The 56628-nt window shown below is 56.7% G+C and carries 58 protein-coding genes (1 of these 58 only partly in view); 26 read left to right on the top strand and 32 right to left on the bottom strand.

Going from position 1 to position 56628, the window contains the following annotated elements; genetic code table 11:
* From ACR0AD_RS13765 to ACR0AD_RS13830, 14 genes are all read left to right on the top strand, one after another.
* Positions 1-387: hypothetical protein (locus ACR0AD_RS13765; protein ID WP_480488061.1), on the top strand; the 387-nt coding region annotated here is incomplete at its 5' end.
* Positions 388-476: 89 nt separating this feature from the next.
* On the top strand, positions 477-1277 hold the full coding sequence (locus ACR0AD_RS13770; RefSeq protein ID WP_480483375.1) for a transporter substrate-binding domain-containing protein: 801 nt from the start codon (positions 477-479) through the stop codon (positions 1275-1277).
* A gap of 72 nt (positions 1278-1349) precedes the next feature.
* Positions 1350-2012, top strand: coding sequence for an amino acid ABC transporter permease (locus tag ACR0AD_RS13775; RefSeq protein WP_480488059.1), 663 nt, complete (start codon positions 1350-1352; stop codon positions 2010-2012).
* Between the two features lie 11 nt (positions 2013-2023).
* Positions 2024-2686, top strand: coding sequence for an amino acid ABC transporter permease (locus tag ACR0AD_RS13780; RefSeq protein WP_480483377.1), 663 nt, complete (start codon positions 2024-2026; stop codon positions 2684-2686).
* Entirely contained in the window at positions 2683-3405 is a 723-nt protein-coding gene (locus ACR0AD_RS13785; RefSeq protein WP_480483379.1) for an amino acid ABC transporter ATP-binding protein, read from the top strand. Before ACR0AD_RS13780 ends, ACR0AD_RS13785 begins: the two co-directional genes overlap by 4 nt.
* Positions 3406-3442: 37 nt before the next feature.
* Positions 3443-4402 carry a dihydrodipicolinate synthase family protein gene (locus tag ACR0AD_RS13790; protein WP_480483381.1) on the top strand — a complete coding sequence of 320 codons (960 nt, stop codon included), beginning with the start codon at positions 3443-3445 and terminating at the stop codon, positions 4400-4402.
* On the top strand, positions 4393-5325 hold the full coding sequence (locus ACR0AD_RS13795) for a 4-hydroxyproline epimerase (RefSeq protein ID WP_480483384.1): 933 nt from the start codon (positions 4393-4395) through the stop codon (positions 5323-5325). The genes ACR0AD_RS13790 and ACR0AD_RS13795 overlap by 10 nt, the downstream gene beginning before the upstream one ends.
* Before the next feature lie 66 nt (positions 5326-5391).
* On the top strand, positions 5392-6642 hold the full coding sequence (locus tag ACR0AD_RS13800; RefSeq protein WP_480488057.1) for an NAD(P)/FAD-dependent oxidoreductase: 1251 nt from the start codon (positions 5392-5394) through the stop codon (positions 6640-6642).
* A gap of 15 nt (positions 6643-6657) precedes the next feature.
* Positions 6658-7758 (top strand): cis-3-hydroxy-L-proline dehydratase, encoded by a 1101-nt coding sequence (locus ACR0AD_RS13805; protein ID WP_209597474.1) that lies wholly within the window; start codon positions 6658-6660, stop codon positions 7756-7758.
* Between the two features lie 8 nt (positions 7759-7766).
* Entirely contained in the window at positions 7767-8792 is a 1026-nt protein-coding gene (locus ACR0AD_RS13810) for a trans-3-hydroxy-L-proline dehydratase (protein ID WP_480488056.1), read from the top strand.
* A gap of 226 nt (positions 8793-9018) precedes the next feature.
* The gene (locus ACR0AD_RS13815) at positions 9019-9699 is read left to right on the top strand and encodes a GntR family transcriptional regulator (protein ID WP_480488054.1); all 681 of its coding nucleotides are present in this window, start codon (positions 9019-9021) and stop codon (positions 9697-9699) included.
* A gap of 71 nt (positions 9700-9770) precedes the next feature.
* A complete protein-coding gene (locus ACR0AD_RS13820; protein WP_480488052.1) occupies positions 9771-11285 on the top strand; it encodes an aldehyde dehydrogenase (NADP(+)) in 1515 nt (504 codons plus the stop codon).
* A 298-nt stretch (positions 11286-11583) separates the two neighbouring features.
* Positions 11584-12510, top strand: a complete 927-nt coding sequence (locus tag ACR0AD_RS13825; RefSeq protein WP_480488051.1) for a FecR family protein — start codon at positions 11584-11586, stop codon at positions 12508-12510.
* A gap of 45 nt (positions 12511-12555) precedes the next feature.
* On the top strand, positions 12556-14775 hold the full coding sequence (locus ACR0AD_RS13830; RefSeq protein ID WP_480488049.1) for a CHASE2 domain-containing protein: 2220 nt from the start codon (positions 12556-12558) through the stop codon (positions 14773-14775).
* An 83-nt stretch (positions 14776-14858) separates the two neighbouring features.
* Here ACR0AD_RS13830 and ACR0AD_RS13835 read toward each other — a convergent pair whose 3' ends face one another.
* The 6 genes from ACR0AD_RS13835 to ACR0AD_RS13860 form a co-directional block, all read right to left on the bottom strand.
* A complete protein-coding gene (locus ACR0AD_RS13835; protein WP_480483400.1) occupies positions 14859-15854 on the bottom strand; it encodes an ABC transporter ATP-binding protein in 996 nt (331 codons plus the stop codon).
* Entirely contained in the window at positions 15851-16885 is a 1035-nt protein-coding gene (locus tag ACR0AD_RS13840; protein WP_480483403.1) for a Gfo/Idh/MocA family protein, read from the bottom strand. Before ACR0AD_RS13840 ends, ACR0AD_RS13835 begins: the two co-directional genes overlap by 4 nt.
* The gene (locus ACR0AD_RS13845) at positions 16882-17721 is read right to left on the bottom strand and encodes a carbohydrate ABC transporter permease (protein ID WP_267366204.1); all 840 of its coding nucleotides are present in this window, start codon (positions 17719-17721) and stop codon (positions 16882-16884) included. Before ACR0AD_RS13845 ends, ACR0AD_RS13840 begins: the two co-directional genes overlap by 4 nt.
* Positions 17722-17733: 12 nt before the next feature.
* Positions 17734-18648, bottom strand: a complete 915-nt coding sequence (locus ACR0AD_RS13850) for a carbohydrate ABC transporter permease (RefSeq protein ID WP_267366203.1) — start codon at positions 18646-18648, stop codon at positions 17734-17736.
* A gap of 66 nt (positions 18649-18714) precedes the next feature.
* Positions 18715-19968 (bottom strand): ABC transporter substrate-binding protein, encoded by a 1254-nt coding sequence (locus tag ACR0AD_RS13855; RefSeq protein ID WP_267366202.1) that lies wholly within the window; start codon positions 19966-19968, stop codon positions 18715-18717.
* Positions 19969-19992: 24 nt separating this feature from the next.
* Positions 19993-20880 carry an N-acetylmuramic acid 6-phosphate etherase gene (locus tag ACR0AD_RS13860; protein WP_480488047.1) on the bottom strand — a complete coding sequence of 296 codons (888 nt, stop codon included), beginning with the start codon at positions 20878-20880 and terminating at the stop codon, positions 19993-19995.
* 166 nt (positions 20881-21046) lie between these two features.
* On the opposite strand from ACR0AD_RS13860, the gene ACR0AD_RS13865 reads away from it, so the two are divergent.
* Genes ACR0AD_RS13865 through nagA form a run of 4 tightly spaced genes read left to right on the top strand, consistent with a single transcriptional unit; the run spans position 21047 to position 24865 of the window.
* Complete coding sequence (locus tag ACR0AD_RS13865) at positions 21047-21925, top strand: glucosamine kinase nucleotide-binding domain-containing protein (protein WP_480488045.1); 879 nt, start codon at positions 21047-21049, stop codon at positions 21923-21925.
* Positions 21922-22677, top strand: a complete 756-nt coding sequence (locus tag ACR0AD_RS13870) for a GntR family transcriptional regulator (RefSeq protein WP_480488043.1) — start codon at positions 21922-21924, stop codon at positions 22675-22677. Before ACR0AD_RS13865 ends, ACR0AD_RS13870 begins: the two co-directional genes overlap by 4 nt.
* 29 nt (positions 22678-22706) lie before the next feature.
* Entirely contained in the window at positions 22707-23735 is a 1029-nt protein-coding gene (locus ACR0AD_RS13875) for an SIS domain-containing protein (protein WP_480488041.1), read from the top strand.
* On the top strand, positions 23732-24865 hold the full coding sequence (gene nagA / locus ACR0AD_RS13880; protein ID WP_480483413.1) for an N-acetylglucosamine-6-phosphate deacetylase: 1134 nt from the start codon (positions 23732-23734) through the stop codon (positions 24863-24865). Before ACR0AD_RS13875 ends, nagA begins: the two co-directional genes overlap by 4 nt.
* Positions 24866-24923: 58 nt before the next feature.
* Here nagA and ACR0AD_RS13885 read toward each other — a convergent pair whose 3' ends face one another.
* Both ACR0AD_RS13885 and ACR0AD_RS13890 read right to left on the bottom strand, forming a co-directional pair.
* Complete coding sequence (locus ACR0AD_RS13885) at positions 24924-25811, bottom strand: c-type cytochrome (RefSeq protein ID WP_480483415.1); 888 nt, start codon at positions 25809-25811, stop codon at positions 24924-24926.
* Between the two features lie 14 nt (positions 25812-25825).
* Entirely contained in the window at positions 25826-26293 is a 468-nt protein-coding gene (locus ACR0AD_RS13890) for a c-type cytochrome (RefSeq protein ID WP_480483417.1), read from the bottom strand.
* 86 nt (positions 26294-26379) lie between these two features.
* Here ACR0AD_RS13890 and ACR0AD_RS13895 point away from each other — a divergent pair, with 86 nt between their 5' ends.
* The 3 genes from ACR0AD_RS13895 to ACR0AD_RS13905 all read left to right on the top strand — a co-directional run bounded on the left by ACR0AD_RS13895 (position 26380) and on the right by ACR0AD_RS13905 (position 29186).
* The gene (locus tag ACR0AD_RS13895) at positions 26380-27225 is read left to right on the top strand and encodes a LysR family transcriptional regulator (RefSeq protein WP_480483419.1); all 846 of its coding nucleotides are present in this window, start codon (positions 26380-26382) and stop codon (positions 27223-27225) included.
* A gap of 93 nt (positions 27226-27318) precedes the next feature.
* Positions 27319-28245, top strand: coding sequence for an MBL fold metallo-hydrolase (locus tag ACR0AD_RS13900; protein ID WP_480488039.1), 927 nt, complete (start codon positions 27319-27321; stop codon positions 28243-28245).
* On the top strand, positions 28242-29186 hold the full coding sequence (locus ACR0AD_RS13905; protein WP_480483423.1) for an MBL fold metallo-hydrolase: 945 nt from the start codon (positions 28242-28244) through the stop codon (positions 29184-29186). Before ACR0AD_RS13900 ends, ACR0AD_RS13905 begins: the two co-directional genes overlap by 4 nt.
* Position 29187: 1 nt before the next feature.
* On the opposite strand, the gene ACR0AD_RS13910 is transcribed toward ACR0AD_RS13905, so the two are convergent.
* From ACR0AD_RS13910 to ACR0AD_RS13975, 14 genes are all read right to left on the bottom strand, one after another.
* A complete protein-coding gene (locus tag ACR0AD_RS13910) occupies positions 29188-30246 on the bottom strand; it encodes a YeeE/YedE family protein (protein ID WP_480488037.1) in 1059 nt (352 codons plus the stop codon).
* 52 nt (positions 30247-30298) lie between these two features.
* Positions 30299-31522 (bottom strand): 5-aminolevulinate synthase, encoded by a 1224-nt coding sequence (gene hemA / locus ACR0AD_RS13915; protein ID WP_480488035.1) that lies wholly within the window; start codon positions 31520-31522, stop codon positions 30299-30301.
* 1 nt (position 31523) lies between these two features.
* Complete coding sequence (locus ACR0AD_RS13920) at positions 31524-31958, bottom strand: DUF302 domain-containing protein (protein WP_480488033.1); 435 nt, start codon at positions 31956-31958, stop codon at positions 31524-31526.
* Positions 31959-32038: 80 nt separating this feature from the next.
* Positions 32039-33301: an FCSD flavin-binding domain-containing protein gene (locus ACR0AD_RS13925; RefSeq protein WP_480488031.1), complete on the bottom strand. Its 1263-nt coding sequence runs from the start codon at positions 33299-33301 to the stop codon at positions 32039-32041.
* 24 nt (positions 33302-33325) lie between these two features.
* On the bottom strand, positions 33326-34006 hold the full coding sequence (locus tag ACR0AD_RS13930; protein ID WP_480483433.1) for a c-type cytochrome: 681 nt from the start codon (positions 34004-34006) through the stop codon (positions 33326-33328).
* 29 nt (positions 34007-34035) lie between these two features.
* Complete coding sequence (locus tag ACR0AD_RS13935; protein ID WP_480483435.1) at positions 34036-35076, bottom strand: c-type cytochrome; 1041 nt, start codon at positions 35074-35076, stop codon at positions 34036-34038.
* Complete coding sequence (gene soxC / locus ACR0AD_RS13940) at positions 35060-36331, bottom strand: sulfite dehydrogenase (RefSeq protein WP_480488030.1); 1272 nt, start codon at positions 36329-36331, stop codon at positions 35060-35062. Before soxC ends, ACR0AD_RS13935 begins: the two co-directional genes overlap by 17 nt.
* Positions 36332-36396: 65 nt before the next feature.
* The gene (soxB, locus tag ACR0AD_RS13945; RefSeq protein ID WP_480488028.1) at positions 36397-38094 is read right to left on the bottom strand and encodes a thiosulfohydrolase SoxB; all 1698 of its coding nucleotides are present in this window, start codon (positions 38092-38094) and stop codon (positions 36397-36399) included.
* An 87-nt stretch (positions 38095-38181) separates the two neighbouring features.
* Positions 38182-39027, bottom strand: a complete 846-nt coding sequence (gene soxA, locus ACR0AD_RS13950; protein ID WP_480488026.1) for a sulfur oxidation c-type cytochrome SoxA — start codon at positions 39025-39027, stop codon at positions 38182-38184.
* Between the two features lie 70 nt (positions 39028-39097).
* Positions 39098-39427: a thiosulfate oxidation carrier complex protein SoxZ gene (gene soxZ, locus ACR0AD_RS13955; protein ID WP_209507503.1), complete on the bottom strand. Its 330-nt coding sequence runs from the start codon at positions 39425-39427 to the stop codon at positions 39098-39100.
* Between the two features lie 34 nt (positions 39428-39461).
* Entirely contained in the window at positions 39462-39878 is a 417-nt protein-coding gene (gene soxY, locus ACR0AD_RS13960) for a thiosulfate oxidation carrier protein SoxY (RefSeq protein WP_209507502.1), read from the bottom strand.
* A 46-nt stretch (positions 39879-39924) separates the two neighbouring features.
* Positions 39925-40401: a sulfur oxidation c-type cytochrome SoxX gene (gene soxX / locus ACR0AD_RS13965; RefSeq protein ID WP_267366181.1), complete on the bottom strand. Its 477-nt coding sequence runs from the start codon at positions 40399-40401 to the stop codon at positions 39925-39927.
* A gap of 131 nt (positions 40402-40532) precedes the next feature.
* Complete coding sequence (locus tag ACR0AD_RS13970; RefSeq protein ID WP_480488024.1) at positions 40533-41111, bottom strand: thioredoxin family protein; 579 nt, start codon at positions 41109-41111, stop codon at positions 40533-40535.
* Positions 41112-41125: 14 nt separating this feature from the next.
* Positions 41126-41866 (bottom strand): cytochrome c biogenesis CcdA family protein, encoded by a 741-nt coding sequence (locus ACR0AD_RS13975; RefSeq protein ID WP_267366182.1) that lies wholly within the window; start codon positions 41864-41866, stop codon positions 41126-41128.
* Positions 41867-41946: 80 nt separating this feature from the next.
* Between ACR0AD_RS13975 and ACR0AD_RS13980 the strand changes: the two genes are divergently transcribed.
* Genes ACR0AD_RS13980 through ACR0AD_RS13990 form a run of 3 tightly spaced genes read left to right on the top strand, consistent with a single transcriptional unit; the run spans position 41947 to position 43834 of the window.
* Positions 41947-42321, top strand: a complete 375-nt coding sequence (locus ACR0AD_RS13980) for a hypothetical protein (RefSeq protein ID WP_480488022.1) — start codon at positions 41947-41949, stop codon at positions 42319-42321.
* Positions 42322-42373: 52 nt separating this feature from the next.
* Positions 42374-42730 (top strand): metalloregulator ArsR/SmtB family transcription factor, encoded by a 357-nt coding sequence (locus ACR0AD_RS13985; RefSeq protein ID WP_480483447.1) that lies wholly within the window; start codon positions 42374-42376, stop codon positions 42728-42730.
* Positions 42731-42772: 42 nt separating this feature from the next.
* Positions 42773-43834: a YeeE/YedE family protein gene (locus ACR0AD_RS13990; protein ID WP_480488020.1), complete on the top strand. Its 1062-nt coding sequence runs from the start codon at positions 42773-42775 to the stop codon at positions 43832-43834.
* Between the two features lie 92 nt (positions 43835-43926).
* Here ACR0AD_RS13990 and ACR0AD_RS13995 read toward each other — a convergent pair whose 3' ends face one another.
* The 5 genes from ACR0AD_RS13995 to ACR0AD_RS14015 form a co-directional block, all read right to left on the bottom strand.
* Positions 43927-45732 (bottom strand): ABC transporter ATP-binding protein, encoded by a 1806-nt coding sequence (locus ACR0AD_RS13995; protein WP_480488019.1) that lies wholly within the window; start codon positions 45730-45732, stop codon positions 43927-43929.
* A 1-nt stretch (position 45733) separates the two neighbouring features.
* Positions 45734-46663, bottom strand: coding sequence for an ABC transporter permease subunit (locus tag ACR0AD_RS14000; protein WP_480478073.1), 930 nt, complete (start codon positions 46661-46663; stop codon positions 45734-45736).
* A 10-nt stretch (positions 46664-46673) separates the two neighbouring features.
* Positions 46674-47597, bottom strand: a complete 924-nt coding sequence (oppB, locus tag ACR0AD_RS14005) for an oligopeptide ABC transporter permease OppB (protein WP_209507493.1) — start codon at positions 47595-47597, stop codon at positions 46674-46676.
* 66 nt (positions 47598-47663) lie between these two features.
* A complete protein-coding gene (locus ACR0AD_RS14010) occupies positions 47664-49292 on the bottom strand; it encodes a peptide ABC transporter substrate-binding protein (RefSeq protein WP_267366177.1) in 1629 nt (542 codons plus the stop codon).
* 239 nt (positions 49293-49531) lie between these two features.
* A complete protein-coding gene (locus tag ACR0AD_RS14015; protein WP_480483453.1) occupies positions 49532-49834 on the bottom strand; it encodes a hypothetical protein in 303 nt (100 codons plus the stop codon).
* 367 nt (positions 49835-50201) lie between these two features.
* On the opposite strand from ACR0AD_RS14015, the gene ACR0AD_RS14020 reads away from it, so the two are divergent.
* On the top strand, positions 50202-50342 hold the full coding sequence (locus ACR0AD_RS14020) for a hypothetical protein (RefSeq protein ID WP_480483455.1): 141 nt from the start codon (positions 50202-50204) through the stop codon (positions 50340-50342).
* Positions 50343-50537: 195 nt separating this feature from the next.
* On the opposite strand, the gene ACR0AD_RS14025 is transcribed toward ACR0AD_RS14020, so the two are convergent.
* Genes ACR0AD_RS14025 through ACR0AD_RS14045 form a run of 5 tightly spaced genes read right to left on the bottom strand, consistent with a single transcriptional unit; the run spans position 50538 to position 56493 of the window.
* Positions 50538-52049 carry a class I adenylate-forming enzyme family protein gene (locus tag ACR0AD_RS14025; protein WP_480483457.1) on the bottom strand — a complete coding sequence of 504 codons (1512 nt, stop codon included), beginning with the start codon at positions 52047-52049 and terminating at the stop codon, positions 50538-50540.
* Positions 52046-53467: an acylating sulfoacetaldehyde dehydrogenase gene (gene sauS / locus ACR0AD_RS14030; RefSeq protein ID WP_480488017.1), complete on the bottom strand. Its 1422-nt coding sequence runs from the start codon at positions 53465-53467 to the stop codon at positions 52046-52048. Before sauS ends, ACR0AD_RS14025 begins: the two co-directional genes overlap by 4 nt.
* A gap of 60 nt (positions 53468-53527) precedes the next feature.
* Positions 53528-54487, bottom strand: coding sequence for a Bug family tripartite tricarboxylate transporter substrate binding protein (locus ACR0AD_RS14035; protein ID WP_480488016.1), 960 nt, complete (start codon positions 54485-54487; stop codon positions 53528-53530).
* Positions 54488-54529: 42 nt separating this feature from the next.
* Positions 54530-54985 (bottom strand): tripartite tricarboxylate transporter TctB family protein, encoded by a 456-nt coding sequence (locus ACR0AD_RS14040; RefSeq protein ID WP_480483463.1) that lies wholly within the window; start codon positions 54983-54985, stop codon positions 54530-54532.
* Positions 54982-56493, bottom strand: coding sequence for a tripartite tricarboxylate transporter permease (locus ACR0AD_RS14045; RefSeq protein ID WP_480488014.1), 1512 nt, complete (start codon positions 56491-56493; stop codon positions 54982-54984). Before ACR0AD_RS14045 ends, ACR0AD_RS14040 begins: the two co-directional genes overlap by 4 nt.
* Before the next feature lie 112 nt (positions 56494-56605).
* On the opposite strand from ACR0AD_RS14045, the gene ACR0AD_RS14050 reads away from it, so the two are divergent.
* Positions 56606-56628, top strand: the 5' portion of a protein-coding gene (locus tag ACR0AD_RS14050; RefSeq protein ID WP_480488012.1) for a LacI family DNA-binding transcriptional regulator. The gene runs 1006 nt beyond the window's last position; 23 of the gene's 1029 nt are visible here — the first part of the coding sequence; the start codon lies at positions 56606-56608; the stop codon falls past the right edge of the window.

Here is a 56628-nt window from a genome sequence, read left to right on the forward strand (position 1 = left end):
TCTACCAAAGCATCGAAAAACAAATGGGACGAGAAAAACTCAACCAACTCCTCGACCTGCTCGAAGAACTACAAGCCGTCAAAGTCTGACCGAACGCGCATTTGGCTGCGCGGGTCAGCATTGCCGCTTTTCTTTGAAAGACACAGGCTGGAGTTGCCTGGGCGACCGCACACTCCCATCACAAAAGGTATTCCGTCTCAAGCTGAAATCTCCCCAGCCTCTGAGCACAATGCACCTTCACGTTTGACGACGGGCCACGTTCAGCCAAAAACCTCCAACTCCAGTAGCACATGGTGTCAAATCCATTTGGCCGCCAACGAACGAGGGCCTTCCACGCGGGCCAAGTCAGTCATTTCAATCACATCCAAGAGCCACGACACCTTTTGAAAGCTGGCTTTTCCTGCTCAACAAAATACTGGATGTTGGATACAATATCCTCTATAGCTGCGCGTATCGATTGATTCAGGGAGGATCACATGCTCAAGAAACTCGCCGCACTGGCGGCCCTCACCACTATCACCACAGCTCCTGCGATGGCGGACACGCTGGACGATGTCGTAGATCGCGGGACATTGCGCTGCGGAGTTGTGTTGGATTTTCCGCCAATTGGGTATCGCGACGCGAATAACGAACCGGCAGGCTTTGACGTCGAATACTGCAATGATCTGGCCGCCGCACTTGAAGTTGAGGCCGAAATCCTGCCGTTGACCTGGGCCGAACGCCTGCCAGTGATCGTCACCGGACGCGCAGACGTTGTGTTCGGAGCAACCTCGGACAGCCTTGAACGGGCGCGGACGGTGGGCTTTACCATTCCTTACGCCATCTATTATGCGCAGGGTGTCGTGAATGCCGAAAGCGGCATTGAGACCTTCGAGGATATCCGTGGCAAGCGCGTGGCCGCCGCGATCGGCACCGTGCCCGAGCAGGAATGGCTGAAGATCGCCGCCGAATGGGGCGAAGAAGGCAATTACCAGGGCTACCAGTCCGAGAATGAGGTTTTCCTGGCGGTGGCTCAGGGCAAGGCCGATATCGGCATTACCACAAACACTGCCGTGCTGCCGATTACCCAGCAATATGACACTGTTGTTGCCGGCCCTCGCATGCCATGGACCACCGACTACACTTCGGTTGTAGGCAAGCGCGAAGATGTCACCTGGCTGAACTTCCTGAACCTGTTCGTGACCCACCAGGTGCGATCGGGCCGCTATCAGGAGCATTGGGGTAAATATGTCGGCGGCGAAGCGCCTGAGCTGCGCATTCCCGGCGTAATGTACTGACCCTTTCCTACTCCATGCTTTCGTCCGGCTATGGCCGGGCGAAAGGACCGGTAGATTGCGTGAGGAACACCCGTGTTCGACTATAACTTCCATTGGCGGCCGGTGATGAAAAGCCTGCCGGACCTGCTTGAGGCATCGCTGCTGACGATACAGGTTGCCGTGCTGGCAATGGTCCTTGGCATTATCATCGGACTTTGTCTGGCGCTGACGCGGCTGCACCTGAAAGGTCCGCTTTACTGGTTCGCCTCAGCCTGGGTCGAACTGGCGCGCAATACTCCGGCGCTGTTCCAGCTGTTCTTTTTCGGCTTCGGGCTTGGTGCCTTTGGCCTGCATCTATCGCCGTACTTCATCGTGCTGGCCGGGCTGACATTCAATTGCGCCGGTTATCTGGCTGAAAACTTCCGTGGCGGCTTTCAGGCCGTCCCCGAGACACAGCTACGCGCGTCCCGATCGCTGGGCATGACCGCGTGGCAGACTTACACACGCGTCGTGATTCCGCAGGTGTTTCGCATTGTCTATCATCCGATCACGAACCAGATGGTCTGGGCTGTTCTAATGTCGTCACTGGGTATGCTGGTCGGCTTCCGGGAATTGTCGGGCGAGACCCAGTTCTTTGCCTCGCGCACTTTCCGAATCTTTGAATATTTCGCCGTCACCGCGGTCATTTATTACGTGATCGTCAAAATCATCCTGCTTGCCTCGCGCCTGCTGGCGTCCCGGCTTTTCCGCTACTGAAGGAGGCACAGATGCAACCCACTGTCAGCTTTTTCAGCGGCTTCAACATCAACGATCTGTGGTTTCTGGGCGAAGCCGCGCTGCGAACGCTCTGGATTTCAGTGCTTTCGATTTCCATTGGAACGGTTTTTGGCGTGGTGTGCGGTTGGCTTCTGTACGAGGGCAAACTGGCAGCGACCCTGACGTTGGCTCCGGTTCTGGATATTTTCCGGTCGGTCCCTCTGATCATCCAGCTGGTGCTGTTTTACAACTTTGCACCTATTGTCGGGCTCAATCTGGACCCGTTTGCCTCGGGCGTGGTGATCCTGTCCATCTACACGGCAGCACTGGTTGCGAATGTGGCGCGCGGCGGGATTGAAGCCGTTGGTGATCCGATGCGCCGCGCCGCGCGCAGCCTGGGCATGACCTATTGGCAGGATCTGCGATATGTCGTCTTCCCGATCGGAGGGCGCGCGGTGTTCCCTGCATGGGTCGGGGTCGCGCTGGGTGTGATGAAAGACAGCGCGCTGGTCTCGGTTCTAGGCTATGTTGAACTGCTGAAAGCCAGCCAGATCCTGATCACCCGCACGCAGGAACCATTCCTGATCCTGACAATCGCTGGCGCGTTCTATTTCGCGCTCAGCTATCCGATTTCGCGGTATTCCGCGTCGCTAGAAAAAAGGTGGGCCCAATGATCGAAATTCGCGACCTGCACAAATATTTCGGATCGCTGCATGTGCTGAAAGGTATCGATCTGGATGTGCAGAAAGGAGAAGTTCTGTCGGTGATCGGTGCGTCAGGCTCCGGCAAATCGACCCTTCTCTATTGCATCAACGCGCTGGAACCGATCCAGCAGGGATCGGTCAGGGTTGATGGCATTGATGTTCATGCAAAAGGCACCGACATCAACAAGCTGCGCACAAAGCTGGGGATGGTGTTCCAGCAATGGAACAGCTTTCCGCATCTGACAGCACTGGAAAACGTTGCGTTGGCCCCGAAGATTGTCAAAGGCAAGTCGAGAGACGAGGCGCGTGACATTGCCGCAAAGCAGTTGACCCATGTAGGGTTGGGCGAAAAGCTGAACGTCTTCCCCTCGGCCTTATCGGGTGGTCAGCAGCAGCGTCTTGCCATTGCCCGCGCGCTGGCGATGGAGCCGGAATACATGCTGTTTGACGAAGCAACCTCGGCGCTGGATCCTGAACTGGTGGGCGAAGTTCTCGACACGATGCGGCTTTTGGCCGAAGAAGGGATGACGATGATTTGCGTCACGCATGAGATGGGTTTCGCTCGTGATGTATCAGACCGGGTTGCTTTTTTTCATCAGGGCGTGATGGAAGAGATCGGCCCGCCCGCCCAGATTTTTAACGAAGCCCAATCTGAACACACCCGCAAATTCCTGGCGAATGTGCGATAAAAGCCCCCGCCCCAAAACAATTAGGAAGGTTACCTTCATGTCCCAGAATATCTTCACCGGCACCATGCCAGCCCTGATGACCCCCTGCAAACCGGACCGGACACCGGATTTTGACGCGCTGGTGAAAAAGGGCAAGGAAATGATCGCAGCGGGTATGTCTGCCGTGGTCTATTGCGGCTCGATGGGCGACTGGCCTCTCTTGTCGGATGCCGAACGGATGGAAGGTGTCGAACGTCTGATCGCGGCCGGACTGCCCGTTGTCGTCGGCACAGGTGCGATAAATTCGAAATCCGCCGTGGCGCTTGCCGCGCATGCGCAAAAGGTTGGAGCGGCAGGGCTTATGGTGATCCCGCGTGTATTGTCGCGTGGATCGTCCATCGCGGCGCAGCGTAATCATTTCAAAGCGATCCTGTCGGCCGCACCTGATATTCCGGCAATCATCTATAACAGCCCGGTTTACGGCTTCGCGACGCGCGCCGATCTGTTCCTGGAATTGCGCGCAGATCATCCCAACCTGGTTGGGTTCAAGGAATTCGGTGGCAAAAGCGATCTGCGCTATGCGGCGGAACACATTACCTCGAAGGATGATCAGGTTACACTGATGGTTGGTGTGGACACCGAGGTCTACCATGGCTTCGTCAATTGCGGCGCCACCGGTTCGATCACAGGGATTGGCACTGCCCTGCCGAAAGAAGCACTGCTGCTGGCTGCCCTGTGCCAGAAAGCGGCGGCCGGTCATGCCGAAGCGCGCCTGCGCGCGCGGGAACTGGAAGAGGCCTTTGGTGTGCTGGCCAGCTTTGACGAGGGCACCGATCTGGTGCTGTATTACAAACACCTGCTGGTCCTGAACGGCGAAGAGGAATACCGTTTGCACTTCAACGAAACCGACGAGTTGACAGATGCCCAGCGCAACTATTGCGAACAGCAATACGACCTGTTCCGCACTTGGTTTACTGATTGGTTCGGCCAGGGCGGAGTCATTGCTGAATGCATGTGATTGACAGTCACACAGGAGGAATGCCTACGCGGGTGATCCTCGACGGCGGCCCCGATCTGGGGTCCGGCCCGCTGGCCGAGCGTGCACGACGCTTGGCCAGCGAGCATGAGGTGTTCTACAAATCCATCTTGCTGGAGCCGCGTGGGCAGCCCGGAATGGTGGGGGCGCTTCTGGTCGCGCCCGAAGATCCAGGGTGTGAGACCGGCGTGATCTATTTTGATGCGGATGCAGTTCTTGGCATGTGCGGGCATGGCACCATCGGTCTGGGCGTCACTCTGGCACATATGGGCAGAATCCGGCCGGGCACGCATCGGGTTGAAACTCCGGTCGGTGTCGTCTCGGTGGATTTACTGGACGCCAATACCGTACGCGTCACAAATGTCGAGAGCCGTCGCGTGCGGGCAGCAGTGCAGATTGAGGTTGGCGGCTATGGGTCGATAACCGGCGATCTTGCCTTTGGCGGAAATTGGTTCTTCATTGTTGATCCCAGCCCAATCCCGGTGAACCCGGGAAACATTCGGGCGATGACCGATCTGACCATCACCATACGCGAAGCCTGCATCGCACAGGGCGTGCATGGCGAAAACGGAGAACTGGTCGACCATGTGATCCTTCAGGATCAATCCCCCAACAAGGATGTTCACAGCCGCAACTTTGTACTGTGCCCGGACAATCAATATGACCGGTCGCCCTGCGGTACCGGCAGTTCGGCGCGCCTCGCCTGTCTGGCGGCAAACGGGGTGCTGGAAGCAGGGGAAGAGATTGTGCAGGAAAGCGTGATCGGCAGCCCCTACGTGCTGAGCTACCAACCCGGCCCGAACGGGGGTGTCATTCCCACCCTGACCGGGCAGGCGCATATCATGTCGGAAGGCAGGTTGGTTTTCGCGCCGAATGATCCGTTCCGTGATGGCATCGCGCTTTGAAGTCAAGGCCGGGGACAGACGCTGTCCGGTCCCCGACCCCGTACCACTATTTGAGAACCTGTAACCATGCAGCATGACACCAAGACGGACATAGTTGTGATCGGTGCTGGCATCATTGGCATCAGCGCTGCGCTAGAGTTGCAAAAGCGGGGAAGGCAGGTGCTTGTGCTGGACCGTGAAGGCGTTGCAGCCGAGGCGTCAAAGGGCAATGCCGGGGCCTTTGCCTTTACAGATATCGTGCCGCTTGCAACGCCTGGGATCATGCGCAAAGCGCCAAAATGGCTGCTTGATCCGTTGGGGCCTTTGTCGATCCCGCCCGCTTATGCGCTGAGTATTGCACCGTGGATGCTCCGGTTCTGGCGGGCCAGTTGGCGCGATCGTTATGCAGCCTCACTATCCGCACAAGCCGCGCTGATGAACCACAGCCGTGCGGCGCTGGAGCGTCAGATCGAGCATGTAGACGGCGAGGCGCTGATGCAGCGCGAAGGCCAGTTGCAGTTGTTCGAGAGTGAGGGCGAATTCCGTGCCAGCCTGCCCACCTGGAACCTGCGCAAGGACCATGGCATCCCGTTTGATCTTCTGGACAGCCCGGATGCTATTGCCGAAATTCAGCCCGGGCTGAACCGGCGATTTACCCATGCGGGTTTTACCTCGACATGGATGAATACCGTCGACCCTGCCCGCTGGACCGAGCATCTGGCGGCACAGTTCATCGCGCGCGGTGGGCAGGTAAAGATCGCAGGGATCACGGCACTGAAACCAACCGATGACGGCGTGCGCCTTGACACGGACAACGGCGACATTTCGGCAGGTCAGGTGATTGTTGCCGCCGGAGCCTGGTCACACCAGCTGGCCAAGACCCTGGGGGATCATATCCCGCTTGAGACCGAGCGGGGTTATAACACGACCCTGCCCGAAGGCGCTTTTGACCTGCGCACTCATCTGACCTTTGGGGGGCATGGGTTTGTGGTAACCCGGATCAACGGCGGCGTGCGCATCGGCGGTGCAGTCGAACTGGGTGGATTGAAGCTGGCCCCGAATTACCGGCGCGCTGACACGTTGCTGGCCAAGGCCGGGCGCTTCATGCCAGACCTGAACCTGGAAGGCGGCACGCAATGGATGGGCTTTCGCCCATCACTGCCTGACAGCCTGCCAGTGATTGACCGATCTTCGCGCGCACCACACGTACTTTATGCCTTTGGCCATGGTCATCTGGGGCTGACCCAATCCGCAGGCACGGCCGAACTGGTGGCCGATCTGGTCACTGACGCCAAGCCGGTGCTCGATGTGTCACCTTTCTCATCCACACGCTTCTAATCTGGAGAACACCTTATGAAAATCACCGGGCTGAACGTATATCAGGTCGATCTGCCGCTGAAAGAAGGCCGCTATAGCTGGTCCAACGGCAATTTTGTCGAAGTGTTTGACAGCACCGTTCTGGAAATCATTACGGATGAGGGGTTGAAGGGCTATGCAGAATGCTGCCCGCTTGGCTCGGCCTATCTGCCGTCTTTCGCGCTCGGCGTCCGGGCCGGGCTGGCAGAGCTGGCCCCGCATTTGATCGGGCAGGACCCACTGAATATCGGTCAGATCAACCGCACGATGGATGCGGCATTGCGGGGTCATCCCTATGCCAAGGCTCCGGTGGATATTGCCTGCTGGGATCTGCTGGGCAAGGCCACGGAACAGCCGCTTTACACCTTGCTGGGGGGCGCTGCGCAGGACGATGTGGTGCTTTATCGCGCGATCAGTCAGGAAGCACCTGAGATCATGGCCAAAAAGATCGAAGGCTATGCCGCCGAAGGCTACACCAAGTTTCAGCTCAAGGTAGGTGGCGAGGCCAATGACGACATTGACCGTATCCACGCCACCCGCGCCGTTCTGAAAAAGTCGGACCTGCTGGTTGCGGACGCCAATACCGGCTGGACCCGGCACGAGGCCGCACGCGTGGTGGGCGCGATTTCGGGTCTGGATGTCTATGTGGAACAGCCTTGCCTGACCTATGAGGAATGCGTGTCGATCCGCCGCCGCACCGCGTTGCCTTTTGTGATGGACGAGGTGATCGACACCCCCAACACGCTGGTCCGCGGCATTGCCGAAGACGCAATGGATGTGATCAACCTGAAGATCTCGAAAGTCGGAGGGTTGACCAAAGCCCGCCTTATGCGTGACCTCTGCGTGGCGCACGGCATCCCCATGACGATCGAAGACACCTGGGGTGGTGACATCACCACCGCAGCCATTGCACATCTGGCCCGTTCAACGCCGTCCGAATTCACATTCTCTGCCACGGATTTCAACTCTTACGGCACCGTGGACATTGCCGAGGGTGCGCCAAAGCGTGTCAACGGCCGGATGACCGCACCCGCCCGTCCGGGTCTGGGTGTTACACCGATTTTCGACGCTCTGGGCGAGCCTGTCGCACAATATTGAGAGATCCGATGCGGAGCAGCAAAACCGTTCATGTCATTTCAGCCCATGCAGAAGGCGAAGTAGGGGATGTTATCGTTGGGGGCGTCGCCCCGCCACCGGGCGACACCTTGTGGGAACAGCGCAGCTTTGTCGCCGGCGACCGGACGCTGCGCAACTTCGTTCTGAACGAACCTCGGGGCGGTGTTTTCCGTCATGTCAATCTTCTGGTGCCCCCGAAACACCCCAAGGCGGACGCGGCTTTCATCATTATGGAACCCGAAGACACACCGCCCATGTCCGGCTCGAACTCGATATGTGTTTCAACCGTATTGCTGGATGGCGGGATCATTCCGATGCAGGAACCCGAAACTCATATGGTGCTTGAGACCCCAGGCGGGCTGGTTCATGTCCGCGCAGAATGCAGCGGTGGCAAAGCGCAACGCATTTTCGTGCAGAACCTGCCCAGCTTTGCCGACAAACTGTCCGTCCCGCTTGAGATGCCCGGATTGGATACGATCATGGTTGATACTGCTTATGGGGGTGACAGTTTTGTCGTGGTCGATGCAAAGGCATTGGGATTAGAAATTGTCGAACATGAGGCCCGTGACATTGCCCGATTGGGGGTGAAGATTACCAATGCAGCCAATGAACAGCTTGGGTTTTCGCATCCTGAAAACCCGGATTGGGACCATATCTCATTCTGTGCTTTCTGCGGCCCGCTGAGCCAGACCGAAACCGGATTGACCGGAAAATCTGCCGTGGCGATCCAGCCCGGCAAGGTTGATCGGTCGCCTACGGGTACAGCGGTTTCCGCACGCATGGCGCTGATGGCTGCAAAAGGGTTGATGTCGCCGGGTCAGACATTCGAGGCAGTCTCGATCATCGGATCACGGTTCACCGGTCGGATTGTCGATACCACCGAAGTGGCGGGCCGTGCCGCGATTGTCCCCGAAATCAGTGGGCGCGGCTGGATCACCGGCATTCACCAACACATGCTTGACCCGGATGACCCCTGGCCTGGCGGGTATCGCTTGTCGGACACCTGGGGTGTCTGACTAAACAGTGCATTGGCCGCGCCCGCTCTCAGGGAAAGGCAGTTACAGAAGGTTCCATTCGCTCTTGGTCTTACCTCGCTGTCTCAGCAGGGTTGAATCACCATGGATATTGGATGCATTATCAAGCGGAGTGTCCTTAATCAGCTTTCTGGGTGGCCGAGTCGCGGCTCAGCTTGGAATAACGCCGGTAACCGGTAGCTGTACCCAAACAAGTGGCAGGAAAGAAATGGCAGGAAAGCGCGCGATAACCAAGCAAAGCCTACCAGATGTCATCGCGAACGATCTTCGTGAACGTATTCTGAACGGTGAACTTGCCGAAGGTGAAGCTATTCGCCAGGAAGCTCTGGCCGAAGAATACGACGTATCTCGGATGCCCATCCGCGAAGCCCTAAAGCGTCTGAACGCTGAAGGCCTGATTCAATGGGCCAATAATCGGGGCGGATCAGTTACCAAACACTCATTGAACGAGATTGGAGAAATATTCGACCTTCGAATGCTTATTGAAGTCGATCTTTTCCGCAGAGCCATTCCGCAGATGACATCTGCCGACTATGCACGATGCAACGAGATATTGACACAGATGGAAGCGTCTTATGACGAGAATGACGTCAGCAAGTGGGGGATCCTGAACTACCAATACCACTCCGCCCTTTACGCGGCGTCGCAGAGGAAACTGACGAATGAATTGCTGGACCGCGTCAATCTGCAATCAGACCGCTATGTCCGAATGCATTTGAGCGTGATGAAGCAGCGGGAACCCGCGAAAAAAGAGCATCGAGAGCTGTTGAAACTGGCGCAAGCAGGGAACGTTGACGAAGCCTGTAACATGCTGATGCGGCACATCCGGCGAACAAAGGAACAGCTGCTGGAGATGATCGTAGCAAAACGCGCCATGGAGGAGACCTAACAGGGTGCTTGATTGTCTCTCTTAATTGGATACATTATCCATAGATTCAGAATCGTAAATATGGAACCTTAATGACCTGCTCCCCCCATGGTAAGCACCTCATCGCTGGAAACTGGCTTTCAGGTGACACGTTTTTTCAGTCACAGCCCGCTTTTGGACCGTCACACAGTTTTTCGGTGGGGCGCCTTCAGGATGTTGACGCGGCTGCGGAAGCTGCCGAAGAAGCGTTCTGGAGCTATGGTTTTTCGACCCGGGAAGACCGCGCGGCATTTCTGAATGCCATCGCAGATGAGATCGAAGCCCGCGCCGAGGCGATTACTGAAATCGGTTCGCAGGAAACCGGCCTGCCCGAGGCCCGTCTGCAAGGAGAGCGGGGTCGCACATCGGGCCAACTTCGCTTGTTTGCCACACATATTCTGAGTGGTGAGTATCTGGATCGGCGTCACGACGGCCCGTTGCCAGACCGCTCGCCGCTGCCGCGCCCGGATCTGAAAATGATCCAGCGCCCAATTGGCCCTGTCGCCGTATTCGGTGCTTCGAATTTCCCTTTGGCCTTTTCAACCGCAGGCGGCGACACCGCGGCCGCCTTGGCTGCTGGGTGTCCCGTTGTCGTAAAAGGGCACAGCGCCCACCCGGGTACCGGTGAGATCATAGCCGAGGCTATACATGCTGCCATCGAACGCTGCAAAATTAATCCCGGTGTCTTCAGTCTTATTCAGGGGGGTGACCGGACCGTGGGTTCCGCTTTGGTACAGCACCCGCTGATCAGGGCTGTCGGGTTCACTGGCTCATTGGCTGGTGGTCGGGCACTGTTCGATCTATGTGCCGCACGTCCTGAACCAATCCCGTTTTTCGGTGAACTTGGCTCGGTCAACCCGATGTTCATTCTCGATGCTGCTCTGACGAACCGGGGCGACAACATTGCTCAGAACTGGGCAGGGTCGCTGACCATGGGCGCAGGTCAGTTCTGTACCAACCCCGGGGTCGCCGTTTTGCTGGCGGGTGCAGCAGCGGACCGCTTCGCCGAAACCACGCGAACCGCCTTGTCAGAAACACCCGCGCAGACCATGCTGACCGACGGCATCGCCGACGCTTACCGAACTGGTCAGGCAAGGATCGCCAATACAACAGGTGTGCAGGAGGTTCTGACCTCGATGTGTGACCAACGCACCGCGTCCCCGTACCTGTATCGTACCAATGCTGCGAACTGGCTGGAAAACCAAACCCTTGGTGAAGAGGTTTTTGGCCCGCTGGGCGTAATAGTGACCGCCGAAACGCCTGACGAAATGCGGGCCGTCGCACACAGTCTGCAAGGTCAGCTGACCTGTACCCTGCATATGGATGATGCGGACATGGACACCGCGCGTTCCCTGATGCCGATCCTCGAGCGCAAGGCCGGGCGTGTGCTGGCCAATGGCTTTCCCACGGGCGTCGAGGTCTGCGACAGCATGGTGCATGGCGGCCCCTACCCCGCTTCGACCAATTTCGGTGCTACCTCGGTTGGCACATTGTCAATCCGGCGGTTCCTGAGACCCGTGTGTTACCAGAACATGCCGGACGCATTGTTGCCCGAACAATTCCTCTGAGTTTTAGGATAAACACATCCATAACGTCATGGCTCATCGCGGGGCAAGCGATGAGCCGGGTGCCCATTGCTCTCATTTGATGGAGGCTACACTTCGGCCTGTTAAGTGGGGAGGCTCACGTCGGACTTAACGCAGAAATTCACGATCAAAAAATCTCTTGCTACAAATACACACCATAATGCATAAATATTGCTAGCATTTTAGAGTAATTGAATAAGAATAACACATTTCTGGGGGCAAAAATCGAGCTTGGCGCGCTTCGCGCTTACTTAGACCCGTTGGGGGAAGGGGCTATGGTTTGGCTTGGTTAAAGATTGTGTTGGTTGTATTTGTTGTCGCGCTCATGCCGGTGCAGGCCCTTGCCAACATCGGAACTGTCATCAGCGCCAAACAAGGCGCTCAGATCATTCGCGCCGGAAACACTCAGCCTGTCATTTCAGGAATGGATGTGGTGTCGGGCGATACGATTTCTACAGATCACAGCGGTTTGGTTCAGATCGTTTTTGTGGATGAAACCAAAATTGCCGTTGGCCCCAATGCGCATATGGTGTTGGACGTGACCATGCTTCGGAGCAATCGAAAAGCCAAAAGCTTTGCCGTGCAAGCACTTGGTGGCAGCTTTCGATTCATTTCCGGCAAGAGCAGAAAAAGAGCCTATTCGATCAAGACCCCGACTGCGACAATGGCAGTTCGTGGCACAACCTTCGACATGTGGGTCGTATCACAAACCCAAAGCGCAATGCTTGTCCTGCACGGGACGGTTCAAATGTGCAGTGCACAGGGGTCTTGCAGGTCCACAGGCCGCGTATGCAGCATGTATGCCACCAGTGGAGGCGGAGCAGTCGGGCGACCTGCTGATCAGGCGCAGTATGACCAGGCGCTGAAATCTGGTTTCCCTTTTGTTCAGTCGCAGGAAGGCCTGCTGCCTCCTTTGCAGGTACGTGTTGAGGGGTGTTCTGGCGAAGGTGCGCCCGTGCAACAGGCCAAAATCGACAGGGCCGACATTCGCAGAACTGCGCCCCAGCCGCGCCCAGTCAGCGTCGCAGCGCCGCCAACCCCCCCGTCAAACCCAGAGCCAGAAGTAGAACCAGAACCGGAGCCGGAAGAACCAGAACCAGAACCAGAACCGGAAGAGCCTGATCCGGAACCCGAAGAACCTGATCGAGAGGAACCAGGTCAGGAAGGTCCTGAGCAGCAAGAATCAAATAGTGAGCTGTTCCGGTAGCGTTGTCGAAAAAGCGGAAATGGACTCACTTGTCCGGAGAACGACGTGAGCGACGAAAAGCGCAAAACCAGGACGGGGAAATGGGCGTTCCGCCTTGTCGGATTGTGTCTGATCCTTGTGGGTTGTTTCATCCGGGTCATGGATCCCTATCCGGTGCGAATGACCCGTCTGATCTATTTCGACGTTCTGCAAAGGTCATCCCCGCGTGAGTTCAATCCTGACCTCCCCATACGGGTTGTAGATATTGACGAGGCCTCTCTGGCCAATTGGGGGCAATGGCCCTGGCCTCGAACACTGGTGGCGCAGATCGTTCAAAATCTGGGTGAATATGGCGCTGCGGCCATCGCATTTGATGTGTTGTTCGCTGAGCCTGACCGGTTTTCCCCCTCACGGCTTTTGAACGATCCGTCTTTGGCAGGGGTTCTCACAGTGGAACGGCACGCTCGGAAGCTCGACAATGATGTCTTGCTTGGGATGGAAATCGCTTATTGGCCGGTCGTTCTTGGGACTGCCGCACGTTTGTCTGCTGAAGGAAATCCTATCTCTGCAAAAGCAGGTATCATTGAGTTCGGGGAAAATCCCGCCGCGGGTCTAATTTCAGTTCCTCATTGGACGCCAATTGCGCCTCCGTTGGACCGGACTGCGGCAGGTATTGGTGGGGTCAACGTCTCGCCCATCGGCGGAACCGGTATCATGCGCCGCGTGCCGGTTCTTTGGCGCGGGCCAGATGGGCTGTTACCGGGTCTGTCGATTGAAGCCCTGAGAGTTGCCTTGGGCGAGACCAATATCATGGCCGAAGGTGCGCAGGACGAAACAGGCATCATGTTGGCGGTTGAGGTCGGGGGATACCGGATACCAACGACAGAAAACGGCGAGATTTGGCTGAGATACCGGCGCGATGCGCCCGAGCTGTATATCTCGGCCAACGATATCCTCAAAGGTTCGGATGATGCGGACGTTCGGGCGGAAGTTGAGGGGCGGATCATCCTGATCGGAACGTCGGCTGCCGGTTTATTCGATATGCACCAGACGGCGCTTGGGGAAAGCGTTCCCGGTGTTTCGATTCATGCCCAGGTTCTGGAACAGGTGTTGACCAACGAAATGCTAAGTCGCTCGGACGTGACCGCAGCGCAGGAAATGCTTGCCTTCGCCTTTCTCGGGCTTGTCGTGATTGCCGTCATGTCCAGTTTCGGTGCGGTTGCATCTTTCATTGCAGGCGGTGTCGCCGCCGCTGCCGTTCTGACAATCAGTTGGCTGGTTTTTCAAAACCAGTCGGTTCTGTTCGACGCCACATTTCCGCTTGTCGGTGGCATAGCAAATTTCGGGCTGCTGGCAGGATATCTTTTCCTGTCTACCGAACGGGAAAAGCGCAAAATCCGGAAAGTCTTCTCTCATTACGTCGCCCCGGAAATCCTTGATGAGATGGAAGCCACCGGGCATCAGCTGCATTTGGGAGGAGAGACGCAGGATATCACGGTGATGTTTTCCGACATCCGGGGTTTCACACCTCTGTCTGAATCCGCATCTGCCACCGAGCTGGTCTCACTGCTGAATGCGCTTTTTTCCAGTATCGGCGATCAGATACTGGCTGAACGGGGAACCATCGACAAGTTTATCGGCGACGCCGTTATGGCGTTCTGGAATGCGCCTCTGCCTGTCGCTGACCACCCGTGCCGGGCTTCATTAGCCGCGCTGAAAATGCGGCGAGCTTTGGCAGAGTTCAATGAATCCGACATCATGCGAAACCGCCCCCCTATCGCGCTGGCAACGGGGCTTGCCACCGGGCAGGCCTGCGTCGGCAATATCGGCTCGCAGAAACGGTTCAACTACACGGTTATCGGTGACGTCGTGAATGTCTCAGCACGGATCGAACAATGCTGTCGAACAGTCGACTATGACATCGTCGTTTCCAACGGTGTCCATGAAATCACGAATGGGGAGCTGGCCATGTTAGAGGCCGGGCATGTTGATCTGAAAGGCAAAGCCAACCCGGAACCCGTCTTTGTTTTGGTGGGCGATCAGACCCTGTTGCAAACAGCGGCATTCCAGGATCTCAGGGCTGCACATGCGGAGCTGATTTTGGCGATCACAAATCGACATCCAAACAGCTTGGTCAAGACCTTGTGCCTACAGTGCGAAAATCTGGCTGAAGACATCGAGCCCGGCTTGCGTCAGTTCTACAGGGCGCTGCCCGGTCGTGCCGCTGACTTCCGGTCGAACCTACCATCCGGGCAATTTATGTTCACACGCCACAATCTTGGTTAACCAGTCACGTTTTCCGGCGCTTGCCCTCTTTGGGTCACGCTCACACCGGAACAAACTGATGCAAGACGGGCTGAAAATTATCGTTACTGTAATCTCTGCCCGTCATTCCCGAAGTAATATGCACGGTTGGGATCAAATCCGAATTGTACATCGTCACCTGGGGCAATTGCGTGCTGGCCAAACAATCGGACCGTGATTGGCACATTGCTGGTTTGCAGAATGACATTGGTATCACCGCCCAACTGCTCAACATGCGAAACGGTGCCGGCGATCGGTCCGCCGCTTTCCAGGCGGATGTCCTCCGGGCGCAACCCCAGTTCGCGCGCATCGCCCGGGGTCAGGTTGTCCGCAGGCAGAAAATTCATGGACGGTGAACCAAGAAAGCCCGCGACAAAGCGGTTTGCCGGGTTGTTGTACAGCTCCATCGGGCTGCCGACCTGTTCCACCCGTCCGTCGCGCAGCACCACAATCTTGTCGGCCAGTGTCATCGCTTCTGTCTGATCGTGCGTGACATAAATCATCGAGGCCGAGAGTTGCCTGTGCAGATTTGCGATCTCGATCCGGGTGTTCATGCGCAAAGCAGCATCAAGATTGGAGAGCGGTTCGTCGAACAGGAACAGCTTGGGTTGGCGCACGATGGCGCGACCGATGGCAACACGCTGGCGCTGCCCCCCCGACAGTTCGGATGGGTAGCGGTCAAGATAGGGCTCCAACCCCAGCATCCGGCTCGCCTCCGCGACCCGCTCGTCGATCACGGCTTTCGGCTGGCGTTCCTGTTTCAGGGCAAGGGTCAGGTTGCCGCGTACATTCAGGTGCGGATAAAGCGCGTAACTCTGGAACACCATGGCGATGCCACGTTTCGAGGGCGGGGTCAGATTGACCTGCTCGCCAGCAATTCTGATCTCACCCGATGTCGCGTCTTCAAGCCCTGCAATAACGCGCAGAAGAGTGGACTTACCGCATCCGGAGGGACCGACAAAAACCACAAACTCGCCGTCCTCAACCTCAAGATTGATGTCCTTCAGGACCTCTACATTGCCAAAGGATTTGTGAATGTTTTTCAGTGAAAGGGCGGTCATTGGCGGGTCTCCTCAAGAGAAACGGGTTGGCCAGTGCGGATGCTCTGATCAGCGGCCAGGCAGATGGCAAGGGATTGTACGGCGTCGGACATATGGCGGGTCAGGTCGATATCCTCGGCGATGGCGCGCAGCATATAGGCTTGTTCAGCATCGCACAGTTCCTGATGGCCGGGCTCATCAGGCATGTCGATAATCCTGTCGCCCTGCGGCGTGTGAACCAGAAGGCCACCAACCTTGGTGTGACCATCGATGTCCGCTGACGCGCCCTTGTTTCCGTCGGTAATCGAAACAGACCCGTTGGGCGACACGATGTCCTTCACGAAAAACGCGGTTTCGGACATCATCGGACCCCAACCAGCCTCGTACCACCCGACCGAACCGTCGTCGAACACGACCTGAAACTGGCCGTAATTGTACATGTCAGGCGCGATTTCATCCGACAGGCGCAGACCCATGCCATGAACGCGAAGGGGGTTTGCGTCGGTGATCTGGCACATCACATCGACATAGTGCACACCGCAATCCACGATGGGCGACGTGGTCTGCATCAGGGCCTTGTGCGTCTCCCACTCAGAGCCCGAGGATTGTTGATTCAGGTTCAGACGGAACACATAGGGGCCACCCAGAGTGCGAGCCTCGGCGATCAGACGCATCCAGGATGGGTGGTGGCGCAGGATATAGCCCACCACCAGCTTACGGTTTAGCCGCGTTGCTGTTTCGACCACACGCTGCGCATCGGCAACGTTGGTGGCGAGCGGTTTTTCGACAAACACATGCGCACCCGCCTCCATCGCGGCGCAGGCGTAATCCGCGTGACTGTCCGAGTAGGTCGCAATCACAACCAGATCGGGTTTGGTTTCGGTCAGAGCGGCCTCAAAACTTGAATACACCGGATAGCGCGTCAGATCAGGGTGATCTACGCGGCCGGATCGGTTCACCAACCCGACAATCTGCGCGTCCGGGTGATGGAGATGTGCCAACGCATGGCTCAGCCCCATGTTCCCAAGGCCTGCGATCAGGACGCGGGTCATTTCACCGCTCCTGACGTGATGCCGCGAATGAGCTGTCGCGAGAAGATCACATAGAGGATCAGCACCGGCAGGATCGCCATTGAAAGGGCTGACAGGACCGCGTTCCAGTCTGTCACAAACTGACCGATGAAGACCTGGCTTCCCAGCGTCAGTGTCTTGGTCTCTTCCGCGGGGGCCAAGATCAGCGGAAACCACAGATCGTTCCAGATCGGGATCATGTTGAATACGGCAACCGTTGCCATTGCCGGACGCACCAGCGGCAACACAAGCCGAAAGAAGATTGTGTATTCACTAAGGCCGTCAATGCGGCCCGCATTCTTGAGGTCGTCACTCACCTGTTTCATGAACTCACTGAGGATGAACACCGCCAAGGGCAGGCCCTGCGCCGTATAGACAAGGATCAGCGCCCACAGGGTGTTCACCAGCCCGGTCGCCACCATCATTTCCAGGATGGCCACAGTGCCGATGCGGATCGGGATCATGATTCCAAGCGCCAGGTACAGACCCATAAGCATGTTGCCCTTGAACCGGTACTCACTCAGCGCATAAGCCGCCATTGCGCCAAACAGCAGGACCAAAGTCAGGGATGCAACGGTCACAATCAGAGAGTTTTGGAAATAAAGGAAGAAATCCCCCTGTTTCATCACTGTCTGATACCCGATCATCGAAAAACTGTCGGCATCGGGCAGCGCCAGCGGTTCGCGAAAGATCGCCTTGCGGGTCTTGAAGCTGTTGATCAGGATCACGAAAACCGGAAACAGTGCGATCAGCGTATAGAAGATCAGTGCACCATGCATCGCGAAGGTGTTTAGCGGGTTGGAGCGGGCCTTGTTCATGTCATCTGCTCCTTACAGCTGGTACCGGCGCATCCGGGTCTGGATGCCGAAAAGGTAGACACAGACACCCAGCAGGATGATTGCAAACATCGCACCAGCGATGGCCGAACCCATATGCGGATCACCCAATTGCAGCTGGAAGCCAAAGAATGTGCGATACATGAAGGTGCCAAGAATATCGGTCGAGAAGTCAGGCCCCGCCAGAGCGCCCTGTGCAGCATAGATCAGATCGAAGGCGTTGAAATTGCCGACAAATGTCAGAATTGAGATGATCCCGATCGAGGGCAGGATCAGCGGCAGCTTGATTTTCCAAAAGGCACTTGTACCGGTGATGCCATCCACTTCCCCGGCTTCCAGGATTTCCTCAGGGATCGATAGCAAGGCCGCGTAAATCAGCATCATTGGGATACCGACAAACTGCCAGACCGAAATCAGCGCCAGAGTGGTCAAAGCGTATTCCTCCTTTCCCAACCACGGGGCAAAGAGGGATTTCAACCCAACCGCATCCAGCATCGAAGGAGCGATGCCCCAGATGGGCGACAGGATCAGTTTCCATGCAAATCCGACGATCACAAAGCTCAGGATTGTCGGAATGAAGATCGCCGACCGATAGAGCACCGCAAATCGCAGGCGCGGATGGCTGAGCAGCGCTGCCAGCGCGATGCCGATGGGGTTCTGCACCAGCATGTGAATCAGAAAGAACCAGAAATTGTTGCCCAGCGCATTCCAGAACTGTTCCGACCAGATCGGATCGAAAAACAGCGTTTGAAAGTTCTGCAGTCCAACAAAAACGCGGCTCTGGTCGACCTCAGAGTAAAGGGCCAGACGGAGCGTATTGAACAGGGGAAAGATCATCACCGCTGTGTAGACAAGTACGGCTGGTGCCAGAAACACGACAATATGCCAGCGGATGCGGGGGCGGGTCATGGGGAGCGCTTTCGATGGAATGCTTGGCGTACCCGGGCAACTCATGCTGCCCGGGTATGGTTCAGCTTACTGATGTGGTGCGTACCACGAGGCGAGGCCCGCCTGTAGTTCTGCACCCAGCTCTTCAGGCGACTTGGCACCTTTGATCGCGGCAACGGATGCGCCCCAGGTCTCGTTCTCGAGGTTTGGTGTGCCGCGCGACAGGATTTGATAAGTCGAGCGGATGGTCGATTCACATTCTTCACGCCAACCGACGATTTCCTTGGCCAGCGGGTCCTGCAACTCGACCGGAGTGCTCGACAGCGGGAAGAAGCCGGGCAGAGCGTTGCCGAAGATTTCAGCAAACTCAGGGCTTGCGACCCAAGTCAAAAACGTTTCGGCGGCTTCAGGATTCTTCGTGGCCGCGTTCATGCCGATGCCGATATCCGTATGGTCCGAGATATAGCAGGTGTCGCCCGCGTTCTGAACCGGAGGCTTGAATGCACCCATCTCGAAATCGGCTTGTGCGTTGAAGCCGGAAATCTCCCATGATCCCGCAGGATAGATGGCCGCGCGGCCCAAAGTGAAGATGTTCTGGCTGTCGGGATAGGTCTGTGCTTCGTACCCGTCACCCAGATACGCACCCCAGCGGGCCAGCGTTGCGTACGGGGCTGTCCAGGCTTCATCGGTCAGCTTCTGTTCGCCTGCGATCAACGCCTGACGACCTTCTTCACCCTTCCAGTAGTTCGGCCCGATGTTATTGTAACCCATCGTGGCAGCTTCCCATTGGTCGTTGGTACCCATCGCCATTGGGATGTAAGTGCCGTCTTCTTTGATCTTGTCCAAAGCGGCAAAGAACTCGTCTTCTGTGGTCGGCACTTCGAGGCCCAACTCGGCAAAAGCGTCCTTGTTGTAGATGAAGCCGTGAATAACCGATGCCATCGGCACGCAGAAGCTGGCCGAACCGTCATCCGTCTGCCAGGCAGACTTTGCAACGTCCGAGAAGTTGTTCATCGCCTCGACCGAGGACAGATCGGTCAGGTGACCGGCCTCATAAAGCGCCAGCGAAGCATCGAAGGGGCGGCAGGTAATCAGGTCACCGGCAGACCCCGCATCAAGTTTCGAGTTCAAAACCGCGTTGTATTCTGCCGGGGCAGACGGCGTGAACTGGACTTTGATGCCAGGATGTTTTGCTTCAAAGGCCGGGATGATCTGGTCCTGCCACAGGGTCAGGTCATCGTTACGCCAGCTTTCGATGGTCAGCGTGACGTCCTCGGCATAGGCGGCAGAGGCTAACAGCGTCCCACCAAGCAAGGCCAGTTTCAGGCTATTACGTTTCATTGTACTCTCCCATTTGGTTTGCAGTTATTTATCAGGTGTCAGTGCCGCGCTCAGAACTCCGCCCGTTTCTTTCAGGCGCACATTGGCTGCCGCTAGTGAAACGCCGCGAGCGGCGATGAGAATGGCGGATTTGGTGTCTCCTTGCGCTTCAGCCAGGGCGTTTTGGGCGGTGCTTGCATCAACTCCGGCGATCCGGGCGACGATGCCGGTCGCACGCGCGCGCAGCTTTGCATTGTCTGCTCTCAGGTTGACCATCATCCCCTCGTGAACATGACCCAACTTGATTGCCATAAGGCTGGACAGCATGTTCAGCGCAATTTTCTGGGCCGTACCAGCGCCCATTCGGGTTGAGCCTGAAATCAGCTCAGGCGGGGTGGCAAGCAGAATCGCGTGATCGCATTGCGTCAACAGCGGGCTGCCCGGGTTGTTGGCTATCCCGATCGTGCTGGCACCCGCAGCACGCGCAAGTCGCGCGGCCTCAAGTGTATAAGGGGTGCTGCCACTGGCAGAGACAGCAATGACCGTGTCGCTGCGCATAAGCCCGGCCAGCCCTTCAACCAACCCGTCGGTGTCGTCCTCGGTCCCACCGGGCATATGCGCGGATTGCGGCAATCCTCCGGCCATCAGGATATGGATTCGGTTTTCGTCGATGCCGAAAGTGCCGCCCAGTTCCATTGCATCAGCCGCAGCCATCAGCCCCGAAGACCCCGCCGCCGCGTAATATAATGAACCACCTGATGCCAGACTGCGGGCCATGGCGTCGGCACCGTCGCATATCCCACGCAGGGCGCCCTGCGGGGCACCGGCCGCTTCCTGCTGACCCCTGGACAGGGCCAGCGCCGCCTCTTCCAGCGGTCGGTTACCCAAATCGTATGCGTCCGGGTGGAGTTGTTCGGTGATGTGTGGCAGCACGTGTTTCTCCTCGTTGCCAGAAAGCATACCTATACAATACCATTTGTCCACTAATTTTTTTTCAGCCGCTATTGGCCTTATAATTCAACGTATTTTCGATCTTTCCGCCCATATTGGATTTACTTTGGCATTTACAGCTCAGCATAGGCATTATATAGGTATCATCATGCTTAGGTCGAAAAACAATCCAATCATCGCGGCAGACGGCGGCGGAACGAACTGTCGGATCGCCTATGACGATGGCCAGCAGCGACTGGTGGTCGAGGTTGGCCCCGCCAACGTCGCCAGCGATTATGACGGCGCGATTGTACGGCTGAAAGACGGCCTGAAGATGCTTGCGACCAAGCTCAGTGTTCAGCCCGAGACCCTGAAGCCGATACCGGCGTATTTTGGACTTGCGGGAGTTACAGGTGATCAGATCGCCCAGCGGGTGGCGGCGGATTTGCCGTTGGACAGTATACTGGTCGAGGATGATCGCCACCCTGCGCTGGCGGGTGCGCATCAAGCAACCGACGGTGCAATCGCCCATTGCGGAACGGGTTCGTTTCTGGCCCTGCAATCGCAAGCCGGCCGACGCTTTGCTGGTGGCTGGGGCTCAGTACTGGGGGATGAGGCTTCTGCTCAGTGGATTGGGCGCAGAGCGCTTTCGGTGACGCTGGATGCATGGGACGGGCTGGTGCCAAAATCCAACCTGACTGAGGGCTTGCTGAACGCATTTGGCAGTACAAGCGGTATTGTCGCTTTCGCGGCCGCGGCACGACCACATGAATTCGGCCAGATCGCGCGACAGGTGACAGCGGCGGCGAGGTCAGGGGATGAGCGGGCGGTTTCGCTTATGCACGAAGGTGCTGCGCATCTTTTGCAAGCACTGGAAGCAATGGGCTGGACCCCGGCCATGCCATTATGCCTGACCGGGGGTATTGGCCCTCACTATGAGGCGTATCTGCCGGATCGTGCGCGTGGCGCAGTAACAGAGCCCAAAGGTGCGCCTATCGACGGGGCCATCGCGTTGGCCCGGGCTTTCCAAGTGGAGCATTCGGCATGAACGCAGCATCTTTTCTGGCTTCTGACGACTGGCTCGAGAACGGCGGCGGGCCGCGCTATGTCCGGCTGCGCCAGCGGCTGGAAGAAGGCATCGACGCTGGAGTCCTTCCCCCGAATTCCTCATTACCGCCCGAGCGCGAGATCGCCGAGATTACCGGCCTGTCCAGGGTCACCGTGCGCAAGGCCATTCAGGAACTGGTGAAACAGGGCGCAATCGTGCAGCGGCAGGGTTCCGGATCTTTCGTACGGAACGCCGCACCGAAACTGGAACAATCGCTTTCGCATCTGACCTCGTTCAGCGAGGACATGCGCCTGCGCGGCATGGAATCAACCTCCAAGTGGTTGGAACGGGGCGTTTTTCTGCCATCACCCGAGGAAACGGCGGTGCTCGGGCTGCCCGCTGACGGACAGGTGGCGCGCATTTGCCGCCTGCGAGAGGCTGGTGGACGCCCCATGGCAGTCGAACGTGCCTCGTTGCCATTGGACATTCTGCCAAATCCGCTTGCCGTGCGCGACTCACTCTATGATCTACTGGAAGAAAGCGGCTGCCGACCTGTTCGCGCCATCCAGAAGATTTCCGCCGTTAATCTTGAGGCTGAAGACGCCGCTCTGCTTGGCGTCGCCGAAGGCGCGGCAGGGCTGAGCATCCAGCGGATTTCCCATCTGGAAGGCGGGCGTGTCGCCGAGTTCACAAAATCCAACTATCGCGGCGATGCCTATGACTTTGTGGCTGAGCTGCGACTCACTCCATGATCTGCGATTCCGATGGAAAGGTTGCCCCGATGACCCCGAAAACGACCCTGATGCGTCAGGAAATCGAAGAGATCCCTGTTGCCGTCGAGCGATTGCTCAGCAATGGCGGAGATGCCCTGAGCACAGCGACGGACGTCGCCCGGAACGGCGGGCTGAAGTTCATGATTTCGGCGGCGCGCGGCTCTTCCGACCACGCCTGTACTTTTCTGAAATACGCAAGCGAATTGCTTCTTGGCTTGCCTATGGCATCCGTCGGCCCATCGGTCGCGTCCGTGTATGGCGCTGACCTGCATGTGGCCGGGGCGCTTTGCCTTTCTGTTTCACAATCAGGAAAAAGCCCGGATATCGTGCAGCTTACGAAAAATGCCCGAAAGGCCGGGGCCAGCACCGTAGCAATCACAAATGACCCATCTTCCCCCCTTGCACTGGCGGCTGAGGCGGCTTTGCCGCTGCACGCAGGCCCCGAGCTTAGTGTAGCGGCGACAAAGACATTCGTGACCTCGCTGGTTGCCGGGCTTTGGCTACTGGCGGAACTGAAAGGCGACAAAGATCTTCTGGCTGCGCTGCGTGGCCTGCCAAAGCACCTTGATGCCGCCACACGGTGTGACTGGGGCAAAGCGGCGGCTGCCGTCACCCAAAGCTCGCTTTATACGCTTGGTCGCGGACCAAGCGTAGCGATCTCGAACGAGGCCGCGCTGAAATTCAAGGAAACCTGCCAGATCCATGCCGAAAGTTATTCCTCGGCCGAGGTGCTGCATGGCCCTGTCTCGATCGTGGAAGGCGGATTTCCGGTTATTGCCTTTGCCGCCAATGATCCCGCAGAGCCGCTGTTGGCCGAGGTTGCCGACACGCTCGCGGCCAAAGGGGCACAGGTATTTGCCACCAGCCCAATGGTCACAAAGGCCGAGGTGCTGCCTCATGTCCGCACGGATCATTGGCTGACGGACCCGGTGGCAGCTATCGTGTCCTTTTATTCAATGGTCGAGCAGGTCGCAGTACAGCGCGGGATCAACCCGGATGCGCCACGTCACCTGCGGAAAGTGACGGAAACGGTATGAGCGGCCAGGCGACCATCTACCACGGCGGGCTTGTTTATGACGGCACCAGTTTGCATGACGGTGCCGCGCTGCGGCTGGAGGCTGGCCGCATCACCGATATTGGCGTTGACGTGAAGACAAGCGCTGGCAAGCTTGTCGATCTGCAAGGCGATATTCTGGCCCCCGGCTATGTTGACCTGCAAGTGAATGGCGGTGGCGGAGTGATGTTCAACGCCGCCCCGTCTGTCGATACACTGGCACGCATCGCCAAGGCGCACCGGACGCTTGGGGCAACCTCGATCCTTCCCACCCTGATCACGGATACCGCAGCCAAGACCCGCGCCGCCATCGAAGCGGCCAAGGCGGCGGTAGCTGCGGGTATTGCGGGGATCGCTGGCCTGCATCTTGAGGGACCACATCTTTCGGTGGCTCGGAAAGGTGCCCATGATGCAGCCCTGATCCGCCCCATGGATGACGAGGACCTGACAACGCTTGTCGCGGCAGCACAAGCGCTACCCGCATTGATGCTGACGGTTGCGCCAGAAAACGTGTCAATTGCGCAGGTGAAAGCGCTGGTCTCAGCAGGTGCCGTTGTTTCGCTGGGCCACAGTGATGCGGATTATGATACCTGCCTGTCTTATGCCGAGGCCGGTGCGTCCTGCGTCACGCATCTGTTCAACGCCATGAGTCAACTGGGCAATCGATCTCCCGGGCTTGTCGGGGCGGTTCTGGCCGCGGGTCGATTAAACGCCGGGCTAATCGCCGACGGTATTCACGTTCACCCTGAAGCCATGCGCACAGCCTGGGCCGCCAAGCGGGGCCCAGGCCGGATATTTCTGGTCAGCGATGCGATGGCGCCGGCTGGCACGGACCAGCGCATGTTCGAACTGGAAGGCCGCCGCATTTCCCGCAAAGACGGGCGTTTGACACTGGCCGATGGTACTTTGGCAGGGGCTGATCTAGATTTGACCACAGCGCTGCGTGTTCTGACCACGCAAGCCGAAGTGCCGCTGGAAGTCGCATTGGCATCCGCGACGCGTATACCCGCCGAAGTAATGGGATTATCCGACGCGGGGCGCTTAACCATAGGAAAACAATGCCCGCTGATCCGCATTGCCAGAGATCTGAGCAACGTAGACGTGCTGGTTTGAACCAGCGTCATAAGACCTGCGCTGACAAAATCCTGAGTTTCTGCAACCATTAGTCAATTCACTGAACGGGAACGGATTTCAGGTAAGCAGCAATGGCCAATCGGTCTTCATCGCTTAGTTTCGAGGTGTTCTCGATGACTTCGACCATTTCGCCACCAGCGCTGTCATAATCCGGTGTGAAACCGGATTTCAGATATTCAGCGATGTCAGCCTCGGACCAGTCAAGCTGGGCGGTGGTCAAACCGGGGATGCGCCCCTTTCCATTCGGATTTGGCGCTCCGGTCAGCCATAGACCCCGCTTCAACCCTCCCAGTCCGTTTCGTGGTGTATGGCATTCTGCGCAGTGCCCCAAAGCTTCCACCAAATACCGGCCTCGGATTTGCTGGTCGGTCAGATCACCTTCAACCACCCAGCCCGAGTCTGAAAACAGAAGTTTCCACAACCCCAGCCCGCGCCGGATATTGAAAGGGAACCCAATGTCATGCGGGATATTTGCCGCGTCAGACGCAGGCAGGGTGTTCAAAAACGCATGAAGCGCCGCAACATCCTCGACCGTCATCTTGGCATAAGACGTATAGGGGAAGGCCGGGTAATAATGCTGTCCCTTGGGGCCTGTTCCGTGTTTCAGGGCATTGGCCAGATCCAGCGCGGACCATGATCCAATTCCGGCGTCTGGATCACTGGAGATGTTTGGAGCTACAAACGTACCAAAATCCGTTTCGAACCGCCGCCCGCCGGAAAGAATAAGCTTTCCTTCCTCGCTGGCATCCGGGGCCGAGTGGCATGAGGCGCATCCTGCTGAATAGAAGACAGACGCCCCTCTGGTCACGTCGGGGGTCAGACCCGCCAACCGGGCTGGATCAACCCTTTGCGGTCGGGTCAACAGCAAACCGGCCAACCCGACCATAAGCATGACCAGAACGGCGAAAAGTAGAATGCGCCGCACTGATCAATTCTCCTTTAATTTTCCGGTGCTCTGTAAGCTTTGTGACAGGCAGAGCAGGTTCCGCCAAGCTGACCCATCGCCCCTTTCAGGGCTTCAACGTCCTGACCTGCCGCAGCCTGCATCGCAACAGCGGCGTCGGCCAGTGCCTGCCCTTTGGCCCCAACATCTGCGAAGTTTTCCCAAATTGCAGGCAAGGCACGGGTAGACGGGTCTGACACATTATCCGATCCGGCTGGCCACATCGCAGACTGGTCGATCTGCGACACGACAACAATATTATTTGCGGCCCGTGTAGCCGCTTCGGCATCATATTCTGCCTCTCCCTTGGCCATGGCGCCCAGCGTTCCAAGGTTGAAAGCGTAAAGCTGCATAATCGAAGTCCGCGCTTTTACAGCCGGGTTTTCGCTATCCTGAGCAATTGCAGTTCCAACTACGGCCAAGGACAAAAGACCTGCCGCAAAGATCGAAGACTTCTTAATCATGGTGTGGCTCCCTGTTTAATGTGCCATATGATAGCTTGAACGATTTTTCTTGTAATTGTTTGTTATTCGGCCTCTCCTGTTCATTTATGAACAACGACAATTGGGACGATATTCGGTATGCCCTCGCCGTCAGCAAACACGGCTCGTTGAATGCGGCGGCGACAGCCCTGGGCGTTGCACATGCAACCGTCCTGCGCAGAGTTGCCGCCTTCGAACACCGATATGGCTGTGTTGTTTTTCGGAAAGACCCGTCAGGGTATTCAGTACTTCCCGAAGCCAGAACAATTCTGTCCGCCATGGAAAGCGTTGAAGACGCCGTGCTTTCGGTAGAACGCGCCGTTGTGGGCGCAAATCGTTCGCCTGCGGGTCTTGTGCGTATCGCGTCCACGGACAGCCTTTGCCAGTTTGTCCTGCCACAGATACTAAACTCAATTTCCGCCCTCTATCCGAGCCTCGAACTGACGATCCTCAGCGGTAACAGTCACCATGATCTGACCAGGTTAACTGCGGATATAGTTGTCCGCCCTTCAGTTCAACTTGGTGAAGGGTTGACCGGAGAGCGCGCAGGAACGTTGTTCTTTGGGGTTTACAGTGACGGTACCCGTGACCAAAAATGGATGCGGCTTGATGGGGCTCTCAGCCGTTCACTTCCGGCCAAATGGTTGGCTGAACATGTTCGCGCCGATGACATGACAAACGGAGCAGACAGTTTTCTGGTGCTTCAGCAGATGGTTGCATCCGGTGTGGGGCGAGCTTTCTTACCTGCTTTTATTGGCGACGCTGATCCCCGGCTTCACAGGTTGAACGACATTGATCCCGGAATCGAGGTTCCACTTTGGGTCGCGACGCTAGAGGAAATCGCACACACGCCAAGATTTGCGGTCGTGCAACGGGCTCTGGTTGAACACCTGCCGCATGCACTGGCTGGGTGACGTCACAATTATAGTGGTGGAAAGCCCAGAGATAATGTACCGTCCGGGCCATTCATCATTTACAAATAAAAACATTCATCTTAATGATTATGTATGAGCAGAGACCCACATTTCTCCCGGCGCACCTTCCTGTCTCAGGGCGCATGTCTGGCGCTCTGCCTGCGACCCAGCTTTGCGATTGCGGAAATGACACTTGGCCAATCGGCAAGGATTTCGACTTTGACAGATGGGTATCTGTCGTTGCCGCCCGAAATGGTCTTTGGCGCAATGCCCGAGGCAGAGCTGACAGAACTTCTGAACCGCTATCAGGTAGATCTGACCAGATACGAGCCCGAGTGCAACATTGTGCTCTACCGCGATGACCAGAATACCATACTGTTCGATGTTGGAGCCGGGCCCGACTTCATGCAAACCGCTGGCAAACTTCCGGAAACTTTGGACGCCGTCGGGTTGTCTCCGGATGAGGTCACGCAGGTGATCTTCACCCATGCACATCCAGATCACATCTGGGGTGTGCTGGACGACTTCGGAGATCCCCTCTTTCCCAATGCCAGATTTCATCTTGGCCGCACGGAATGGGACTATTGGTGGAACCCCGCAACCGTGGAAAAGATAGGGGCCGACCGCACGGCCTTCGCGGTGGGCGCAAAGCGGCGCATGGAAGCCATCGAAGGCATGGTTGCGTTTTTTGATGATGGGCAGGAAATCCTTCCCGGTATCGCAGCACGCGCTAGTTTCGGGCACACGCCCGGACATATGGCCTTCGAGATTCGCAAAGGCAGTGACGCGGTGATGGTCGTGGGCGATGCGCTCGGCAATCCGCACGTCGCGTTCGAGCGTCCGGATTGGCGCAGCGGTACGGATCAGGACCCCGACGCCGCGGCAAGTGCACGGAAATCGCTGCTGGATCAGATTTCTCATGCCCAAATGAATATTATTGGATTCCATCTGCCAAATGGCGGATTTGGCCGTGTCGAAAAGGCCGGTTCGACCTATCGATTTATTGGAGAGCCTGCATGATGCGCGCTTTGTTGATTGCCTGTACCCTGGCCACGCAAACCTGGGCCAGTGAGGATATTGCAGACCAGTACCCGCAGAGCGTTCTTTACTCGAAACCTGTCGAATTTATTCCCGGCGTCTTTTCCGCCATCGGTGCAACCGCACCCCCGACTTATGAGAATTCGGGCCACAACAATAACCTCAGCTTCATCGTGACCGGAGAGGGTGTTGTCGTCATCAACGGTGGCGCGGCCTATGTGCTTGCCGAAGCGCTTCATAAGGAGATTCAAGCGCTCACGGATCAGCCCGTGAAGCTTGTCTTCAACGAAAACGGTCAGGGGCACGCTATGCTGGGGAATGCCTACTGGTCGGAACTTGGGGTGCCCATCGTCGCTCATTCAGATGCTGCGGCTGAATTCGAAGAATATGGGCCACAAATCCTTGAAGGGATGCAGGCATATAACAAGGACAAGGCAAAAGGAACGTTTTTGGCCGGTCCGACAGAAACGTTTGACGATGAATACGTTGTCGAACTCGGCGATTTTCGCATGGAGGCCAAACATCTTGGACCTGCGCACAGCCCCGGCGACATTTCGATCTGGTTGCCCAATCAAAGCCTTGTCATCGCCGGTGACATGGCATTTCACGAACGTATGCTGCCGATCTTTCAGGACACCTACACCGCAGATTGGCTTGAGACCTGGGACAATGAGTTCGAGGCACTGGAAGCCACATATGTGATCCCCGGGCACGGTCATCCTACGAACATGGATCAGGTGCGCCGGTATACACGCGACTATCTTGTCTACCTGCGCGCAATGATCCAGGAACATATGGATGCAGGCGGGGATCTGGCCGAGGCCTATTACGTCGACCAAAGCCCTTATGCCCATTTGGACACGTTCGAAGAACTGGCCACAAAAAACGCCGGTCGTGTCTACGAACAGATGGAATTCGAATAAGTCAGGACCGCCGAAGAACGGGCATTCGCATCATCATCCGATGGGTGGCAACGGCCCCGACCCACATCGAGAAGACTGCAAGCCACGCAGTCAGCGACAAGGCCGACCCCCCGGACAATCCGGCACCAACGGCGCAGCCACCTGCCAACATCGCACCAAATCCCATCAAGACGGCCCCGACAAGGTAACGCTCCATCGGAGTATCCGGGCCGAACTGTTCGATCTTCCACTCGCCGGAAAGAACGGCAGAAACAACGGCGCCAATTGCAACGCCCGGAACCAGACCAATGCCAAAGGACAGCGCAATGTTCCGCTCGGCCACCAGCGCCATCAATGTATCCGTTGCCGGGCCGGTGAACGTGACCGAAGACACCGGCACGACTTCGAAGGAGGCTTGTGCAATCGCAAATGTCATCAACCAGCCAAGCGCCACGGCGACACCAACTCCGGCGGCCGTGACAATCTTTGTCACTGTCACCTGCTGGCGCACTGCAAACACGACGGCCAGAACAAAGGTCCCTGCGGCAAAGACTGTGTACGCGATGGGCGAAAACCCAAGTAGTGCCGAAAGGTCGCGCGCATTGCCACCTGCGATCGTCCAAATACCGGACAGCGCCTCGCGCGCGGGGCTGAGCACACCCGTGTAAGCCGCTTGCGCGACCAATGTCAGAACCAGCCCCGTCACCATTGCCCGCAGATTGCCGCATGAGGCCAACACCAACAGGCGCGACGCGCATCCGCGCGCCAAAATCATTCCGGCGCCAAACATCAGACCGCCGATCACCGCCCCACTCAGGCTGCCTGTTGACGCAATTGAACGCGCTCCGGACAAATCCAGCCATTCAATCGAGACGAACCCCTGTACCAGCATCAACGCCGACGTGAATGCGATCAGCCAGACGGCCAGACGGGGCCCAAGTTCGCCCTCGGCGACTTCAACAGTGGATGCCCGCAAACAGAAATGAGATTTCTGAGCGGTAACTCCGAACAGGATGCCAACAAGCAAACCGGCGACAGCCAATGTGCCCGAATCTCCCAGCAGTTCGATGAGGCGTTCCATAGACAAAAACTCTCACCTTTTTACGTGCCCGTCTTTGCCTTTCGTCAAGTTCTCACTGTGCAGCCATTGGCTTGCGCGCAAGCTGACACTGTGTCCACAACGCACCCAATGCCTCGACCAACCGGGTCACATCTTCTGACGAATGTACAGGCGACGGTGTGATCCGAAGACGTTCGGTGCCTTTCGGGACAGTGGGATAGTTTATCGGCTGGATATAAATCCCATAGTCGCGCATCAGAACATCCGAGATGAAGCGGCACTTGACCGGGTCACCGACCACGACCGGGATAATATGGCTTGGGTTGGGCGTGTGCGGAATGCCCAAAGCGTCCAGCCTGCCTCGAACCTCGCTTACGCGTTGCTGATGCAAACACCGTTCCGCATTGCTTTGCTTTAGGTGCCGAACGGATGCTGCTGCGCCGGCGGCGACGGCCGGTGGCAACGCGGTAGTAAAGATAAACCCGCTGGCAAAGGAACGGACAAAGTCGACAAGTTCCTTTGACGCCGCGATATACCCACCAACCACGCCGAACGCTTTGCCCAACGTGCCTTCGATGACTGTCAGGCGATCCATCAACCCTTCGCGTTCGGCAATGCCGCCACCGCGCGGGCCGTAAAGCCCTACTGCATGAACCTCGTCCAGATAGGTCATCGCGCCGTACCGATCCGCCAGATCGCAGATTTCGGCAATCGGTGCGATATCGCCATCCATCGAATACACACTTTCAAACGCGATCAGTTTTGGCGCGTTGAACGGCAGTTCCATGAGATGTCGCTCAAGGTCCTTCAAATCGTTATGCTTCCAGACCCGCTTTGCGCAACGACTGTGGCGGATACCCTCGATCATCGATGCGTGGTTCAATTCGTCGGACAGAACCGTGATACCGGGAATTCGCGAGGCCAGAGTTCCCAATGCAGCCCAATTTGAAACATACCCGGACGTAAAAAGCAGTGCTGCTTCCTTGCCATGCAGATCTGCAAGCTCCTGCTCAAGCAGAACATGTTCATGGGTGGTCCCCGAAATATTCCGGGTCCCGCCAGCCCCTGCGCCACAGCCATCAATCGCCCGGTGCATGGCCGCCAGGACCTTTGGATGCTGACCCATTCCCAGATAATCGTTCGAGCACCAGACCGTAACTTTCTCAGGTCCGTTTTCTGCGTGGTTGTGTGCAGTTGGAAATGCTCCGCAATGACGCTCAAGCTCGGCGAAGACCCGGTAATTTCCTTCGTCCTGCAATTGCCTCAGCTGGTCACGAAAATACTGTTGGTAGTCCATGTCAGTTTCCAACGGCTTCTTCTACAATACCGGCCAACAGGGCTTCGACTTTCTCCATCGGTCCGTCAGGATAGCTTCGGTAGCCCACTTTGACACCGCCTTCGTCCTCGGCCACAAAGATCCCGTAGGGGCAATAGCCGATATTCATCGGGTCGGCCTCCATCATCTCGCGCGAGAGCTTTGCGGAACAGAAGATAAATATTTCAGCGGCTGTGAAAATCTGCTTGTCGCTGCCGACATCCGCCCCCGTCCGATTCAGCATGTCACCAACATGGCTCACATAATCGATAACCAGCCCCTGCCCAACAATTGCTGATTCAACGGCAAAGGTTGCATCATCAAAGCTCCCGTCAAAGGGAACGGCAATGACCTCCTCAGCAATAACCGGGTTTGCCAATACAACTGAAAGTGCGGCTGATGCGATAAAGTGTTTCATGATGATGTTCCTCCTCCTGAACCACATTTCTTCAGATTTCACCGCCAAGACTTTGACACCGGTCAAAGCCTTGGCGTTTCTTAGCCGAACATGTCCGATGTGATACCAGCATACCAACCCAGCGACTCTTGGTAGGTTGCTTTTCTCAGGTCGGAATCTTCGCCGGTTTGGCTGATAAAGCCATCCACCTTGGCAATCTTTTCAGGCGTCGCCTCATAAGTCGCACCGACCTTGACCCCGTCATCCGTATCAATGAGCGACCAGCACGTGTTCGAGAACTTGGCCGGGAAGATCTTTGATCCGGTCAATGCGCCACGAACCGCATTGGCACAGACTTTCGCCTGGCTGTTGGCCGAAAAACCGGATTTCGGCATGTCACCTTGCTGGCTGGCATCACCAAGAACATAGATGTCAGGATCAGCTTTCGATGACATGTCCGCCGCGTTCACCGGTGCCCAGTTGCCATCGGTTACACCGGCCATTTCCGCAATACGCCCGGCTTTCATGGCCGGGATCACGTTGCAGACGTCGACCTTGGTTTCTTCACCGTCGATGGTCACCGTCATGGCATCCGGATTGACCGAGACATTGCCGCCGCCAAAATCCTCTCCGATCCAGTCGATCATGCCTTCGTAGTGGTCGGCCCACCCCTCCTGGAACAAAGACATCTTGGAGAATTTGGCTTTCGGATCAGCAATGATGATTTTCGCTGTCGGATTGTTCGCCTTCAGAACATGCGCAACCATCGAAACCCGCTCATAAGGTCCGGGCGGGCAACGGAACGGGTTCGGTGGTGCGACCATCGCAAAGGTTCCGCCTTCGGGCATCGCCAGAACCTGCGCCTTCAACAGCTCGGTTTGAGAGCCCGCCTTATACGCATGCGGCATCTTGTTCTGTGCAGTTACATCCCACCCCTCGACCGCGCCGTCGACAAAGTCGATACCCGGGCTCAGGATCAATTTGTCATAAGGAATAGATCCGCCACCCGCCAATGAGACAGTTTTGGCGTCGCGGTCGACACCCACGGCCCAATCGTGAACCACGTTGATACCGTATTTTGCGGCAAGCGTGCCATAGCTGTGCGCAATGTCCGAAAGCTCTTGAAACCCGCCCAGATACAGGTTCGAGAAAAAACAGGTGTAATATGTTTTGGACGGCTCGATCAGAATGACATCAATCTCACCCTTGCTGTCTTTGGCGATATAGCGCGCCGCGGTTGCGCCGCCTGCCCCGCCCCCGATCACCACGACACGGGGCTTGCCCTGCGCCAGCACCATCGGGGCCGACAGCCCGGCAGCAAGTACCCCTGCGGTTCCCAGAAATGTCCGTCTGTCGAGTGTCATCGCGTTTCCTCCCCTTAGGCATTGTCACTGTGGGTTGTTGAAGTAAGCGGCCAATGCCGCGATCTCATCACTGCTCAGGCGGCCCGCGATCATCTGCATGACGGGATGGGGCCGCTGCTTGTCCTTGTAGGCGTGCATGGCGACAACAAAATCCTGGTCGGGCCAGTAAACGATCGAAGGAATCCCATCATCGCCACCCTCTATCTGGTGGCACGTCGTGCATTCGCTGCTCAGGTATTCGCCATATTCGGGATCGCCCTGAATCGCGAGGATTTCGGGGTTGACGGAATGGTCCGTTCCCTTTGCCGTTGGGTCGGCTTCGGGGATGTCTTGCGGGTTGTCGGAAAACACACGCAAATAGGCAATTACATTGGCCCGGTCTTCCGGGTTCTCGAGCCCGCGAAAGCTCATTCTGGTGCCGGATGCGAATGCGCGGGGGTTTTCAATGTAAGCCGACAATGTGTCGGCATGCCATTCCAGACCCGAGGTACCCGCACGGATCAGGCTTTTGGAATAGGTGAACTCCTCAAGCCCGGCAGCCCGGCGGCCAAAAATACCATTCAGGTGCGGACCGATCCTGTTTTCAGCGCCCGCGCCGACCTGATGACATCCTTCGCATTGGGCAAACACAAGTTTGCCAGCTGCTGCATCGCCAAGGTCCTCAGTCGCGGCGGCAGCGGTTGCCAGGATACTCGCAGCAAACATGACACCTGTTGCCCACCGCCGCCACATGATCAGCTTCCGAACGACTTAAGGTAAACAATGACAGCGTCGATATCATCCTGTTTCTTGAGGCCGGCAAAGGACATACGTGTCCCCTTCATATAGGCTTTGGGTTTGGCCAGAAATGCAGCCATTTCTTCATCTGTCCAAACCAACCCATCCTCGGCAGCAGCTTTCATCGCCTGAGAGTACTTAAAGCCTTCGGCACCAGCCGCATTGGCACCGGCGACACCGTTCAGTGCCGGACCGGTGCGATGCTTGGCCCCATCCCCGACCTGATGGCAGGACTTGCACTTCTTGAAAACTTTTTCGCCATTTTCGATCATCTCAGGATCAAGTGCCGCTATGTCCTCAGCAGGTTCATCGACTTCGACGGATGCTTCTTCGGAAACAGCCGCCTGGTCCGGACTGTCAGCCCCGGCTTCGTCAGGCGTTACATCCAGAACGGCGGCGCGCTTGGTGATTTCCACGCCTTCTTTGCAATCCGTCATGCATGGCTCATCCGTCCAGAAATGCGCCTCGGCCGCTTCGCGGTCATCCACGATGAAACCCCCGGCATTCGGCATTTCCACTTCAAGGAAATTTTCGTGCGACAGCGTGAACTCATCATCAACGATGTCGTTGGAATACAGTATATAAGCGACAATCGCGTAAACTTCGTCAGGCTCCAGCGTTTGTGCGTCTCCAAACGGCATCGAACGGTTCACATAATCCCATACCGTCGAAAGGTGCGGCCAGTAAGAGCCCACTGTTTTCAGCGGGTCTTTATCTGCAAGCGTGCCCTCGCCGCCCGCCAGTTTCGGCCAGTTGTCCACACCTTCAGCAAAATCGCCATGACAGATCGCGCACCGTTCGGCAAAGACCTCTTCGCCGGTGAACACGTCGCCGGAACCTTCGGGCAATCCGGTTCCGTCAGGTGCAATGTCGTGGTCCCACGCCGCGATTTCTTCGGGCAACGCAGGGCGCCCAAGTCCTAGCTTGTCTGCATGGGCTGGAACCGCCACGCTCAACCCAAGGGCCGAGGCGGCCAATAGCTTACGATACTTCGACATTTTCCGCCTCTCCGTTTTCCTTGATCCACCAGGTCTGGATACAATTGTTGTGGTAGATCGAGTTCTCGCCCCGCACGTCCCGCAGTTGAGCTTTGCTGGGTTGGACGTAACCGGTCGAATCCTTCGCGCGGGCCTGTAACAGCATCTCTGAACCGTCCCAGTTATAGTCCAGATAAAACCGGGTCAGCGCCTTGTCTGTCCCGGGGGCCGCCAGACGTGCCGGAACCCAGTTCTTGCCACCATCCACCGACACGTCGACGCCGGTAATCGAGCCCCGCCCGGACCAGGCCAACCCGGTGATCACCAACGGCCCGGGGCCATGGGTTATCGGCGCTTGCGGGCTGGGCGATGTGACGACCGATTTGGCGTCCATGACCCATGTCCACTTGCGTGATATTCCGTCTTCGAGAGTATCCGTATACTTGGATGTCTCTTCGCGGCTTTCGATAGCCATCTCGGTGACCTCGACCCGGCGCAGCCACTTGACCCACATGTTGCCTTCCCAGCCGGGAACGACAAGACGAACGGGATAACCGTGCTCCTTGCGCAAAGCCTCACCATTGGCTTTGAATGCTACAAGTACGTCGTCCATCGCCTTTTCCAGCGGGATCGAGCGGCCGTTCGAGGAAGCATCCGCGCCTTCGACGTAAACCCATTTGCCTTCGGTCTTTACCCCCGCCTCTTCCAGCAGGGTGCGCAGCGGAACACCGGAATATTCCATGTTGTGGATCATTCCGTGCGTGAACTGCGCGCCGTTGAGCTGCGCACCGGCCCATTCCATACCGGTATTGGCAGCGCATTCGCAGAAATAGATACGGTTCTCGCGCGGGAAACGTTCCAGATCTTCATATGTGAAGATCAGCGGAGTTTCGACCAGTCCGTTGATCATCAGACGGTAGTCCGCCTTGCTCAGCTCGATGGCACCCGAATGGTGCCGCTCGAACGCGCATCCCTGCGGGGTGATCGTGCCGTCCAGCGCGTGGATCGGCGTGAAATTGATCGAACTGATCGTGTCTGCGGTTAACCACTCGACGTTGCGCCGCACGACATCACTCTCGAATTGGATTGGCAGGCCGTAGGGGGTTGCATCCACGCCTTCGCCTGTTGCCTGTGCCCACTCCTGAACCTGCGTGATCAGCGGGTCAGGGCCTGCGGCGCGCGCCGCTGAGGCGCCGACCGCACCTACGCCAACCGCGGCGGCACCGCTTAGAAACTGGCGACGCGATGGGGCTTTTGCCCTTGGGTTCTCGCTCATTTTGTTTGCCTCCGTCTTTCGATCAGCAAATCTTGTATTCAATGTTTGACATTCGGTTCGCGCTGTCAGGCTCCGATCACCTCGACCGAGGTATTCGGCTCGACGGTTACGGTGCCCTGACTGCGAATGTGGTTTTCTACGACATCCCAGATGGGCGGGCCTTCGGTGCCCTCGTTGACGCTGGCCCAACCGGCCACAACATAGGATTTCGCCGGATCAATCGCCTCACCCGTCTTGAGCAGGGTCATGTCGCTGATCCGCTGCCCTTGCGGTTTGGTAACATCGATACGGTACCCAAGGCCGCCGACACGCACCATGTCGCCACCCTGCTGGTAATAGGGATCGGGGTTGAACAGGTTGTCGCCAACATCCTCGAGGATCACGTGAATGAATTCACCCGTCATTTCCGTACGATACGCATTCGGATAGGACATCGAAGTGACGTTCCAGATATCCTCACGCGTGATCTCCTGACCGGGCAGGATCGACGGACCCCAGCGCACACCCGGCGACATGGCAATGTCTGCCTCGCGCTCGCTGATCAGTGCATCGCAGATCAGATCGTCCCACGTGCCATTGAAGTTTCCGCGCCGATAAAGCAGCGAGTCCGTCTTGCCGATCACTTCGCTTAGTGCCGCATCATATGGTGCACGCTGTTCGTTGATCAGGGCCGTGAGTGCCGGATCAGGTGCGATGACGTCTGAAAAGATCGGGATCAGCTTGTGCTTCAGCCCCATCATCTGGCCATCCCGCACGTCCAGATCAACGCGGCTGACGAATTTGCCGTTCGAGCCGGACGCGATGATATGCGTCTTTTCGACCAGAACCGGTTCAGGCAAAGCGTCATGGGTGTGACCGCTCAGGATTACGTCAATCCCTTGAACACGGCTCGCCATTTTTTTGTCCACGTCAAAGCCGTTATGGCTGAGGACGACGACCACATCGGCACCTGCGTCGCGCACCTCGTCCACCATGGCCTGCATGTTCTCATCCCGGATCCCGAACGAGTACTCCGGGAACATCCAACTGGGGTTGGCAATTGGCATATAGGGGAAAGCCTGTCCGATGACGGCAACCTTGGCCCCGCCGCGTTCGAAGAACTTGTAGGGCTTGAAAAGCTCCGCAGGTTCATCCCATTCCGCGTCAAAGATATTCTGACCCAGCGCCGCAAAAGGCAAACCCTCAACGATCTCGTTGACCCGCTCGCTGCCCAACGTGAACTCCCAATGGAATGTCATCGCATCGGGCTTGAGTGCATTCATCACGTTGACCATGTCCTGACCCGCTGTCTGATAGCAGGTATACGAGCCATGCCAGGTGTCGCCCCCATCCAGCAACAACGCATCTGGCCGGTCGGCACGGATGGCGTTGATAACGGTCGAGACCCGGTCAAGCCCTCCGACGCGGCCATAGGTCTTCGCCAATGCAGCAAAGTCATTGTAAGTCAGCGCATAGGCGGACGGGCTGCCATCTTCGATCCCGTAAGCCTTGCGAAATGCGGCCCCCGTCACATGCGGCATTTGCCCGCGCGCGTCTCCGATGCCCAGGTTGACCTCGGGCTCGCGGAAGTAAATCGGTTTGAGCTGCGCGTGGATATCCGTGATGTGAATCAGGCTGATATTTCCGAAGGTCTCAAATTCCAGCAACTGGTCCTGGGTCAGGCTTTGCTGGGCCGCCAGCCTTGCCCAGTTCCCGAAACCGGATGCCCCGTACAGCGCTGAGGCCGCCATGGAGACCTGTAGAAAATCACGTCGCGATATCATTTGTCGGCTTTCCTGTTTCACATATAAATGTGTGAATGTGGCAGAAATGAAAAACCCGCGCCCGGAAATCCCGGCGCGGGTTCTTTGTTACTGACGCACGGCCGGCGTTTCGACCGAAAGGCCGTTGCCGCGCGATGCTACATAAAGCTCCAGCGCCCGGAATTCGTCGGAACCTTCGGCAAAGGTTTCAGCGCGTGTATCACGAATACAGCCGCGGAAGCGGTTGTGACGCGAGATCAGCTTGGCCTGCTTCAGACGATAAGTCGGGAAACCGTTGATCATCCCCTGGCTCAGATGGTCGGCCCGGATCATGTTGCCCCAGTTGTCTTCGTGACAGTTGGCGCAGCTCAGCTCCAGCTGACCATATCGGGTGTAGTACATTTCCTTGCCCTGCTCCCAATATGGGGCAGCATCGCCATCAATGGCGACATTCATGGGCAGCCCTCGTGACTGAAAGGCAATCAGCGCGACCATGCCCTGCATATCGGCACCAGACCATTTCCACGCATCTGCTTCCATGCGTTCCGTACGGCACTTGTTGATCAGATCTTCCATCACAACCAGCTTGCCGGTATCCGCATCGACCTTCGGCATGGACGCCTGCAGCCCTTTGAAGCTTTCCACATCATCGTGGCACGAAGAGCAACTTTTGCCAGCCGCGCCATCGACAGCCTCATAAAGATCAGCCGCCTGGTCGACAAAAATCATAGCCGGGTTGTCGAAATCGTCGATCTGCAACGCCTGCGTTTCATCGGTTCTGAAATGCCACCCCGAGTAGATCGTATCGAAGTTCTCGACATGGGCCGGGGCCTCGGTCACCGAAACCATTTCCAGCTCTTCGTTGATCACCAGCTTGTCTTCGTCAGGTCCAGCTGCCACTGAAATCGGGAAAGCCAGAACTGCCGCGATCGCCGTGAGTGCTTTTTTATTCATTGCGTTCCTCCCTTGGGTGATCAGCGCAGGTTTTAAGCACCGGCGCTGATCTGCCGTTACGGTCGAGCCGTCAGGCGATCTCGATCGGTTTTTTTGTGTCGTAAACGGACCCGTCATCGTCATACCACGTGAAAACGAATTCCCCGGCTTCAGGCACGGTTGCATCGAACTGAAAGTACGGGTTTGTCGAAATCGCCGGCTCCATCGTCACGTCTATCACCAGCTCTCCGTTAAACTCGCAGGTGAACCGATTGATGATCGAGCGCGGAATGACGTTGCCTTCCTTATCCTTACGCTGGCCACTTTCCATATTGTGGCTGATCAGTGTTTTGATCGTGATTGCTTCGCCAGCAGCGGCTGTTTTTGGAACCTTGACGCGGGGTTTTACACCGGATGCCATTGGTTGTTCTCCTGTTCTTCAGGGCGCGTGGCGATCAGCCGCCGCAGCCGCCAATTGTCACTTTTACGGTTGCCGAAGCCTTGGCAAAGCTACCATCAGCCATTTTGGCCACAGCAATGACATCTTGCGTTCCTGCAAGACGAATGCGGGTCGAAGCCGCCTGTGCAGCAGCCAGCGGGCCAAAGTTGAACGTGGCAACGCCGGGCTCGGGGTTTCCGGCCGCTACGATCAGGATTGCAGCCGCACCCGGCGCGCTGACTTCGATCGGAACGGTATTTCCGTTCTCGGCAATTTCCGGCGCCGTCAGTGTCACACCGCCGTCAGCCATGTCTGCACCGCCCGTAAACGCGGCTATCGCGTCTTCTGCAGCCGCATTTGCGCGGAACGGCATCAGGGTCAGGACCGCAGCGCCCAGACCAAGAGCCAGAGTCTCGCGACGAGAAAATTCCATTTTCAATCTCCTTTGGATCCTCACGAATTCACGCCTGAAAGCGTGATTATTGTTCTTTTAGGGTTGCGAGGAACGCGACGACGTCCTCGATTTCCTGTGCAGTCAGGATTGACGTCAAAGGCCCTGACGGGGCTTTGCCCGTATAGGCGTCGCCCGGGCGGATATAGCCGTCATCCTTGTAGAAAGCCGGCATGACCGTTCCGTCAAACGTCATCTTGGCATTTGCGACCAGTCCTCGAAGCTCCGCCTCGGACCACCGGTCCCCGGCCCCATCCAGCAGCGGACCGACTTCGCCATGGAACGGAATATCCGCCAAAGCCGTGACCTGATGACAGGCCACACAGTTGCCCTTGGATTTCTCGCCCACGATGACCGCACCGTTTGCCGCATCGCCAGCGACGCCGGTCAATGAAGCCTCCACCGCGCCATAATCGTCGAACTGTACCTCTTTTGGTCCTGTTTCTGCCGCGATGGCGGCACTGCCTGTTATGATACAAGCCAAAGTCAAGTGTCTCAGCTTCATGATCCCTCCCATTTGCTACCGCGCCGATGGCGCTTTGCGACCCAAAGCCTCTGTGTACCGTAGTCGACGGGCAGGGTTCATCGCAACATTAAATTCATCTTAATGAATTTTTTTATTTATACTGCACCGCGTCAATCTTGCGAAACATTGTTTCGTTCTTGAATGCGGCGCGCATGATACCGTTGAAAATCTTCCCCATTATCAAGCTCGTACCGTTCTTCATTGACCCAGGTAAAAAGATCGAGGGTCGTTCCCTTGGAGAACGCCCCGGGCATGACCGCAACGGCCGCCTCGATTGCTGTGGCATCCTCTGATACGTCCTCCGGCAGGAAAACCAAAGTAGGGGTGAACAGAATCCCCCATTTGCGCATCAGTGATCTTTGCTCGGCTTCTTCTCCGTCAAAATCGATGGCCATCGTACTTCCGTGTAAGTCCAGCTGAACGACAAAGAAGTTTTCCTCGATATACGCAGACAGGTCGGGTTGGGGGAAAACCTCTTCATGCATCTTTTTGCAGTAGATGCAGCCCTGTTGTTCAATGAACAGAACCAGCCGCTTGCCTTCCCCCGTCGCCTCTTCAAGGTCTTCACGAAGGTCTTTGAACGTGTCCCGCATCCACGGCGTTTTATGCAGACCGTCATCCCCCAGTTCAGCCGCGGAAACCGCCCCAGCAAACAGCCCTGCAATCAAGAACAATACTATCCGTTTCATGGTGTTCTCCCGAATTAGCCAATGGCCGCCAGCCAAGGCATGTGATCCAGCATCCATTGTGCGATTAGATTTATGGAATTGGTCGCGATCAGGATGCCAAAAAGAATCAGTAAGACACCCATCGCCTTTTCAATCATTCCCAGATGTTTCCGGAAACGTGCCATCCATTGCATGAAGGGCCGAACCAGAAAGGCTGCCAGAACAAACGGCGCTGTCATGCCAACCCCATAGACGAACAAAAGCACGGCGCCACGCCAGGCGGTCTCGGTTCCGGCCGCCGTGAACAGGATCGCCGCCAGAACCGGCCCGACGCAAGGCGTCCAGCCAAAGGCAAAAGCCAGCCCCAGAACATATGCCCCGATCACGCTTACATTTGTCGTCTCGCCGATATCTGCACGAAACTGTCGATACAGGAACCCGATTCGGAAAAGACCCAGAAAATGCAGGCCCATCGCGATGATGATGAGCGCAGCGATCCATCGCAGAATGTCGAAATACGCGCGAACCAGCTGACCAAAGATCGACGCCGTGGCCCCAAGCGCCATGAAGACCGTGATGATCCCTGCAGCAAAAGCAATCGCTGACAGGGTCGCCCGACGGCGAACATCCGGGGTGATCGTCGAACCGGCCGAAATCTGCTCCATCCCGACGCCTGCAAGATAGCTGAGGTAGAACGGGACAATGGGCAGAATGCAGGGGGACAGGAACGACAAAAGCCCCGCGATCAGAGCCCCTGCAAACGTGATGTCGAGCATGGTCAAATCCGTCCAGACAGGTTACTATTCACACATTCAAAATAATAAAGGTGTACCACCCAGGTCAATCGGAGCTTTTGATGCGTCACGTAATACATACATTGCTCGTCATCACATTGCTGATCTGGCCTGCTACGTTGCGGGCCGAAATGGTGTTGCTGATGGCCGAAGAAGACGGGTGTATGTGGTGCGCCCGCTGGGACGCCGAAATTTCCGAGATCTACCCGCTGACAACGGAAGGAAAAGCTGCCCCACTGCAACGAACGGACATCCACGCAACCACGCCCGAAGGGATTACTCTGGACCGGCCGCTTTTTTATACGCCGACCTTTGTATTGCTGGAGGACGGTCACGAAATCGGCCGGATCGAGGGTTATCCTGGCGAAGACTTTTTCTGGGGGCTATTGGGTGTTTTACTACGTGACGCCGGAGTTAAGATCGAGAGCTCTGGTTAAATCCTCGGGATTTACATATACTGTTTTGAATACGTGAAGCCACGAAAGCGAGATGATCGTGTTGGACAAACCGTCGAAACTGCCCGTGTTCACCAAGGACATGTGCAACGAGGACTTGGATAGGATGATGGATAACGCCCAGACGGCGTCCAATTTCCTCAAGGCGATCAGCCATGAGGGGCGGCTGATGATTCTGTGCTATTTGTCATCAGGGGAAAAATCCGTCACGCAGATGGAGGAAATGTTGTCGGCCAGACAGGCTGCCGTTTCCCAGCAATTGTCCCGCTTGCGCTTTGAAGGGCTGGTCAAGACACGACGCGAAGGCAAAACGATCTACTACAGATTGGCGGACGACCGGTCGACTCAGATTCTGGAAGTCGTCTACAATCTTTTCTGTCGGGACAAATAGAAGCCCGCGAGAAACACCGCCAGCTTTGGGAGGAGACTGGCCATGTTCGAACTTCTGGGAGACGCCAATACAGTTGCGCTGATCGGTCTGGTTGGCGGCATTGTACTTGGTCTTGCCGCGCGCATTGGGCGGTTCTGCACCTTGGGTGCGATTGAAGATTATCTTTATGCAAATGACGACCGGCGCCTGCGTATGTGGGCCGTTGCGATAGGTGTTGCGATTGTCGGCAGCCATTTGGGCATGGCGTTAGGGTGGATTGATCCGCTCAGCACGACCTATATTGCGCAGACATGGAATCCGATCGGATCGGTCATTGGCGGATTGATGTTCGGATATGGCATGGCCATCAGCGGAAACTGCGGCTATGGCGCGCTTGCACGCCTTGGCGGCGGCGACCTTCGGTCATTCGTCATTGTCCTGATCGTGGGCCTTTCCGCATATGTGGTCATGTCCGGCCCTCTGGCCTACGTCAGGATCTGGCTTTTCCCCGAAGCCATGGATCTCGGTAATCCTCAAAGCGTCAGCTTCCTTGCCGAACGGCTGACGTCGACACCGGCATGGGTTACAGGAACGCTTGTCGGCTCTGCCATAGTAGTATTTGCCCTGACAAATGATCGGTTTCGCAAATCACCTGCGCAGGTTTTATGGGGTGCGGCGGTCGGATTGGCAGTCGTTTCAGGCTGGCTTGGCACCAATTGGGTGGCCACACACGGGTTTGAAGGTGAGACCTTGCAAACACACACGTTTGCCGCGCCTTTGGGTGATACCGTGTTCTATCTCATGACCGCCTCAGGCAACACGCTCTCGTTTGCGGTCGGTTCGGTTTCAGGGGTTCTGATTGGTGCTTTCCTCGGGTCATGGTCAAAAGGTCATTTCCGCTGGGAAGCCTGCGAAGATCCACGTGAGCTTAAGCGGCAGATGCTGGGGGCGGCGATAATGGGGCCCGGAGCAATAATTGCGGTTGGATGCAGTGTCGGACAAGGCATCTCCGCTTTTTCTCTGCTGGCCTATAGTGCGCCCATAACCTTTGCGGCGATCTTTGCCGGAGCGGCCCTTGGCCTGCGACAGCTTGTATCAGGATTGTCTTTCATTCCAGAACGTTAAGCCCCGCCATAGGCTGCGGTTTCTTCGAACAGACCCTGCGCAGGTTTTCGGGGCATTCATCAAGCCCCGAAAACCTGCAACAGACCTTTCGATCAGCCATTGGCCATGATGGAATCCAGTGTGTCATGTTCCGCTACAAAATGGTCTGGTGCGACCTCCTGCAGCTTTGGAACATAATCACTGTGACCGTTGACCAGCCGACTGGGCAAGAAACGCAACGCGGCTTTGGGATCCAGCGGCGATGGCAGCTCACCCGGCAGTTTGAGGCGCTGCCGCGTCCGCTCCACATCCGGGTCCGGTATCGGCACGGCCGAAATCAGCGATTGAGTATAAGGGTGGATCGGTTCCGAGCAGATCACCTCACCGTCACCCATTTCCACAATTCGCCCGAGATACAGAACCATGATCCGGTTCGATACCGCACGCACAACCGACAAGTCATGGCTGATGAAGATCATCGACAGGCCAAATTCCTGCTGAAGTTCCTTTAGCAGCTCGACAATCTGCGCCTGAATGGAAACGTCCAGCGCTGAAACCGCCTCGTCGCAGATAATCAGCCTGGGCTTGTTGATCATCGCCCGCGCAATGCCGACGCGCTGGTTCTGACCTCCGGACAGCTCGTGCGGGTAACGGTTGATCATGTTGGCCTGCAGCCCGACCCGCTCCATCATCGCAGCGACCATCTGTTTGCGTTCCCGGTCCGTCAGATCGGGGCGGTAGGTTTTCAGCGGTTCAGCAATCGACGCTGAAATGGTCATGCGCGGATCAAGACTGGCCAAAGGGTCTTGGAACACGATCTGCAGGTCCTTGCGGTATTTGTTCAGCTCGGACCGCTTCAATCCGACGATCGGATGGCCCAACCAGCTGACGCCCCCCGCGCTGGGTTCGATCAGTTGCAAGACCGCGCGCGCCAGTGTCGATTTTCCGCAACCGGATTCGCCCACGACACCCAGAGTTTCGCCCTTGCGAATATCAAAACTGACACCGTCGACAGCTTTCAGCGGAACCTTGCGCCCGAACAACCCGCCAGAGACATGAATGGGGAAATGAACCTTGACGTCATCGACCTTGAGAAGGGGTTCTTCGGCCTTTTCCAAAGCGCGCGGCGCGTCGCCGGCATCAATCCGGGGCATCGCCTCCAGCAGGGCCCGCGTGTATTCATGTTGCGGATTTCGGAACAGCCCGCGCGTTTCACCGTCTTCGACGAATTCGCCCATCCGCATGACCTGAACCCGGTCGCACATGCGCGCAACGACGCCCATGTCATGCGTGATCAGTGCAATTGCGGTGCCTTCATCCTTTTGCAGATGAACCATCAGATCAAGGATGTCTGCCTGAACAGTAACATCCAGCGCCGTCGTCGGCTCGTCCGCAATAAGCAGTTTGGGACTGCACAGCATCGACATCGCAATCATCACACGCTGTCGCATTCCACCGGATAATTCGTGCGGGAACTGGTCCAGACGGCGGCCCGCTTCGGGAATTCGCACCCTGTCCAACCACTCCAGACAGCGCGCGCGCGCGGCTGACCCCTTCAGGCCCTCGTGGACCTGCAGCACTTCACGCATCTGTTGCCCAATCTTCAGATGTGGCGTTAATGCAGTCAGAGGATCCTGAAAGATCATGCCCACATCGTCGCCGCGGATCTGGTTCAGCTTGTTCACCGGCAGGTTCAAAATCTCCTGACCGTTCAGCTTGGCTGACCCGCTGGCATGTCCGGCAGGGGGCAGCAAACCCATTGCCGCCATGAAGGTCTGGCTTTTGCCAGATCCACTTTCACCGACGATACCAAGGCATTCGCCCGGATTAATATCAAAACTGATATCCTTGACCGCCTCAACGACACCATCGGGGGTGTCAAACCGGACGCTCAGGTTCTTTACGGAAAACAGACTCATATCAGCGGTCCTTCGGGTCCAAAGCGTCACGCAGACCATCGCCGATGAAGAACATCGTGATGATGATGGCGACATAGAATGTCAGCGGGAACATCAATTGCCACAGCGTTCCATAGCCCATGGTTCCCGCCCCTTCTGCTATCAGTCTTCCCAGTGACGTGTAGGGTTCGGAAATCCCCAGACCCAGGAATGAGATGAAGCTTTCGGTCAGGATCATCTCGGGCACCAGAAGCGAGGCATAGACGATCACGACACCCAACAGATTGGGCAGGATATGGCGATACATGATCGTAAATTCACTGACGCCCGCCGCTCGGGCGGCCTCGATGAATTCACGGTTCTTCAGGGCAAGCGTCTGCCCGCGCACGATACGTGACATGGTCAGCCAACCAACCGCACCCAATGCGATGAAAAGCGTGAAGAAGGACCGCCCGGCAACAACCAGCAGAAGAATGATGATCAGAGTTGTCGGGATAGCCAGAAGGATGTCGACAAAACGCATCATGGCGCCATCCGTCCGACCCCCAAAGTAACCGGCAGTAATGCCATAACACGTACCAACGATCAGAGCGGTCGCCGCCCCGATCAACCCCACAAGCAGGGACGTCGTGGTAGCCTGAATGACGCGGCTGTACAGATCGCGCCCCAGATCATCGACACCGAAATAGTGACCCGTTTCCATCGACGGCATTCCCATGCCCCGGACATCGCCCATGACATTCCAGTCGATCTCTTCATTGCTCCAGACCGCAAAATACGGGCCAAGGATTGTGAACAACACGATAAGCAGCAAAATGAACACACTGGCCATTGCTGCTTTGTTTCGTACAAAGCGCATGCGCGCGTCCTGCCAGAGCGAACGCCCCTGAACGGCTGTATAATCGGTGATTTCTTCGGCCAGATGCGCAGCTTTTTGTGATTTTCCTAGCATATCCAGCCCCTCAGTAGCGGATCTTCGGATCGAACCAGGCATAGGCCAGATCGGTCAGCAGGTTTACCAGAACGGTCAGAACGCCATAGAGGATCGTAACCCCAAGCAGCACAGCATAGTCGCGTGACAAGGCCGAGCCGACATAAGCCTGCCCCAGACCACCGGTCGAGAAGTAGATGTCAACAAAGACGGATCCGGTCAGCACATACACAAACACCGGCCCCAGATAAGATACGACCGGCAGCAAGGTCGGCTTCATCGCATGGCGCCAGATCACGGTTCTTGTCGGCAGGCCCTTGGCACGGGCGGTTCTGATGAAGTTCGAATTCAGAACCTCCAGCATTGAAGACCGGGTGATCCGTGCAATCGATCCCATGTAAGATGTCGCAAGGGCGATAACCGGCATGATCAGATAGGGCCATTGACCACCATTCCACCCACCGCCGGGCAACCATCCCAGCCACAGGGTGAAGGTCAGGATCAGGATCGGACCCATGATGAAGTTGGGCAGCGCCTGCGCTGCAATCCCCAGCCCAACCGCAAAGTAGTCGATCCAGCTGTTGTGCCGGATTGCGGCGGCAATCCCCAGTCCGATGCCCACCACCGTAGCGACCAGAAAGGACAGCGACCCATAGGTCAGCGAGATCGGAAAGCCCTGCGCGATGATGTCGTTCACATCGCGGTCCTTGAACTTGAAGGACGGTCCAAAATCGAAATGCACAACGATATTGTACAGATAGTCCCAGAGTTGCTTCCACAACGGCTGGTCCAGACCATACCGGGCCTCGATATTGGCCAAAACCTGCGGCGGCAACGTCCGTTCCGAGGTAAAGGGCCCACCGGGCGCATAGTGCATCAAGAAGAAACAGGCGACGATCAGCAGCAGGATCGTCGGTATGGCGGTCAGGACCCGCCGAATGACATAGGCAAGCATTCAATGCCCCCAATAGATGGCGCTGCCCCGAAGAAAACTTCGGGGCAGGTCATGGTCAGAAGATGATTACTCGGCGATTTTGTAGAGGTTCTTGGAGTACCAGTTTTGCTCTACGTTTTTGACTGGCCAGTTTCCGACATCGCTATCCATCATGTAGACACCAGCATAGTGATAGATCGGGATAACGGGGGTTTCCTGAGCGATAATACGCTCGACCTCGGTGTACAGCGGAGCCGGATCGTCCGAAGTTTTGGCTTCGGCCAGCAACTCGTCCACACGGGCATTGTTATACTTGCCGTCGTTGTAGCCCGAATCCGACTGCAACAGGTCAAGGAAGGTCGAGGCTTCGTTATAGTCACCACACCACGCGCCGCGGGCCAGATCAAAGTTCTGGTTGCCCCGCTCTTCCAGGAAGACTTTCCATTCCATGTTGGCCAGTTCCACATTGGCGCCCAGTTTTTGCTTCCACATCTGGCTCAGCGCTACGGCAACTTTCTTGTGTGCTTCCGAAGTGTTGTAAACCATCGAGAAGGTCAGAGGGTTATCCGCGCCAAAGCCGGCCTCGGCCAGCAGTTCCTTGGCCAGCTCATCGCGCTCGGCCTGGCTCATTGATGCCATTTCAACGACCGGGACAGTAAAACCTGCGGTTGCTTCTGGCACGAATGTATACGCGGGCGGCTCGCCACCGGCCTTGATATTCTTGGTGATGATGTCCCGGTCAACGGCTAGCGACAGGGCCTGACGAACTTTGGGATCCTTGAATTCTTCAGGGCCGCTGTCCGACACGTTAAACGTGTAGTAGTAGTTGCACAGGCGCGGGAAGCTGATAGCCTCGCCCGGATGCTCTTCCTGCAGACGCGGGAATTGACCGGCAGGAACTTCGGTCCGGTCCAGTTCACCGGCCAGATAGCGGGTCAGGGCTACGTTTTCATCATTGATGACCAGTGCCACAACCTTGTCGATGATGGTGTTGTCATTGTCCCAGTACATCTCGTTGCGCTCACGTACCGAACGTTCCTGCGGCAGGTGCTCGGTCAAAACATACGCGCCATTCGACACGATGTTTCCCGGTTTGGTCCATTCATCACCAAATTCCGCGATCACCTTCTGAGGTGCCGGGAAGGTTGTCGAATGCGTTGTCATCTGCGGGAAATACGGCAGCGGCGCGCTCAGCGTGACTTCCAGGGTCGTGTCATCGATGGCTTTAACGCCCAGATCATCAATCGGTTTTTCGCCTGCGATGATCGCTGATGCGTTTTCGATCGACATCAGTTCCATGAACCACGCGTAAGGAGAGGACAGTGCCGGATCAACCGCGCGTTTCCATGCGAAAACGAAATCTCCGGCGGTTACCGGGTCGCCATTCGACCATTTAGCATCGCCGCGCAGTGTGAAGGTATAGACTTTCTTGCTGTCATCGACGGTGTAACCTGTGGCAACGCCCGGAACCAGATTGCCATCCTCATCCTGGTTCATCAGCCCTTCAAACAAGTCGCGTACAATTTCAGCACCGGAAACGTCTTCGACAACCTGCGGATCAACCGAGCTGTGCTCGTCCAGAATGCGGTAGGTAAAGGTTTGATCGTCCGCCAGCGCTTCGCCGGTTTCAGGATGCGTGCCAGCGGCAAACGCGGCACCTGTGATCATGGTCGACGACAAAAGCCCCGCCACTGAGTTCCGAATGTATCTGTTCATGATTTCTCTCCCATATTTTCGTCGCCGCGCGGCCCCACTTGATCGGGGTCGCACGCAGCAGCCGGATTAGACCGACGCCCGCTGGGACTTCGTCCATTTCGATTTTGGTTTTGCCAATTCGCAAGGAACACTGCGTCGCAGCTTTCTTGGTTTCTGTCGGTAAAGAAGTTGCGAAAGTTGTCTTTCACTGCGTTGAACCGTGACATCTTTTGGCTCTGGGATAAAGCCTTGATGAAATTTTAGGCAACCACAAGCAGAAATATCTCCGACGACCTATCGCTGGCAATTTTCTGAGGATCAGCTCGGTCTTCGTGACATTTTCGTGAAGCCACGCGAAATCCGAACAATCCTTCGTGCCCGAATGGCGACAGCATTCTGGCCTCGGACAAACCAAAAAATACGCGAATCAGTGACGTCATTTCAGCAAGCCTGTGGTCCATTACATGTATCACACGGTTCAGAATACCACGGGTCAGATCACTGAGCTTTGTCAGGCTCTGTTGCACAGAGTCGAGCGCGCCGAGTAGTTCGGGTGATCGCATGGGCCTTTCCGTCGACACGCAGCTTCGGCGATTGCAGTGGCATGACCGGCATGACCCCGAATATCCAGAACCTCTCCTAACGCATTGCAGAACATATCGAAGAACCTTCTAACGGAGACCACCCGGCTATTATCGCACAAGCGGGCCGCTTTGGCGGCTGGTCGTTTTATGTTGAAAATGGCGTTCCAGCCTATGCCTACAACTGGTTGGGGATCGAGATACTTACCGTTTCGGCGTCCGAATCTGTGACCGAAGGTACTCATGAAATCGTCCTCGATTTAGATTATGACGGTGGAAGCCCTGACAAAGGTGGGACGGCACCCTCTTTGTTGACGAGATGCAGGTGGCACAGGGCAGGACCGACCAGATGCAGGCCATCATCTTTTCGGCGGACGAAACAGCAGACGTTGGCTTCGACCTTTCCACACCGGTGGCCAAAGCGAACGGCGCCGAAGCAGCTTTGCGTTTTACCTGCAAGGTAATCTCGGTGACGGTGGCGGTTGAGTAAGATCGCTCCGAAAGAGGAGAGGCGTTCAGGCATCTGCCACAACGGGTGCCTGGAACCGTTGATGTAAACACGCTTATCATGACGATTGAAAGGCTTTCGGCACTGCTGAAGCTGGCGACGTGAATTGCTTTTGTGGCTATTCCCGCTGTTGTTTTGGCATTTATTTTTCAGGTAGAGTCGGACCGGCATTGCCATCTACATTTTCAAGTCGCTCGCCTCCTCGCTAACGATTTGTAGGATCCTGTTTCTCTGGATCTTTCCCGAAGGGCCCTTTGGAAGATCAATCAGAATATGAACTTTGTCAGGAGACTTGAAACGGCCTAGCTGGGACTCACAGATCTTTGACAAAGCTTGCGGCGTCAATTCAGAACCTTCTCGAATTTTGACCGCTGCCTCGACGGTTTCACCGTAGCTTTTGCAAGGGCGGGCAAAGGCCGCAGCTTCAACAACGTCGGGGTGTGAATAAAGCGCCTCGTCAATCTCACGAGGGGCTATATTCTCCCCTCCCTTAATGATCAGTTCTTTCAATCGACCGGTCACATAAACATACCCGTCCTGATCCATGCGGGCGAGATCTCCGGTCAGCAACCAGCCATCCGAAGTAAATGTGCCCGCAGTAGCATCCGGGTCATTGAGGTACTCCAGCATCACATTCGGACCGCGTATGACCAACTCACCTTCTGTTCCGGTAGGTACAGGCCGAAGTTCCGCGTCCAGAATTGCAACCTCATTTCCATATGCAATGCCGGGTGAACCAATCTTCCGAACGCCGGGGGGCAGCGGGTTTGACAGAATCTGAGCGGCAGTTTCCGTCAAGCCCATGGTTTCCACGATTGGGATTTCGAAACGATCCTCAAAGCCACGCTGCACGTCCGGCGCCAAGGCTGACGACGCAGAGCGCCCGAAACGCACGCGTTGCCGGGTTTGCGCATCCGGACTAGTCTCAGAGTGCAGCAGGTGCGAGATAATGGTCGGAACGACCGAGAACCACGTTGCCTCGGCCTTTCCAAGATTGTCCCAGAACTTGCTGGAAGAAAATCGTTCGCACACGGCCAACGATCCGCCTGAGACCAGTGTTCCCATCACCGTCACGCAGAGCCCGTTAATATGATAGATCGGCAAGACGCAAAACCCGCGATCAGCCTCGGACAATTCATGGGCAATTTTGGTCGTCCAACCCCCTGCCAACAGGCTGGAATGTGTGTGGACCACCCCCTTGGGGCGACCGGTTGTTCCGGATGTATACATCAACAACGCGTGGCTATGAGGCGAGAGGCTATGCAGGTTGCTGCCGGACTCAACGGCATCTGCCACCTTCAACTGTTTGATTTTCGCAGGATTGGCCGTTCGCCTGAACAGGTCCGTTTGATCGGAATGTACAAATCCATAGCATGCGCCGCTGTGTTCCAGCGCGTAGGCAACGGCGCTGTCACCCGCGACAAGATTGATCATCGTGGCCCGAAACCCGCCATAGAGAACGCCAAAAAGGACCTCAAGCGCTTCCCGGCAATTGGGGTAGAGGATGGCGACGCTTTCTCCCTTCGCCACACCCCGTTCGGTCAACATGCTTGCGATGCGGCGAGCTGAGTCACGCAATTCACCCCAATTCAGGTCCCGCGCCCCGTCCGGGAAAACGAACCCGGTTCCCCCGCGGCTTGCCCGACGGTCAAGCCAGTCCCGGACGGTTCCCTTGGGTGGTTCGATCATTGCCCCGCCTCCGACCAATAGCCGCCAAATATCGCTTCCAATTCGGGCTCGCGCGGCGGCGTTTCACGGATGATCTTTGTCGTTTGTACGAAATGCCGCCAATGCAGATTGGTGTCGATGGAATTGCCTCCCCAACTGCCGCAGCCCATTGACAGCGAAAAGGGCATGCAGTTGGTGAAGCTGCCACCAGTGGCAAAGGTATGCGCCTGGTTTACAATGACCCGGCAGGTGGGCAGGTCACGACCCAACCCAACCGCGCGCGCGTCGTCGCTGGTATGGATTCCGACAGAATGCCCCGCGCCCTGGTGTTCCAGAATACGAGCCGCGATTACCTTGGCTTCTTCAAAATTTGCCGCTCGATAAAGCGCCAGAACCCGGCTGAGCTTTTCCCCCGACAAAGGATGATCCGGGCCAATTCCGTCAGTTTCCACGGCTAGGAACTTGGTCCCCTCGGGGACCTTATCCGCCATATCCAGTGCTTCAAGCATCTTGCCAGCGTCCTGCGCGATTACAGATCGGTTGAGATGCCCATCGGGCCACAGCCGTGCGATGATGTTTCCAGCCTCGGAAGATGGCACCAAGGCACCGCCTTCAACGGCGATCGCGGCGACAAAGGCGTCATAGACCGCATCTACAACAACCAGCGCATTTTCAGACGAGCAGGACGTCGCGTTGTCGAAGCATTTCGATGCCGTGATCTTGGAAGCAGCTGCGGCCAAATCTGCGGTTTCGTCCACAATCACCGTCACATTGCCCGCACCAACCGCCACTGCTGGCGTTCCACAGGATTGCGCGCGTTGGACGTTGTTCTGGCTGCCGGTACAGATCACGCGATCTACGGCTTCCATCAACCTTTGTGTCTTGGCCTTGGATCCGGGCGCAGGGATCATCTGGACCAGATCGCAATCGAGGCCGAGCTTGTCAAACTCTGAATGGATAAAAGCGATCAGCATCTCGCAGGAAGCGACTCCTTTGGGGGATGGTGCCACCACGATGGAGTTGCCTCCTTTGAGCGCATTGATGATATTGTTCGCCGGCGTCGCAGCGGGGTTGGTCGATGGAACCACAGCACCGATTACACCGATTGGGCGTGCAATCTCGGTCATGCCGGTTGCTGGATTGTCGCTAATGATGCCGTGGGTTTTCACGTCAGCGATATCGCGCAACAAGCCCAGAGTCTTGCGGTGGTTCTTTGTAATCTTGTCCGGAACATTACCCAGACCGGTGGTCGCAACAGCGATTTCGGCCAGTGCCCGATTGCGTGTTGGCTCCATGATTGCCCATCCCGCCGCCAGCGCCGCCTTGTCGTACAGCGCCTGACTGCCGCTTTCTTCAAAGGTCGCTTGGGCCTTGCGCGCATGCGCTACTATGCGATCAACTTCGTCGATCTGGGGGGAAACCCCTTCCTGAGCGTTCATCTCGGTCCTCGATTGTTTGATCGGGGCGGACCCACTCCGCCCCGTAGGGAGTTGACTGGTTCAGAGCCCAGCCAACAATTCGTTCAGTGTTTGCTGACGTTTCTCCCACATCTTGATCACTTCATCGCGTGTCATGATGTGCATGGGCGATCCGCCAGCTTCCATCTTTTTCACCACACGATCGTTGGCGAACATCTCGGGAACCGTTTCCGCAAGTTTCTCGATCACCTCGGGCGGCGTTCCCTTGGGCACCATCACGCCCCGGAAATTGACCGACGAGTTGTCGACATCAAGCCCCTGTTCCATCATAGTCGGCACGTCGGGCAGGAACGCGTTTCGCTCAAGATCTGCGACACCCAGGATTTTGACGTTGCCCGCCTCTTTTGCGCGGAACGCATCCGACAGGTTGTTTATACCACCCATGACTTCGCCAGCAATTACCGCTTTCATGGCCGCTGCGCCGCCACCTTTGGTCGGGATATAGGCCATCGTTGTTCCTGCAGCCTTGTCGATTTGAAGAGCCGCAATGTGGTGACCAACAAAAAGCCCAGCCCCGGACACGGTAAGCTTGCCGGGGTTTTCCTTGGCATATGCGACAACACCTTCCATCGAGTTGAACGGGCTGTCCGCACCAACCACGAAGACAGCCGGGTCAGCACCCCAGTTGGCGATGGGCTCAAAGCTGTCGACCGAATACTCGACCCCACCCTTGATCGATTGGGCGATGAAATGTGGAACATTGTAGGCAGCAAGCGTGTAGCCATCGGCGTCGGCCTGGGTTGCGAACCAGTTCCAACCCACACGCCCTCCGGCGCCGGGTTTGTTTATGATGGCGATTGGCATTCCCAGCGCGTCTTCATTCCCGGATGTCATGGTGACAATCCGCGCCTGAAAGTCGGTTGCGCCACCAGCGCCGTAACTGACCATCATCATGATTGGGCGTTCGGGATACTCCTCGGCAACCGCCGCGCCCGTCAGGCTCGTGAGGGCCAGTGCTGCCCCTGTAATCAACCGTTTCATTTGCGTTTCCTCCCTATATTGGTTCACCCGCATCCCTTGCGGTCAGAACAGAAATTCCCTTGGTGTGTAGACTTGCAGAAGCATGGCAAAGAGCCCGTACATCACCGCCACAAAGATCGCTGTGATGACACCGCGCTTGACCCAGGTTTTGGCTTCGGAATGTGGGTCTGGATCGTAAATCGACAGCAGAATGAAAAACGCGATTGCCGTTGCTGTGTAGAACCCCAGCGATTTGGACGCCCAGAAGACATAGATAAGGGTGACGAACAGGCCCGGCAGCATGTTGATGAACATCATGCGGGTCACGCCGTTGCCTACCTTGGACAATCCCATCAGCGCTTTGCCGAAGGTCCACCCTGCCAAAACCACAAAGACCGAAGCGATAAGACGCGGAAACAGAAATGCCTCGACCGGTTGTTGAGTAAAGCTGACCCAGGTTACCCAAAGTCCTACGGCAAAAACCAAACCCGACCCGATTATGTGTTGTGTGCGGTTCATGCCTGTGCCTCCTCTTTGGTGGTATAGCGCCGGTGGCGAAGTTCCATCCAAACCGAGTAGGCAATTGAAGCCAGTACAACGGCGATCAGCAGAAGATTCAATCCGCCCGTCAGGAAGTAAGAGGCCTTGCCGACGGTCGCGTCCGCGATCATTCCGCCCTGAATGAAGTTGGCTTCGGCAATCGGACCAAGGATCAATCCCAGTACCAACGGAGCAGCCGAGAATCCAAATCGTTCCAGAAAGAACATCCCAATGCCAAGGCACGCCATGACATAGACATCCCCCATCGAACTCTGAACCGAGTAGGCGCCGAAGACCGAAAGGGCCAAAACAACGGCCGCCATGACCGATTGCGGCACCTGCGCGACACGCGCGGCCAGACCAGCAATGTATAGGCCGAAGACGCACATCAGGACCTGGCCGATCAGCATGGAGTTTATGAACGTCCACGCAACGTCCGGGTGGTTGTCGAACAGATCCGAGCCCGGAAAAATTCCGTGAATCAGCAGCCCGCCCAGCAAAACGGCTGCGGTTGGGCTACCCGGGATCGACAAGGTCAACAACGGTACCAGAGATGGGCCCACCATCGCATTGTTGGCGGACTCCGCGGCAATTACGCCCTCGGAATGACCCGTGCCGAACTTGTCCTTCTCGGCTGAAAACTTCTTACTCTGATCATAGGCAACCAGCCCGGCAATTTGCCCGCCAACGCCTGGGATCAGGCCAATGATGGAACCTGTCAGTGTGCCGATGCTAAGTGCTCGGGTGCGGCTGAACAGTTCTCGCAATGCGGCCATGATCGAATGGCGCTGTACTTCGATGACTTCAGCACCCGTGTCGTGGCGTCCCTTTGCAAACATCGTCAGCACCTGAGGGATCGCGAACAGACCGATCAGCGCCGCGATAATGTTGATGCCGCCGCCCAGTGCAGGGTGAAAGATAAAGCGTTGCGCGCCCATAATGTCGTCGAAACCGACTGTCGCCAGCCACAATCCGATACAACCCGATAGCAAACCTTTGACCACGGATGCAGAATCCAGCGTGCCGATCACAGTCACCCCTAAAATGGCCAGCCAGAACAGGTGTGAGGGGCCAAACGCCAGCGCCCATTTGGCCAAAACCGGTGTCAGAAAGATCAATAGGAGCACACCGAAGATGCCGCCAACCGCCGAGGCCAGAAACGACAGTTGCAGCGCCCGCGCCCCTTGTCCCTGCTTGGCCATGGTGTGGCCGTCCAGAGTGGTGGCAATATTGGCTGGAGCGCCTGGGATTTTCAGTAGAATTGCACTCACCGCGCCACCAGCAACGGTCGAGGTATAGGCGGCTCCCAGCAAGATCAGCCCCTGTGCGGCCTCAAGCTGGAAGGTGAACGGAATCAAAAGGGCAACCGCCATCGTTGGTGACAAGCCTGGTGTCGCGCCCAGGATCAGCCCTCCGATCGTGCCGCCCAAAAGCAGCAAGAAGGACATCGGTGTGAACACATCCCCGAAGTAGTAAATGAATTCCATCCAGTGCCTCCCAACCCGTTTGTCTGCACTTTTGGTTTGTTGACAAATCAGGTTAGGGGATGAAAATAGTATTGCAAATGTTTTCATAAAATCGACCGAACAGGACGAAATTATGTCTAATTTTCAGCATGGTAA

This window comes from Ruegeria sp. BH8 (assembly GCF_056538065.1).

Coding starts and splice junctions, on each gene's coding strand:
- ACR0AD_RS13770 (WP_480483375.1), top strand. CDS start 477: ATGCTCAAGAAACTCGCCGCACTGGCGGCCCTCACCACTATCACCACA.
- soxY (WP_209507502.1), bottom strand. CDS start 39,878: ATGGAATTTTCTCGTCGCGAGACTCTGGCTCTTGGTCTGGGCGCTGCG.
- ACR0AD_RS13920 (WP_480488033.1), bottom strand. CDS start 31,958: ATGAAACACTTTATCGCATCAGCCGCACTTTCAGTTGTATTGGCAAAC.
- ACR0AD_RS13975 (WP_267366182.1), bottom strand. CDS start 41,866: ATGCTCGACATCACGTTTGCAGGGGCTCTGATCGCGGGGCTTTTGTCG.
- ACR0AD_RS13800 (WP_480488057.1), top strand. CDS start 5,392: ATGCAGCATGACACCAAGACGGACATAGTTGTGATCGGTGCTGGCATC.
- ACR0AD_RS13875 (WP_480488041.1), top strand. CDS start 22,707: ATGACCCCGAAAACGACCCTGATGCGTCAGGAAATCGAAGAGATCCCT.
- ACR0AD_RS14010 (WP_267366177.1), bottom strand. CDS start 49,292: ATGAACAGATACATTCGGAACTCAGTGGCGGGGCTTTTGTCGTCGACC.
- soxX (WP_267366181.1), bottom strand. CDS start 40,401: ATGAAGCTGAGACACTTGACTTTGGCTTGTATCATAACAGGCAGTGCC.
- ACR0AD_RS13910 (WP_480488037.1), bottom strand. CDS start 30,246: ATGGAACGCCTCATCGAACTGCTGGGAGATTCGGGCACATTGGCTGTC.
- sauS (WP_480488017.1), bottom strand. CDS start 53,467: ATGAACGCTCAGGAAGGGGTTTCCCCCCAGATCGACGAAGTTGATCGC.
- ACR0AD_RS14015 (WP_480483453.1), bottom strand. CDS start 49,834: ATGCGATCACCCGAACTACTCGGCGCGCTCGACTCTGTGCAACAGAGC.
- ACR0AD_RS13785 (WP_480483379.1), top strand. CDS start 2,683: ATGATCGAAATTCGCGACCTGCACAAATATTTCGGATCGCTGCATGTG.
- soxC (WP_480488030.1), bottom strand. CDS start 36,331: ATGAGCGAGAACCCAAGGGCAAAAGCCCCATCGCGTCGCCAGTTTCTA.
- ACR0AD_RS13850 (WP_267366203.1), bottom strand. CDS start 18,648: ATGACCCGCCCCCGCATCCGCTGGCATATTGTCGTGTTTCTGGCACCA.
- ACR0AD_RS13925 (WP_480488031.1), bottom strand. CDS start 33,301: ATGACACTCGACAGACGGACATTTCTGGGAACCGCAGGGGTACTTGCT.
- ACR0AD_RS13895 (WP_480483419.1), top strand. CDS start 26,380: ATGAACAACGACAATTGGGACGATATTCGGTATGCCCTCGCCGTCAGC.
- ACR0AD_RS13980 (WP_480488022.1), top strand. CDS start 41,947: ATGCGTCACGTAATACATACATTGCTCGTCATCACATTGCTGATCTGG.
- ACR0AD_RS13820 (WP_480488052.1), top strand. CDS start 9,771: ATGACCTGCTCCCCCCATGGTAAGCACCTCATCGCTGGAAACTGGCTT.
- ACR0AD_RS14025 (WP_480483457.1), bottom strand. CDS start 52,049: ATGATCGAACCACCCAAGGGAACCGTCCGGGACTGGCTTGACCGTCGG.
- ACR0AD_RS13905 (WP_480483423.1), top strand. CDS start 28,242: ATGATGCGCGCTTTGTTGATTGCCTGTACCCTGGCCACGCAAACCTGG.
- ACR0AD_RS13930 (WP_480483433.1), bottom strand. CDS start 34,006: ATGTTTGCTGCGAGTATCCTGGCAACCGCTGCCGCCGCGACTGAGGAC.
- ACR0AD_RS13835 (WP_480483400.1), bottom strand. CDS start 15,854: ATGACCGCCCTTTCACTGAAAAACATTCACAAATCCTTTGGCAATGTA.
- ACR0AD_RS13995 (WP_480488019.1), bottom strand. CDS start 45,732: ATGAGTCTGTTTTCCGTAAAGAACCTGAGCGTCCGGTTTGACACCCCC.
- ACR0AD_RS13970 (WP_480488024.1), bottom strand. CDS start 41,111: ATGAAACGGATAGTATTGTTCTTGATTGCAGGGCTGTTTGCTGGGGCG.
- ACR0AD_RS14035 (WP_480488016.1), bottom strand. CDS start 54,487: ATGAAACGGTTGATTACAGGGGCAGCACTGGCCCTCACGAGCCTGACG.
- ACR0AD_RS13865 (WP_480488045.1), top strand. CDS start 21,047: ATGCTTAGGTCGAAAAACAATCCAATCATCGCGGCAGACGGCGGCGGA.
- ACR0AD_RS13790 (WP_480483381.1), top strand. CDS start 3,443: ATGTCCCAGAATATCTTCACCGGCACCATGCCAGCCCTGATGACCCCC.
- ACR0AD_RS14040 (WP_480483463.1), bottom strand. CDS start 54,985: ATGAACCGCACACAACACATAATCGGGTCGGGTTTGGTTTTTGCCGTA.
- ACR0AD_RS13780 (WP_480483377.1), top strand. CDS start 2,024: ATGCAACCCACTGTCAGCTTTTTCAGCGGCTTCAACATCAACGATCTG.
- soxB (WP_480488028.1), bottom strand. CDS start 38,094: ATGATATCGCGACGTGATTTTCTACAGGTCTCCATGGCGGCCTCAGCG.
- ACR0AD_RS13845 (WP_267366204.1), bottom strand. CDS start 17,721: ATGAACAAGGCCCGCTCCAACCCGCTAAACACCTTCGCGATGCATGGT.
- ACR0AD_RS13935 (WP_480483435.1), bottom strand. CDS start 35,076: ATGTCGAAGTATCGTAAGCTATTGGCCGCCTCGGCCCTTGGGTTGAGC.
- nagA (WP_480483413.1), top strand. CDS start 23,732: ATGAGCGGCCAGGCGACCATCTACCACGGCGGGCTTGTTTATGACGGC.
- ACR0AD_RS13815 (WP_480488054.1), top strand. CDS start 9,019: ATGGCAGGAAAGCGCGCGATAACCAAGCAAAGCCTACCAGATGTCATC.
- ACR0AD_RS13840 (WP_480483403.1), bottom strand. CDS start 16,885: ATGACCCGCGTCCTGATCGCAGGCCTTGGGAACATGGGGCTGAGCCAT.
- ACR0AD_RS13795 (WP_480483384.1), top strand. CDS start 4,393: ATGCATGTGATTGACAGTCACACAGGAGGAATGCCTACGCGGGTGATC.
- ACR0AD_RS13805 (WP_209597474.1), top strand. CDS start 6,658: ATGAAAATCACCGGGCTGAACGTATATCAGGTCGATCTGCCGCTGAAA.
- ACR0AD_RS13985 (WP_480483447.1), top strand. CDS start 42,374: ATGATCGTGTTGGACAAACCGTCGAAACTGCCCGTGTTCACCAAGGAC.
- ACR0AD_RS14045 (WP_480488014.1), bottom strand. CDS start 56,493: ATGGAATTCATTTACTACTTCGGGGATGTGTTCACACCGATGTCCTTC.
- hemA (WP_480488035.1), bottom strand. CDS start 31,522: ATGGACTACCAACAGTATTTTCGTGACCAGCTGAGGCAATTGCAGGAC.
- soxA (WP_480488026.1), bottom strand. CDS start 39,027: ATGAATAAAAAAGCACTCACGGCGATCGCGGCAGTTCTGGCTTTCCCG.
- ACR0AD_RS14000 (WP_480478073.1), bottom strand. CDS start 46,663: ATGCTAGGAAAATCACAAAAAGCTGCGCATCTGGCCGAAGAAATCACC.
- ACR0AD_RS13810 (WP_480488056.1), top strand. CDS start 7,767: ATGCGGAGCAGCAAAACCGTTCATGTCATTTCAGCCCATGCAGAAGGC.
- ACR0AD_RS13990 (WP_480488020.1), top strand. CDS start 42,773: ATGTTCGAACTTCTGGGAGACGCCAATACAGTTGCGCTGATCGGTCTG.
- ACR0AD_RS13900 (WP_480488039.1), top strand. CDS start 27,319: ATGAGCAGAGACCCACATTTCTCCCGGCGCACCTTCCTGTCTCAGGGC.
- ACR0AD_RS13890 (WP_480483417.1), bottom strand. CDS start 26,293: ATGATTAAGAAGTCTTCGATCTTTGCGGCAGGTCTTTTGTCCTTGGCC.
- ACR0AD_RS14020 (WP_480483455.1), top strand. CDS start 50,202: ATGCAGGCCATCATCTTTTCGGCGGACGAAACAGCAGACGTTGGCTTC.
- oppB (WP_209507493.1), bottom strand. CDS start 47,597: ATGCTTGCCTATGTCATTCGGCGGGTCCTGACCGCCATACCGACGATC.
- ACR0AD_RS13855 (WP_267366202.1), bottom strand. CDS start 19,968: ATGAAACGTAATAGCCTGAAACTGGCCTTGCTTGGTGGGACGCTGTTA.
- soxZ (WP_209507503.1), bottom strand. CDS start 39,427: ATGGCATCCGGTGTAAAACCCCGCGTCAAGGTTCCAAAAACAGCCGCT.
- ACR0AD_RS13870 (WP_480488043.1), top strand. CDS start 21,922: ATGAACGCAGCATCTTTTCTGGCTTCTGACGACTGGCTCGAGAACGGC.